The organism is Ramlibacter sp. (assembly GCF_028291745.1).
Lineage (GTDB): Bacteria > Pseudomonadota > Gammaproteobacteria > Burkholderiales > Burkholderiaceae_C > Ramlibacter.
In genome coordinates, this window is the sequence record NZ_JAQGNQ010000058.1 from 1 (window position 1) to 55,398 (window position 55,398).

General features: G+C 65.2%; 55 protein-coding genes, 1 pseudogene and 1 riboswitch (1 of these 57 only partly in view). Of the genes and pseudogenes, 28 read left to right on the forward strand and 28 right to left on the reverse strand.

The window, feature by feature from the left end; translation table 11 throughout:
• Positions 1 to 923: 923 nt before the first annotated feature.
• A complete protein-coding gene (locus JWP60_RS10410; RefSeq protein WP_299790272.1) occupies positions 924 to 1,979 on the reverse strand; it encodes a DMT family transporter in 1,056 nt (351 codons plus the stop codon).
• A gap of 119 nt (positions 1,980 to 2,098) precedes the next feature.
• Between JWP60_RS10410 and JWP60_RS10415 the strand changes: the two genes are divergently transcribed.
• The 5 genes from JWP60_RS10415 to JWP60_RS10435 all read left to right on the forward strand — a co-directional run bounded on the left by JWP60_RS10415 (position 2,099) and on the right by JWP60_RS10435 (position 7,035).
• On the forward strand, positions 2,099 to 3,067 hold the full coding sequence (locus JWP60_RS10415) for a chromate resistance protein ChrB domain-containing protein (RefSeq protein ID WP_299790274.1): 969 nt from the start codon (positions 2,099 to 2,101) through the stop codon (positions 3,065 to 3,067).
• Positions 3,068 to 3,077: 10 nt separating this feature from the next.
• Positions 3,078 to 4,265 (forward strand): chromate transporter, encoded by a 1,188-nt coding sequence (locus JWP60_RS10420; protein WP_299790276.1) that lies wholly within the window; start codon positions 3,078 to 3,080, stop codon positions 4,263 to 4,265.
• An 18-nt stretch (positions 4,266 to 4,283) separates the two neighbouring features.
• Positions 4,284 to 4,907 carry a hypothetical protein gene (locus tag JWP60_RS10425; protein ID WP_299790277.1) on the forward strand — a complete coding sequence of 208 codons (624 nt, stop codon included), beginning with the start codon at positions 4,284 to 4,286 and terminating at the stop codon, positions 4,905 to 4,907.
• A 359-nt stretch (positions 4,908 to 5,266) separates the two neighbouring features.
• Entirely contained in the window at positions 5,267 to 6,091 is an 825-nt protein-coding gene (locus JWP60_RS10430) for a DUF1259 domain-containing protein (RefSeq protein WP_299790468.1), read from the forward strand.
• A gap of 38 nt (positions 6,092 to 6,129) precedes the next feature.
• Entirely contained in the window at positions 6,130 to 7,035 is a 906-nt protein-coding gene (locus JWP60_RS10435; protein ID WP_299790278.1) for a Fe-Mn family superoxide dismutase, read from the forward strand.
• Positions 7,036 to 7,048: 13 nt separating this feature from the next.
• Here JWP60_RS10435 and JWP60_RS10440 read toward each other — a convergent pair whose 3' ends face one another.
• Positions 7,049 to 8,458: an MATE family efflux transporter gene (locus JWP60_RS10440; RefSeq protein ID WP_299790279.1), complete on the reverse strand. Its 1,410-nt coding sequence runs from the start codon at positions 8,456 to 8,458 to the stop codon at positions 7,049 to 7,051.
• A gap of 270 nt (positions 8,459 to 8,728) precedes the next feature.
• On the reverse strand, positions 8,729 to 10,966 hold the full coding sequence (locus JWP60_RS10445; protein ID WP_299790280.1) for a copper-translocating P-type ATPase: 2,238 nt from the start codon (positions 10,964 to 10,966) through the stop codon (positions 8,729 to 8,731).
• Positions 10,967 to 11,796: 830 nt separating this feature from the next.
• Here JWP60_RS10445 and JWP60_RS10450 point away from each other — a divergent pair.
• The 6 genes from JWP60_RS10450 to JWP60_RS10475 all read left to right on the forward strand — a co-directional run bounded on the left by JWP60_RS10450 (position 11,797) and on the right by JWP60_RS10475 (position 16,672).
• Positions 11,797 to 12,144 carry a hypothetical protein gene (locus tag JWP60_RS10450; RefSeq protein WP_299790282.1) on the forward strand — a complete coding sequence of 116 codons (348 nt, stop codon included), beginning with the start codon at positions 11,797 to 11,799 and terminating at the stop codon, positions 12,142 to 12,144.
• On the forward strand, positions 12,141 to 13,541 hold the full coding sequence (locus tag JWP60_RS10455) for a TolC family protein (RefSeq protein WP_363320837.1): 1,401 nt from the start codon (positions 12,141 to 12,143) through the stop codon (positions 13,539 to 13,541). The genes JWP60_RS10450 and JWP60_RS10455 overlap by 4 nt, the downstream gene beginning before the upstream one ends.
• Positions 13,542 to 13,552: 11 nt before the next feature.
• Positions 13,553 to 14,935 (forward strand): copper oxidase, encoded by a 1,383-nt coding sequence (locus JWP60_RS10460; RefSeq protein ID WP_299790284.1) that lies wholly within the window; start codon positions 13,553 to 13,555, stop codon positions 14,933 to 14,935.
• A 41-nt stretch (positions 14,936 to 14,976) separates the two neighbouring features.
• Positions 14,977 to 15,306 carry a copper-binding protein gene (locus JWP60_RS10465; protein WP_299790287.1) on the forward strand — a complete coding sequence of 110 codons (330 nt, stop codon included), beginning with the start codon at positions 14,977 to 14,979 and terminating at the stop codon, positions 15,304 to 15,306.
• A 74-nt stretch (positions 15,307 to 15,380) separates the two neighbouring features.
• The gene (copC, locus tag JWP60_RS10470; RefSeq protein ID WP_299790290.1) at positions 15,381 to 15,737 is read left to right on the forward strand and encodes a copper homeostasis periplasmic binding protein CopC; all 357 of its coding nucleotides are present in this window, start codon (positions 15,381 to 15,383) and stop codon (positions 15,735 to 15,737) included.
• Entirely contained in the window at positions 15,737 to 16,672 is a 936-nt protein-coding gene (locus JWP60_RS10475; protein WP_299790293.1) for a CopD family protein, read from the forward strand. Before copC ends, JWP60_RS10475 begins: the two co-directional genes overlap by 1 nt.
• Before the next feature lie 101 nt (positions 16,673 to 16,773).
• Here JWP60_RS10475 and JWP60_RS10480 read toward each other — a convergent pair whose 3' ends face one another.
• On the reverse strand, positions 16,774 to 17,292 hold the full coding sequence (locus JWP60_RS10480) for an aspartate carbamoyltransferase (protein WP_299790296.1): 519 nt from the start codon (positions 17,290 to 17,292) through the stop codon (positions 16,774 to 16,776).
• An 80-nt stretch (positions 17,293 to 17,372) separates the two neighbouring features.
• A complete protein-coding gene (locus JWP60_RS10485; RefSeq protein ID WP_299790299.1) occupies positions 17,373 to 17,993 on the reverse strand; it encodes a Crp/Fnr family transcriptional regulator in 621 nt (206 codons plus the stop codon).
• Positions 17,994 to 18,193: 200 nt separating this feature from the next.
• Between JWP60_RS10485 and JWP60_RS10490 the strand changes: the two genes are divergently transcribed.
• On the forward strand, positions 18,194 to 19,015 hold the full coding sequence (locus JWP60_RS10490) for an AraC family transcriptional regulator (RefSeq protein ID WP_299790302.1): 822 nt from the start codon (positions 18,194 to 18,196) through the stop codon (positions 19,013 to 19,015).
• Here the strand turns inward: JWP60_RS10490 and JWP60_RS10495 are convergent.
• The 9 genes from JWP60_RS10495 to JWP60_RS10535 all read right to left on the reverse strand — a co-directional run bounded on the left by JWP60_RS10495 (position 19,003) and on the right by JWP60_RS10535 (position 26,102).
• On the reverse strand, positions 19,003 to 20,277 hold the full coding sequence (locus tag JWP60_RS10495; RefSeq protein WP_299790305.1) for a cytochrome c peroxidase: 1,275 nt from the start codon (positions 20,275 to 20,277) through the stop codon (positions 19,003 to 19,005). The genes JWP60_RS10490 and JWP60_RS10495 overlap by 13 nt on opposite strands.
• A gap of 12 nt (positions 20,278 to 20,289) precedes the next feature.
• Positions 20,290 to 20,727: a FixH family protein gene (locus JWP60_RS10500; protein WP_299790308.1), complete on the reverse strand. Its 438-nt coding sequence runs from the start codon at positions 20,725 to 20,727 to the stop codon at positions 20,290 to 20,292.
• Positions 20,728 to 20,751: 24 nt separating this feature from the next.
• Positions 20,752 to 21,111: a DUF3703 domain-containing protein gene (locus JWP60_RS10505; protein ID WP_299790311.1), complete on the reverse strand. Its 360-nt coding sequence runs from the start codon at positions 21,109 to 21,111 to the stop codon at positions 20,752 to 20,754.
• Between the two features lie 223 nt (positions 21,112 to 21,334).
• Positions 21,335 to 21,823 carry a DUF2938 domain-containing protein gene (locus JWP60_RS10510; protein ID WP_299790314.1) on the reverse strand — a complete coding sequence of 163 codons (489 nt, stop codon included), beginning with the start codon at positions 21,821 to 21,823 and terminating at the stop codon, positions 21,335 to 21,337.
• Positions 21,824 to 21,915: 92 nt separating this feature from the next.
• Positions 21,916 to 22,566, reverse strand: a complete 651-nt coding sequence (locus JWP60_RS10515; RefSeq protein ID WP_299790317.1) for a DUF3703 domain-containing protein — start codon at positions 22,564 to 22,566, stop codon at positions 21,916 to 21,918.
• A 207-nt stretch (positions 22,567 to 22,773) separates the two neighbouring features.
• Entirely contained in the window at positions 22,774 to 23,043 is a 270-nt protein-coding gene (locus JWP60_RS10520) for a hypothetical protein (protein ID WP_299790320.1), read from the reverse strand.
• Positions 23,044 to 23,101: 58 nt separating this feature from the next.
• Positions 23,102 to 24,304, reverse strand: a complete 1,203-nt coding sequence (locus tag JWP60_RS10525) for a chromate transporter (protein WP_299790323.1) — start codon at positions 24,302 to 24,304, stop codon at positions 23,102 to 23,104.
• A 99-nt stretch (positions 24,305 to 24,403) separates the two neighbouring features.
• Complete coding sequence (locus JWP60_RS10530; RefSeq protein WP_299790326.1) at positions 24,404 to 25,123, reverse strand: superoxide dismutase; 720 nt, start codon at positions 25,121 to 25,123, stop codon at positions 24,404 to 24,406.
• A 28-nt stretch (positions 25,124 to 25,151) separates the two neighbouring features.
• On the reverse strand, positions 25,152 to 26,102 hold the full coding sequence (locus JWP60_RS10535) for a chromate resistance protein ChrB domain-containing protein (RefSeq protein ID WP_299790328.1): 951 nt from the start codon (positions 26,100 to 26,102) through the stop codon (positions 25,152 to 25,154).
• A gap of 97 nt (positions 26,103 to 26,199) precedes the next feature.
• Here JWP60_RS10535 and JWP60_RS10540 point away from each other — a divergent pair, with 97 nt between their 5' ends.
• The 4 genes from JWP60_RS10540 (at position 26,200) to JWP60_RS10555 (ending at position 31,209) form a co-directional block, all read left to right on the forward strand.
• Positions 26,200 to 27,264, forward strand: a complete 1,065-nt coding sequence (locus JWP60_RS10540) for a DMT family transporter (protein WP_299790331.1) — start codon at positions 26,200 to 26,202, stop codon at positions 27,262 to 27,264.
• A 258-nt stretch (positions 27,265 to 27,522) separates the two neighbouring features.
• Complete coding sequence (locus JWP60_RS10545) at positions 27,523 to 28,080, forward strand: DUF4337 domain-containing protein (protein WP_299790334.1); 558 nt, start codon at positions 27,523 to 27,525, stop codon at positions 28,078 to 28,080.
• A gap of 372 nt (positions 28,081 to 28,452) precedes the next feature.
• Positions 28,453 to 30,705: an ATP-binding protein gene (locus tag JWP60_RS10550; protein ID WP_299790337.1), complete on the forward strand. Its 2,253-nt coding sequence runs from the start codon at positions 28,453 to 28,455 to the stop codon at positions 30,703 to 30,705.
• A gap of 90 nt (positions 30,706 to 30,795) precedes the next feature.
• The gene (locus tag JWP60_RS10555) at positions 30,796 to 31,209 is read left to right on the forward strand and encodes a hypothetical protein (protein WP_299790340.1); all 414 of its coding nucleotides are present in this window, start codon (positions 30,796 to 30,798) and stop codon (positions 31,207 to 31,209) included.
• 160 nt (positions 31,210 to 31,369) lie between these two features.
• Here JWP60_RS10555 and JWP60_RS10560 read toward each other — a convergent pair whose 3' ends face one another.
• The 7 genes from JWP60_RS10560 to JWP60_RS10590 form a co-directional block, all read right to left on the reverse strand.
• Complete coding sequence (locus tag JWP60_RS10560) at positions 31,370 to 31,807, reverse strand: hypothetical protein (protein WP_299790343.1); 438 nt, start codon at positions 31,805 to 31,807, stop codon at positions 31,370 to 31,372.
• A gap of 5 nt (positions 31,808 to 31,812) precedes the next feature.
• A complete protein-coding gene (locus JWP60_RS10565; protein ID WP_299790346.1) occupies positions 31,813 to 32,466 on the reverse strand; it encodes a hypothetical protein in 654 nt (217 codons plus the stop codon).
• Positions 32,463 to 33,041: a TMEM165/GDT1 family protein gene (locus tag JWP60_RS10570; protein WP_299790349.1), complete on the reverse strand. Its 579-nt coding sequence runs from the start codon at positions 33,039 to 33,041 to the stop codon at positions 32,463 to 32,465. The genes JWP60_RS10565 and JWP60_RS10570 overlap by 4 nt, the downstream gene beginning before the upstream one ends.
• Positions 33,042 to 33,050: 9 nt before the next feature.
• A riboswitch (yybP-ykoY riboswitch) is annotated at positions 33,051 to 33,218 on the reverse strand.
• An 897-nt stretch (positions 33,219 to 34,115) separates the two neighbouring features.
• Positions 34,116 to 34,808 carry an arsenical resistance protein ArsH gene (gene arsH, locus JWP60_RS10575; RefSeq protein WP_299790474.1) on the reverse strand — a complete coding sequence of 231 codons (693 nt, stop codon included), beginning with the start codon at positions 34,806 to 34,808 and terminating at the stop codon, positions 34,116 to 34,118.
• 22 nt (positions 34,809 to 34,830) lie between these two features.
• The gene (gene arsC, locus JWP60_RS10580; RefSeq protein WP_299790352.1) at positions 34,831 to 35,253 is read right to left on the reverse strand and encodes an arsenate reductase (glutaredoxin); all 423 of its coding nucleotides are present in this window, start codon (positions 35,251 to 35,253) and stop codon (positions 34,831 to 34,833) included.
• Positions 35,254 to 35,257: 4 nt separating this feature from the next.
• A complete protein-coding gene (arsB, locus tag JWP60_RS10585) occupies positions 35,258 to 36,346 on the reverse strand; it encodes an ACR3 family arsenite efflux transporter (RefSeq protein WP_299790355.1) in 1,089 nt (362 codons plus the stop codon).
• Between the two features lie 78 nt (positions 36,347 to 36,424).
• Positions 36,425 to 36,757 (reverse strand): metalloregulator ArsR/SmtB family transcription factor, encoded by a 333-nt coding sequence (locus JWP60_RS10590; protein WP_299790358.1) that lies wholly within the window; start codon positions 36,755 to 36,757, stop codon positions 36,425 to 36,427.
• Between the two features lie 159 nt (positions 36,758 to 36,916).
• Between JWP60_RS10590 and JWP60_RS10595 the strand changes: the two genes are divergently transcribed.
• Together JWP60_RS10595 and JWP60_RS10600 are read left to right on the forward strand one after the other, a co-directional pair.
• Positions 36,917 to 37,504 (forward strand): YdeI/OmpD-associated family protein, encoded by a 588-nt coding sequence (locus JWP60_RS10595; protein WP_299790361.1) that lies wholly within the window; start codon positions 36,917 to 36,919, stop codon positions 37,502 to 37,504.
• A gap of 292 nt (positions 37,505 to 37,796) precedes the next feature.
• Positions 37,797 to 38,018 (forward strand): annotated as a pseudogene (locus JWP60_RS10600) (transketolase); the annotation flags it as partial.
• A gap of 148 nt (positions 38,019 to 38,166) precedes the next feature.
• Here JWP60_RS10600 and JWP60_RS10605 read toward each other — a convergent pair.
• The 5 genes from JWP60_RS10605 to JWP60_RS10625 are packed head-to-tail and all read right to left on the reverse strand — an operon-like array spanning position 38,167 to position 43,668.
• A complete protein-coding gene (locus JWP60_RS10605) occupies positions 38,167 to 39,147 on the reverse strand; it encodes a tripartite tricarboxylate transporter substrate binding protein (protein ID WP_299790364.1) in 981 nt (326 codons plus the stop codon).
• 7 nt (positions 39,148 to 39,154) lie between these two features.
• Positions 39,155 to 40,918 carry a UGSC family (seleno)protein gene (locus tag JWP60_RS10610; protein ID WP_299790367.1) on the reverse strand — a complete coding sequence of 588 codons (1,764 nt, stop codon included), beginning with the start codon at positions 40,916 to 40,918 and terminating at the stop codon, positions 39,155 to 39,157.
• Positions 40,912 to 41,577 carry a dienelactone hydrolase family protein gene (locus JWP60_RS10615; RefSeq protein ID WP_299790370.1) on the reverse strand — a complete coding sequence of 222 codons (666 nt, stop codon included), beginning with the start codon at positions 41,575 to 41,577 and terminating at the stop codon, positions 40,912 to 40,914. Before JWP60_RS10615 ends, JWP60_RS10610 begins: the two co-directional genes overlap by 7 nt.
• 1 nt (position 41,578) lies before the next feature.
• A complete protein-coding gene (locus JWP60_RS10620) occupies positions 41,579 to 42,685 on the reverse strand; it encodes an aldo/keto reductase (protein WP_299790373.1) in 1,107 nt (368 codons plus the stop codon).
• Complete coding sequence (locus JWP60_RS10625; protein ID WP_299790376.1) at positions 42,685 to 43,668, reverse strand: tripartite tricarboxylate transporter substrate-binding protein; 984 nt, start codon at positions 43,666 to 43,668, stop codon at positions 42,685 to 42,687. The genes JWP60_RS10620 and JWP60_RS10625 overlap by 1 nt, the downstream gene beginning before the upstream one ends.
• Before the next feature lie 138 nt (positions 43,669 to 43,806).
• Between JWP60_RS10625 and JWP60_RS10630 the strand changes: the two genes are divergently transcribed.
• A complete protein-coding gene (locus JWP60_RS10630) occupies positions 43,807 to 44,727 on the forward strand; it encodes a LysR family transcriptional regulator (RefSeq protein ID WP_299790378.1) in 921 nt (306 codons plus the stop codon).
• Between the two features lie 12 nt (positions 44,728 to 44,739).
• Here JWP60_RS10630 and JWP60_RS10635 read toward each other — a convergent pair whose 3' ends face one another.
• Positions 44,740 to 45,468: a GntR family transcriptional regulator gene (locus tag JWP60_RS10635; protein WP_299790381.1), complete on the reverse strand. Its 729-nt coding sequence runs from the start codon at positions 45,466 to 45,468 to the stop codon at positions 44,740 to 44,742.
• A 119-nt stretch (positions 45,469 to 45,587) separates the two neighbouring features.
• Here JWP60_RS10635 and JWP60_RS10640 point away from each other — a divergent pair, with 119 nt between their 5' ends.
• From JWP60_RS10640 to JWP60_RS10675, 8 genes are all read left to right on the forward strand, one after another.
• The gene (locus tag JWP60_RS10640) at positions 45,588 to 46,574 is read left to right on the forward strand and encodes a tripartite tricarboxylate transporter substrate binding protein (protein ID WP_299790384.1); all 987 of its coding nucleotides are present in this window, start codon (positions 45,588 to 45,590) and stop codon (positions 46,572 to 46,574) included.
• Positions 46,575 to 46,593: 19 nt separating this feature from the next.
• Positions 46,594 to 47,760, forward strand: coding sequence for an enolase C-terminal domain-like protein (locus JWP60_RS10645; RefSeq protein WP_299790387.1), 1,167 nt, complete (start codon positions 46,594 to 46,596; stop codon positions 47,758 to 47,760).
• 16 nt (positions 47,761 to 47,776) lie between these two features.
• Positions 47,777 to 48,709, forward strand: coding sequence for a LysR family transcriptional regulator (locus JWP60_RS10650; protein WP_299790390.1), 933 nt, complete (start codon positions 47,777 to 47,779; stop codon positions 48,707 to 48,709).
• Between the two features lie 85 nt (positions 48,710 to 48,794).
• Positions 48,795 to 49,760, forward strand: a complete 966-nt coding sequence (locus JWP60_RS10655; protein WP_299790393.1) for a tripartite tricarboxylate transporter substrate binding protein — start codon at positions 48,795 to 48,797, stop codon at positions 49,758 to 49,760.
• A gap of 35 nt (positions 49,761 to 49,795) precedes the next feature.
• Positions 49,796 to 50,944, forward strand: a complete 1,149-nt coding sequence (locus tag JWP60_RS10660; RefSeq protein ID WP_299790396.1) for a mandelate racemase/muconate lactonizing enzyme family protein — start codon at positions 49,796 to 49,798, stop codon at positions 50,942 to 50,944.
• Positions 50,945 to 50,946: 2 nt separating this feature from the next.
• Positions 50,947 to 51,927, forward strand: a complete 981-nt coding sequence (locus JWP60_RS10665; RefSeq protein WP_299790399.1) for a D-2-hydroxyacid dehydrogenase — start codon at positions 50,947 to 50,949, stop codon at positions 51,925 to 51,927.
• Between the two features lie 264 nt (positions 51,928 to 52,191).
• A complete protein-coding gene (locus JWP60_RS10670; RefSeq protein WP_299790402.1) occupies positions 52,192 to 52,548 on the forward strand; it encodes a hypothetical protein in 357 nt (118 codons plus the stop codon).
• A gap of 89 nt (positions 52,549 to 52,637) precedes the next feature.
• On the forward strand, positions 52,638 to 53,573 hold the full coding sequence (locus JWP60_RS10675; protein WP_299790405.1) for a LysR substrate-binding domain-containing protein: 936 nt from the start codon (positions 52,638 to 52,640) through the stop codon (positions 53,571 to 53,573).
• Between the two features lie 316 nt (positions 53,574 to 53,889).
• Here JWP60_RS10675 and JWP60_RS10680 read toward each other — a convergent pair whose 3' ends face one another.
• Entirely contained in the window at positions 53,890 to 54,867 is a 978-nt protein-coding gene (locus tag JWP60_RS10680; RefSeq protein WP_299790408.1) for a tripartite tricarboxylate transporter substrate binding protein, read from the reverse strand.
• A 197-nt stretch (positions 54,868 to 55,064) separates the two neighbouring features.
• On the opposite strand from JWP60_RS10680, the gene JWP60_RS10685 reads away from it, so the two are divergent.
• Positions 55,065 to 55,398, forward strand: the start of a protein-coding gene (locus JWP60_RS10685; protein WP_299790410.1) for a Xaa-Pro peptidase family protein. The gene runs 857 nt beyond the window's last position; the window shows 334 of its 1,191 coding nt (coding positions 1-334); it begins with the start codon at positions 55,065 to 55,067; the stop codon falls past the right edge of the window.

Here is a 55,398-nt window from a genome sequence, read left to right on the forward strand (position 1 = left end):
GGCGATGTCGGTAGGTCGCGCGGCGATGTGCCATTGCAGGTTTTTGCGCTCCACGCGGCTCTGCGCTCCGCGATAGCCGGAGTCACCCCAAACGTGTTCTTCCTTGCCATGCAGCAGGTCGGCCACCAGCACCATCACTTTGGAAATGAGGCAGGGCCGGGCGATGCATGAAACGCCCAGCAAAACCCAGGTCTTTCATGCCGTGGCGAAGTGGCGCTGGCTCCTGCTGCGCACGGGCTTGCCGGTTGGGCACACTGCCGATCGATAGCGCAACACATGGTCCGCAGGCAACGCACTGCATACCCATGAAGCGGGGTACGCCCCGTAAATGTCAGGCGACACGAGAAACAGAAGTGGCCGCGGAAATCTGGACAGCGGGCGATGCGCCTCGCGTACGGCGTACTGCTCGCGAAAGTAAGCGGTCTACCGCCTGCGGCGCACAATGGAGGCAGCATTGTTCTGCGTGAGCCAAGCGGCTGTTGGGTAGGTGGCTAGGTTGTGGGGTAGGAGAGCCAATCGGTCCCGCAGGGCGCGCCAGTGCTCAAGTTTCGCGGACGCCCTCTCCGCCAGCACGCACTCTGAAAACGCCCCCGCGAGGGGCTTTTTCATTGGGAAAACAGTGACTTTCCCGTCCCGCACGCCGGCTGATGGAGGACTGGGCCGCTTTCCTGACAAAGCCGTTGGCCACCGAGGGAGACGCGCCTCCCCCAAGCAAACGGACGGCGTGATAAGCCCTGTCTGCCAGATCTGGCACAGGCGTATAGCGGAGCGACGTGCGGCCAATGCGAAAAAACCTGCGGCCATGTGAGGCGAAGAGGAGCAGCTCGAGGTTGCGCAGCAACTCGCTCGCCCAGCTCGGTCCTCACGTTACGGCGATTCGTCGCAAGGGCATGGAGTAGGGCCCCAGCCCACCTCCTTGCGCTTCAATGCCGGTGCGTGTGGTGAACGTCCGGCACGTGCGGATGGCTGTGGCGCGCAGGTTCATGGCGGTGAGCGTGGCTGTGCTCTCCTGCGCGTATCGGATCATGCACATGCTCGTGATGCCCGTCATCGTGCCGGTGGGCATGTTCGTGCTCCAGCGCTTCGTGCAGGTGTTCGTGCTCGTGCCGTTCGTACAGGTGCACGACGACCCCGGCCAGCATCAGCGCGCCTCCGCCCGCCATCCCCCAGCTCAGCCCGCGCTCCCCGAGCGCAATGGCCACCGCCGCCCCGATGAAGGGCGCGAACGCAAAGACCGACCCGGTGCGGGCAGCACCGAACGCCCGCTGGGCGAGGAGGTACAGCCGCAGGCTGAGCCCGTAGCCGGTGGCACCGATCGCGAGCAGGGCCAGGACCTGTCCCCACCGCGGCCAGGATTCGCCCGAGCCGAGCGCCAGCAGCAGCGCCGCCGGCGCGCCGAGCGAAGCCTTCGCGAGCACCACCTGGGCCGGGTCGCGCTCCGCCACGCCGCGCGACAGGGTGTTGTCGATGCCCCAGGATGCCGTGGCCAGCAGTACCGCGAGGAGGCCGAGGAACTGTGCCTGGCCGGCGGCACTTCGGTCGAGGACCAGCAGCAAGCCGCCGGCGAGCAGCAGCAGCATCGCGATCCAGACGCGCCGGCCCATGGATTCGTGATACAGCAAACGGGCCAACAGGGCGGTGAACAGTGCCTCCAGTGCCAGCATCAGCGTCGCGCTCGTGCCGCTGGTGTGCTGCAAACCCCAGGCAAGCGCCACTGGCCCGATCACTGCTCCGAAAGCCGCCATCGCCACCAGCCGGGACAGGTCGCTGCGGCGGACCTTGGCCTCGCGTTCGGCGGGCCGGCGCAGCAAGGCGCCGAGCAAGGCAGCACCGGCATACAGCAGGGCCGCGGTGCTGAAGGCACCGACACCTTGCCCCGCCCGCTGCACAAGGGGCGTGCTGATGCCGAACAGAGCGGCGGCGAGCACGGCAAGAAAGCCGCCGCGCGATGCGGGCCAACGGGACGACGCGAACAACATGGTCTGTGACTGTAAAGCGGCGCCTCCGGGCGCGGCAGCCGCGGCCAGACCGACCGATGACAGCGTCCGCCGTCCAATCATGTTTGTAGCATACGCTACGCACGAGTTATAGTCGCGACATGCTTTCAGACCCGGGCTGGCTGCTGCTGGTCGTCTCCCTCCCGACACCGAGTGCGACCGCGCGCATGCGGGTGTGGCGCGGGCTCAAGGCCCTTGGCTGCATGGCGCTTCGCGACGGTGCCTACCTGCTGCCCGCCGACGGTGAGCGCGAGCAGGCCCTGCGCGAACTGGGCGACGAATGCGCCCGCGAAGGTGGCGTCGCGTGGCTCATGGACGTGCAGCCGCGCGCGACCGAGGAGACCCAGGCGTGGCGGCAGTTGTTCGACCGCAACGCGGAATACGCGGAACTGCGCAAGTCCTGGAAGGACGCAAACCCCAGCGTCGGCAGCCTCTCCACGAGTGAGCTCACGCGCCTGCAGCGCAAGCTGCAGCGCGAGTACGACGCCGTGCGCGCCATCGACTTCTTTCCGGCGGATGCGTCGGCGGAGGCTCACGCCGCCTGGACCGACCTGAATCGCCGCATCGACCAGTTGCTCTCGCCGGAGGAGCCGCACGAGACGCAAGGCGGCATACCAAGGCTGAATGCGGCGGACTACCGCGGCCGCACCTGGGCGACGCGCCGCCGGCTTTGGGTGGACCGGGTCGCGAGCGCCTGGTTGATCCGGCGCTTCATCGACCCGGACGCCCGCTTCAAGTGGCTGCAGCGGCCAGCGGATTGCCCGAAGTCGGCGCTCGGGTTCGACTTCGACGGCGCGGCGTTCACGCACGTCGGCGACCGCGTCACCTTCGAGACCCTGTCGGCCAGCTTCGGCCTGGAGGCAGACCCTGCGCTGGCGCGGCTTGCAAGACTCGTGCATCACCTGGACGTGGGCGGGGAGCCGGTGCCCGAAGCGATCGGATTCGAGGCGGTGATCGCCGGCGCGCGCGAGCGCCTGGACGATGACGACGCCTTGCTGGCCGAAATGACAACCATGCTCGACTCGCTGTATGCCCATTTCACGCGTGCCGCCGCAGGCCCGAAGACCTGAGGAGAAACAGATGAACGACATGGCCGCCACCGAAGCGATCGGGCAACCGGCAGCCGCCAACTACACGCTGTGGGAGTTGGTGCGCTACATGCTGGGCCTGGGCACCTGGGGCTTCGGAGGTCCGGTTGCCCTGGCCGGCTACATGTACCGCGACCTGGTGGAAAAACGCCACTGGATTTCCGAGAGCGATTACAAGGAAGGCCTGGCGCTCGCGCAGCTGATGCCCGGGCCACTGGCCGCACAACTGGCGATCTATCTCGGCTACGTGCACTACCGGGTGCGCGGCGCGACACTGGTCGGCCTGGCCTTCGTGCTGCCCTCGTTCTTCATGGTGGTAGCGATTGGCGCCGCGTACGTGGCTTACGGCGGCATCGGCTGGATGCAGTCGGTGTTCTACGGGGTCGGTGCGGCGGTGATCGGAATCATCGCCATGAGTGCCTACAAGCTGACGACCAAGAACATCGGCCGCGACAAGCTGCTGTGGGCCATCTTTCTGGCCAGTGCGGCCGTCACGGTGATCACCAAATCGGAGATCGTCTGGGTGTTCCTCGGCGGCGGCGTGCTGGTCTGGCTGTGGCGCACGCCGCCGAAATTCACCGGCCGCGTACACGCGGTCGCTGCGCCACTGGCCGCCTCGTTCGCCGCCGGTGCGGTCGATTGGCACAAGCTGGGCCAGATCGGCGCCTATTTCGCCTATGCGGGCAGCTTCGTGTTCGGCAGTGGCCTGGCGATCGTGCCCTTCCTCTATGGCGGCGTCGTCAAGGAGTACGCCTGGCTCACCGATCGCCAGTTTGTCGACGCCGTGGCGGTGGCGATGATCACTCCGGGACCGGTGGTGATCACCACCGGCTTCATCGGCTATCTGGTGGCGGGGTTCTGGGGCGCTGTGGTGGCCGCAGGCGCGACCTTCCTGCCCTGCTATCTGTTCACCATCCTGCCGGCACCTTACTTCAAGAAGTACGGCAAGCGCCCGGCCATCGTTGCCTTCGTCGATGGCGTCACGGCCGCCGCGATTGGCGCCATCACCGGCGCGGTGATCGTGATCGGGCAGCGCTCGATCACGGACTGGGTCACCGCGGCGCTGGCGTTGATCACGGTGGCTGTCTTGTGGCGCTTCAAGAAGGTCCCCGAGCCAGCGATCGTGGTCGTCGCGGCGCTGATCGGCCTCGTGGTGCATCCGCTGTTGGTCCGTGGGTGAGCGGGCAAGGAGTTCGCGATGATCAGGATTCCGCTGGCCATGCTGGCCTCATTCGTGTCGACCAGTGCCCTGGCGCAAAGCGCCAACTTCGACACCGACCCGGTCGGCGCTCCGCCGATGGGCTGGATCTGCGGCGTCACCGGCAGCGGCAAGCCACATTGGGCGGTCGCGGCCGACCCCACTGCGCCGAGCAAATCCAAGGTATTGATGCAAAGCGGCAGCGGCACGTTTCCGTGGTGCGTCAAGAGCGGCACGGCGATCACCGACGGTTTCGTCGAGGTGAAATTCAAGCCGATCTCGGGCCGCGAGGACCAGGCCGGGGGCGTCGTCTGGCGCTGGAAGGATGGCGACAACTACTACGTCGCACGCGCCAATGCGCTGGAGAACAACGTATCGCTCTACTACACCGAGGGCGGCCGGCGCAAGACACTGAAGTACGTCGACGCGCCGGTGGCGGGCGGCGTCTGGCACACCCTTCGGGTCGAATTTGCCGGCACGCACATAGCTGTGGCTCTGGACGGCAAGCGCGCGATCGAGATCGAAGACAAGCACATCGGCGGACCGGGCGCGGTGGGCGTGTGGACCAAGGCCGACAGCGTGACCGCGTTCGATGAATTCGGGTACGGTGCCGCGCACCCTTGACGCCACAGGCGCACGCTCGAGAGTGGGGCAATCTTTAGGGAGACATGACATGTCAGAGTGCCATCTTCAAGAACCGGTCCTGGCCTGCTCATTGGCCCTTGGCGATCAAGCAGCACAAACCTGTGGCCGTCCTGTTGGTGGCCGATGGTGGCAACGTCATCGAACTGACCTACGACCTCTTGGACCGCAAGCTGATGCAAATGCGCCATCCATAGCTGCAGAGGGCGCTGAACATTGAGGATCAATAAAAAAGACAGGTGAGGAAATGAGGGGATTTCACAAGGAGAGTCCGAATGTTTCGTTCCCTTTGTATTGCGCTGGCTCTGGCCGGCCCCTGCGTCCAGGCCGCCACCGCGCCGATGGACACTGCAGCCATTGAATCGATTACCGGCCTGAAAGGCAGCTACGACGCGGCCGAAAACGTATTCAAGGTGAGCAAGCCGCGCGACGACGTGAAGATCACCGTCGATGGCGCGCCGCTGACACCCTTCCAGGGCCTGACCTCCTATGCTGCCTTCACGCCGATGGGGCGTGCGACCATGGTCATGGGCGATACGGTGCTGCTGGAGGATGAAGTGAACCCGGCGATGAGCGCGGCACTCGACGCAGGACTCGAGGTCACTGCCCTGCACAACCACTTCTTCTTCGACCAGCCCAGGGTGTACTTCATGCACATCGGCGGCTCGGGAGACGCACGCAAGCTGGCTGCCGGCGTGAAGGCGGTGTACGACCGCGTGGCGCAGATTCGCGCCGCGCAGGCCGCCCCTGCGGGCCACTTCGCCGGCGAGTTTCCCACGACCAGCAGCCTGTCCGCGGCCCCCCTTGCGCAGATCCTCGGTGCCAAGCCGGACACCAAGGACGGCATGGTGAAGTTCACGCTGGGCCGCAGCACCCGCATGCACGGCATGACGGTGGGCAACCAGATGGGCGTGAACACCTGGGCCGCCTTCGCGGGGAGCGACGACAGCGCGGTGGTCGACGGCGACTTCGCGATGCGCGAGGACGAGTTGCAGTCGGTGCTCAAGTCGATGCGCGCCAGCGGCATCAACATCGTCGCCATCCACCAGCACATGACCAACGAGAACCCGCGCGTCATGTTCCTGCATTACTGGGGCAAGGGCAGGGCAAGCGACCTGGCGACGGCGGTCAACAACGCCGTGCAGACGCAGAAATCCATGCACTGATGTCGCCGAGCTTTTTCATTCTTCACTGAGGAGACCTCATGGAACTGCAACCCATGCCGCTGCCCTTCGAGCCAGCGAGCCTTCGCGGCCTGTCGGAACGACTGATGGTCAGTCATCACGCCAACAACTACGGCGGCGCGGTCAAGCGCCTCAATGCGCTGCGCGCTCAGCTCGCAGGACTCGACCCTGCAACTGCGCCCGGGTTCTCGTGGAACGGCCTGAAGCGCGAAGAACTGATCGCGATGAATTCCATGCTGCTGCATGAACTCTATTTCGCCAGCCTCGGCGCTGGCGAGCAGCCGATGGATCCCGCCTGGGCCCTGGCGCTCGCCGCGAACTTCGGCAGCGTGGAGCGCTGGCAGGCCGAGTTCAGCGCTTGCGGCAAGGCGCTGGCAGGAGGCTCCGGCTGGGTGCTGCTGACGTTTCTGCCGCGCGAGGGCACACTCGTGAATCAGTGGGCGGCGGACCATACCCACGCAGTTGCCGGTGGGGTGCCCCTGCTGGCCCTCGACATGTACGAGCACGCGTACCACATCGACTACGGTGCTGCAGCGGCGGGGTACGTTGACGCGTTCATGGGCAACATCCGCTGGCAGGCGGTCTATCAGCGTTACCAGGCTGCCGTGCATGCGGCCAGCGAGCCATTTGCCTGTGAGCCGCAGCAGATCGACAACGACCTGGTCCTGGACGTCAGGCGTGACGGGCCGTTCGCGCAGTCGCAAGAGATGATTGACGGTGCCCAGCGGCGCGACCCGGCGGCGGTCGCCGAATGGTCCGGTGAGCTCGATCCGCGCCGTCCCGTGGTCGTGTACTGCGTCTACGGCCATGACGTGGGACGCGCCACGGCATTGCGGTTGCGGGCAGCGGGCTTCAAGGCGCGCTTCCTGCGCGGCGGCATGTCCGCCTGGCAACAGGCCGGCCGGCCGGTGCAGCCAAAGGTCTGAGGACGAGACCTACCTACGGGTTCACCTTGATGCGCAGAACTGTGTAGACGAGAAGCACCGCGTAGAGAACAAAGCCCAGTGAGACTGCCGCGAAGAATCCCGTAATTCCTGCGTCGAGCCAGTAAATTGCCGCAAGTGCTCCTGCCGCGCTCACGAACAACCGAGCGGCGTTTGCGCTCATTGCCGCAAAACCACGGCGATAACCTTGACTCACAAAAAACAGCCCGAGCCCCAGCCCGAAGCACACGTAAGAGGGACCAACGATGCGCAGGTAAAGCGCTCCCAGCCGCGCCACTGTGGGGTCTGCGCTGAACAGGGTGAGCCACAGGTTCGGCTGGAGTGCTGCTACCCATCCAATGGTCCCGCAAACCGCTGCAATCGTCAGTGCGCCCGTCCAGGCGATGCTCTGCGCACGCTGATACTGTTTCGCGCCCCAGTTGGTCGCCACCATCGTGACGATGGCGGTGCCGAATCCGAACGCCACCGGCTGCATGATGTATTCGAGACGCGCTCCCATGGCGTAAGCGATTGCGGCTTGCGCCCCGAATTGCCCGGCAATCCCGGTGAGCAACACCACCGAGAGATTCGTGATCGCGGTATTCACCAAGCCGGGCACGCCCACCTTGAGAATGTCGGCGAACAGTTCCCAGCGTGGCGCGATGCCGTGGAAATCCAGTCGAATGCCGGCGGCGGAGGAACGCAGATAGCCGATGATCGCGAACGCTCCCAGCGCGAAGGGGATCACCAACCCCAAGCCGGCTCCCGCCGGACCCAGCGCCGGTATCGGGCCCCAGCCGGAGATCAGCAGCGGCGAGATCGCGATGTGCAGGATCACGCATGCTGCCAGCAGAACAGCCGGCAGGCCCATGTTGCCCGTTCCGCGTACCGCGTTCGCCAGGAGGTTCATCACGCAGATGCACACGGCACCGCCCAGCGCGACGTTCGAATAGGCGAGCGCGTCGCTGAGCATCTCCTCGCGGCCGCCCATCGCGCGGAAGATGTACGGTCCACCCAGCAGCATCGCCGTTGAGAAGACCGCCGAAAGCGCGATCGCCAGCAGAAAGGCATGGAACACGAGTTCGTCGGCGGTGTCCCTTCGGCCGGCGCCGAGAGCGCGTGCCACGGCGGACGACACGCCCGCGCCCATTCCGCTGTTCGTGGTCTGCAGCACAAGCATGACCCATGGAAATGCCAACGACGCGCCCGCAAGCGCGTTGGTGCTGATGCGCCCGAGAAAAAATCCATCAAAAGTAATCATGCCGACGAACGCCAGCAGATTCAGAACGTTGGGCGCCGAGAGCCGCAGCAATGTGGGGAAGATCGGCCCCTCGAGCAGAAGCTTGGATCGGGCCGCAGCTGAATGCGGCGGCGCAGGCTTTGCGGCCGGGGATGATGCAGAAGAAGCGGTGGCACGCTGCGTCATAAGCGCTCCTGACCCTTGTGGGGATCGGAGCAGCGCTTGGACCGGGCTGGTCTTGGACGCCGGGCGGCTGCGTAAGGGCCCGATGGCCTCGGACTGACCGAAGCGAAGCGAATTATAGGCACGACCGCCGACCGGCGTGCAACCGCCAGCCAAGGTGAGCGCTGCGAGCGCCACAAGCGCTTGGGCGCTGCTCGCGACTTGCCTGCATGCGTGCTTCTCGGCGACAGCTTGCTTGTGTTCGCCGGCCCGAGCCAGAAGCCGGTTCCCCGGTCAGTCGATGTTCACAGTCCGCAGACGCAGTGAATTGACGATGACGCTGACGGAGGACAGCGCCATGGCCGCCGCCGCTACAACGGGCGACAACAGCAGTCCGAAGGACGGGTAGAGGACGCCAGCGGCAAGTGCCAGACCTACCGTGTTAAACGCGAACGAGAACAGAAGATTCAGCTTTATGTTCTTCATCGTTGCGCGAGAGAGCTTGCGCGCTCGCACAATGCCCATCAGGTCGCCGTGCAGCAACGTGACGCTCGCCGCTTCGATGGCGATGTCCGAGCCGCCCGAGACCGAAATGCTTGCCGGCGAGGCCTCGCTCAGGGAAACGGAATCGTTGACACCGTCACCGGCAAAAGCGGGTTTGTGCCCTTCAGCCTTCAGTTTGCGAATCACCTCCGCCTTCTGTTCAGGCCTGACTTCGGCGACGACCTCAGTGATGCCCAGTTGATGCGCGACCGCCGCGGCCGTTGTCTGGCTGTCACCGGTCAGCATCATGAGGCGAAGGCCTTCTCCCTGCAGCGCCTTGATGGCCGCTGCAGTCGTTGGCTTGACTGGGTCTGCGATGGCCACAAACCCGGCGAGCTTGCCTCCAATGCCAACGTAGATGACCGTCGCGGCGTTCGCTCGCTGCGCTTCGGCCAGGACGTTCAGCGCTGAAGTGTCGATGCCGTGTTCTTCCAAGAACCTGGCGTTACCGGAGACGATGACAGCCCCCTGTACGCGACCCACTACTCCTCGGCCAACCGGAGAGTCGAAATCCTCGACCGGGGCCAGTTCCAGCTTGCGTTCCAACGCGGAGTTCATGATTGCGAGCGCCAGGGGATGCTCACTGGCGCGCTCCACACTCGCCAGCTTCTGCAGAACGTCCTCGGCGCTGAAGCCGGGTGCTGGCTTGATATCAACGACCTTGGGCTTGCCCTCGGTGAGGGTTCCGGTCTTGTCCAGAACGACGATGTCGACCTTCTCCAGAGCCTCCAGAGACTCAGCGTCGCGTATGAGGATGCCCCTCTGAGCTGCGCGCCCGACGCCCACCATGATGGACATCGGCGTCGCCAATCCCAGTGCACAAGGGCATGCAATGATCAGGACGGCCACGGCTGCCGTGAGCGCATAGGAGAACCTCGGGCTCGGTCCCCAGAACATCCACGTTGCAAAGGTGAGCACAGCGATAAGGACAACGGCCGGAACGAACCAGCCAGCGACCTGGTCCGCCAGGCGCTGGATGGGCGCGCGGCTACGCTGGGCCGCGGCCACCATATGCACGATTTGCGAGAGCAGCGTATCCGCGCCAACCTTCTCGGCACGCATGACGAAGCTGCCGGTTTGGTTGACGGTGCCGGCCGTCACCTTGGAGCCAGGTGCTTTGGCGACGGGAATGGGCTCGCCGGTGACCAACGACTCGTCGACGTTGGCCTTGCCTTCCATGACGAGACCGTCAACAGCAATCTTCTCCCCAGGCCGCACGCGCAGCATGTCACCAGTTTGGATAGCATCCACCTGCACGGTGTCGTCGGCCCCATCCGGGTTCACACGGACCGCTGTCTTGGGTGCCAGCTCCATGAGTCCCTTGATGGCGCCCGAAGTCTTTTCACGAGCTCGGAGCTCGAGGACCTGGCCAAGGAGCACCAGCACGGTGATAACGGCGGCCGCCTCGAAGTACGCTGGAACCGCGCCGTCTGCGGTACGAAGTTCGGCCGGGAACATTCCCGGCAGCAGGGTGGCCACGATGCTGTAGCCCCAGGCCGCTCCCGTGCCGAGCGCGATGAGGGTGAACATGTTCAGGTTCCGCGTCTTCAGAGACACGGCGGCGCGAACGAAGAACGGCCACCCGGCCCAGAGAACCACTGGTGTGGTCAGCAGCAACTGGACCCAATTCGAGGTCTGTGCATCCAGGACGTGCATGTTGAAGAAGTGGCTGCCCATCTCCAGCACGAACACCGGCAGCGTAAGTACCAGGCCAATCGAAAAGCGCCGGCTCATCTCCCGTAGTTCGGGACTGTCACCGGGGTCTGTGGTCGCAATCACCGGCTCCAGGGCCATGCCGCAGATAGGACAGTTGCCTGGCTCCATCTGACGGACCTGCGGATGCATGGGGCAGGTGTATTCGACGTCCTTGTTGCCCTTGACCAGAGCGGCCGGAGGCGTGGCGGGACCAACATGAGGGTGGTGATGCCGCGCGTGGCCGTCATCATGATGTTCGTCATGGTGGTCGTGAACTGGGGTAGGTTGAGCCATGTTGTCTCCTAGGGCGGGTCGGCACGCAGAACATCTTCAACCCTCCCATGATGGGAGGGTCAACCGCCCTGGGCCCAATCCCCCGTTTCAGCAAGGTTGCAGCCGCAACTTGACCTTCCCATGGGGGGAAGCCTCAACATGCAGGATGCGTGTTCAAAAATCAGTGGTGGCGGACAAAGGTGGTGGCTACAGGGAACTGTTGGTGGCGAGGCAAGTCTCTCGACCGGCTGCATGCGTTCTCGGCTGTGATATGGCTGGGGTTGCGGCCAACACCCCCGTGCTAGCATTGAATCAGTGAAAACCCTTCGCGTCTGGCTTGTCATCCTGCTGGTTTTGCTGCTTCCGGTCCGGGGCGCAGTCGCCGCAGGCATGCTGTGCGAGTTGGATGCGCATTTAGGCGGTTCTGGCTTGGCGACTGCCCATGAACACGTCCACGTGCACGACCATGCTGGACATCACGCCGCTGGTCGGCATGAACACACAGTTCACGCTCACGATAGCTCGTCAGACCAGCTGGCCAGCGCGGAGACCACTGCTGACCACAGCAACGCTAGTTCTGGAGCGGACTCGTGCGGCCTGTGCACGGGGTGCTGTTCGGCCACTGCAATCGTCAGCAGTGTGCCGGTCGTGGTGCCTCCCAAGGCGCTGAATTCCGTCTCCTTTCCTCCCTTTGCCGCCGCCGCCCCGAGCTTCATCTCGGGCGGACCCGAGCGGCCTCCACGAACCGTCTGACCCATTGAGGCCTCCGCGCGAGGCCTGATGGCGCTCGTGCGTCCACACGCGCGGGCATCCGTCGACCGAGGGGTCGACAGCTCAGATGACTTCGAGAAATGAAACAGAACACCCTTTGGGTGGCAGCGGCCTTGGCGCTGTGCCTTCCCATACTGGCGCAGGCGCAAAGCGACCCTGCAGACAGCAAATCGCCTGCAGTTGCACCTCGGTTCGAGTCCGCCTTCGCGGATTACAAGCCGTGGAAGGACGTCTCCGCGGGTGACTGGCGAGCGGCCAACGAGGCAGTTGGCCCGGGCGCGACCGCTGCGGCTCAAGGCGGTCACGGCCCCCCGGCTGCAGTTGCTGCACCCGCCGCAGCCCAAAAAACGGCTCCTGCGGCCGCGGCGTCCAGCCATGAAGGGCACGACATGCACGACATGGACCACATGCAAGGCGGCCAGAAATGATGCGCCTCATTGCTGTCGTCGCGTCCGTTGTGGTCCTTGCCGGCTGCGCCTCGTTCTCTCCTGATGGCGGGATGGACAAAGTCTCTGAGCTCACGAAGGAGCGCACCGGCCAATCCGTCGCTGTGCGGCGGTCGCAGTCCGATGCCGAGGGCGCGCGTGCCCACGTGACCGAACTGCTGAACGGGCCGCTCACGGCGGACTCCGCCGTCGAAGTTGCTCTCTTGAACAGCCGTGGCCTGCAGGCACAACTGGGCGAGCTGGGTGTCGCCGAGTCCGAGCTGGTGCGCGCCGGCCGTCTTCGCAATCCCTCCTTCAGCTTCGGTCGCCTGGCGGGCTCCGCGGTGGTGGAAATCGACCGCGCGGTCATGTTTGACGTATTGGGCCTGCTGACGATGCCCGTGACCAGGCAGGTGGAGCAGCGCCGGTTTGAGCAGGCTCAGTACCAAGCGGCCTCTGACACTGTGGGCTTGGCGGCCGACGTTCGTCGGGCGTTTTTCGAGGCGGTCGCATCGCAGCAACTGGTGACCTACTTCAAGCAGGTCAAAGACACCGCTGATGCGTCCAATGAGCTGGCACGCCGCATGGTCCAGGCGGGCAACTTCCCCAAGCTGACGCAGATGCGTGAACAGGCGTTCTACGCCGACTCCACTGCGCAACTCGCGCGCGGGCAACACCAGGCGACCGCCGCCCGGGAGCGACTCACGCGGCTGCTCGGCCTCTTCGGGGACCAAGTGCAGTTCCAGCTACCGGGCCGCCTGCCGGACCTGCCGAAGCAGCCTGCGGAGCCGCAGAACGCCGAACAGACGGCCATGGAAAAGCGCCTGGACGTGTTGATGGCCAAGCGTTCCACTGAGGCGACCGCGCGCGCACTGGGGCTGACCAAGGCGACGCGCCTGGTGAACGTCCTGCAGCTTGGGTACCAGGACAAGAGCCAGACCGGCACCCCGAGGGAGAACGGGTACGGAATCGAGATCGAGCTGCCACTGTTCGACTTCGGCTCGAGCCGCGCGGCGCGCGCGGAAGCCATCTACATGCAGGCAGTCAATCGCACCGCGCAAGTGGCGGTGAACGCGCGCTCCGAGGTGCGCGAGTCGTACTCCGCTTACCGCACCGCATTCGACTTGGCCAGGCACTACCGCGACGAGGTCGTTCCCCTGCGCAAGCGAATCTCGGACGAGAACCTGCTTCGCTTCAACGGAATGCTCATCGGGCCGTTCGAGCTGCTTGCTGACTCGCGCGAGCAGGTGACCAGCGTCACCGGCTACGTCGAGGCACTCCGCGACTACTGGGTAGCGGAAACGAACCTGCAGACGGCGATTTTCGGCCGCTCGCCTGGTCCCGGCGGGAGTCCAACACCTTCATCCTTCAGCGCGACGGCGGCAGCTGAGAGTCACTGAAAACGGAACCAATGAACAACAACCGCAGAAGCTTTATGCGAACTGCCGGCGCCACTGTGCTCGGCGCAGCTGCCGTCAGTCGGGTCGCAGCAGCCTCGCTTCCTGAGGCGGTCATCCAGACCTCGCCCCAGATGCAGCCGCCCGTCGCACCGACGACAGGCCGGCCCTACAACCCCGTCGTCACCCTGAACGGATGGTCCTTGCCCTGGCGCATGAACGATGGCGTCAAGGAGTTCCACATCGTCGCCGAGCCGGTGGTGCGCGAAATCGCACCTGGAATGAAGGCGAACCTGTGGGGCTATAACGGCTCCAGCCCCGGGCCGACCATCGAAGCGGTGGAGGGCGACCGAGTCCGCCTGTTCGTGACCAACAAGCTGCCGGAGGAAACCAGCATCCACTGGCACGGAATCCTGTTGCCGTCCGGCATGGACGGGGTCACAGGTCTTTCGCAACCGCCAATCAAGCCGGGGAAGACCTTCGTCTACGAGTTCGTCCTGCAGCGGTCCGGGACCTTCATGTACCACCCGCACGCCGACGAAATGACGCAGATGGCGATGGGGATGATGGGCATGTTCATCGTGCACCCGAAGGACCCGCGCCAGTACAAGGTCGACCGCGACTTCGTATTCCTCTTGAACGCGTACGACATCGACCCAGGCAGCTTCACCCCGAAGGTGAACACCATGCTCGATTTCAATCTGTGGACCATCAACAGCCGCGCCTTTCCTGGCGTGGACCCGCTGGTCGCAAGAACGGGCGACCGAGTGCGCATCCGCATCGGCAATCTGACCATGACGAATCACCCCATCCACATGCACGGGCCGCACTTCGAGGTGGTGGGAACCGACGGCGGCTGGGTTCCGAAGGGCGCACGCTGGCCTGAGGTGACCACCGATGTGGCCGTGGGGCAGATGCGCGCTATCGAATTCGACGCCCTTGCCGGCGACTGGGCGCTGCACTGCCACAAGTCGCACCACACCATGAATGCCATGGGCCATCAGGTGCCGACTTTCATCGGCGTGGACCAGCGTGGGATTGCCGACAAGGTGAGAGCGCTCATCCCGGACTACATGGTGATGGGCGAAAAGGGCATGGCCGAGATGGGAGAGATGGAGATGCCCATTCCGGACAACACGCTGCCGATGATGACGGGCACCGGCCCCTTCGGCGCCATTGGCATGGGCGGCATGTTTACCGTAGTAAAAGTGCGCGACGACGTTCAGCCAGGTGTCTACAAGGACCCGGGTTGGTACAAGCACCCCGCCCAGACCGTCGCGTACGAATACACCGGCGAACTCGCCGCACCGGCGCGTGTCTCCGCTCCGAAGGCCGACAGCCAGACGCTACAGGTCCGCAAGCCTGGCGCCACTTCTTCCGGCCACGAAGGCCACTGATTCACCATTCCAGCATCCCAAGTAGTTCAAAGGAATTCCACATGAAACCGAACCACATCTTTGCCGCGGCGCTCATCGCATTCTCGGCCGGCGCCTTCGCTCAGAGCACCGCCGCACAGCCTTCGCACGCAGCAGGAGCCGCCGCATCCGCGATGACGTCGGGCGAGGTCCGCAAGGTCGACAATGCCGCCGGAAAAATCACCATTCGGCACGAGGAGCTCAAGAATCTCCATATGCCGGCGATGACCATGGCCTTCCGCGCGGCCGACCCGAAGTTCCTTGACCAGGTCAAGGAAGGCGACAAGGTGAACTTTGTCGCAGAGCGAGTGAATGGCGAACTCACTGTCACCAAAATCGAAGCGGCCAACTGAGGCCCCTGCCGTCCTCCAACCGTGGGACAAGGGCCTCGAGTTACCAACATTCAGCAATTTTTCCGTCAACGCCCATGATGTACATCGTTCGACTTTCCTTATTTGTTCTTGCGTTCGGCGCGGCCTCGAGCGTCTTTGCGCATGCCAGGTTGCAGACCTCCGACCCTCAGAACGGGGCCAACGTTGCCGCGCCATCTTCCATCACGTTGCACTACAACGAACCCGTCGAGGCTGCAATGAGCAACGTCAAACTGTTCGGGCCGGACAATGCGGCGGTCGAGACTGGAAGTCCGGCGACGCGTGAAAGCGACGACACGACGCTTGTGACAACCCTTCCCAAGCTCTCGGCTGGCGCGTATCGGCTGGAGTGGTCAACGATGGGGCATGACGGCCACCACACGAAGGGCGAACTGCGCTTCACGGTGAAGTGATGCTTCAAGGCGCGCTCAGCTACGTTCAGCGGCTCGACGTCGCGCTTATTTACGTGGGGTTTGCGCTCGTGCTCGGGTCCCTTGCATCCGCCAAGTGGCTATCGGGTGCGACGTCGATGTGGAGCGACTTGGTCGCGAGCCAGTCGCTGCAATTCCGTCGGCTCGGGCTCGCCTTGAGCGTCGCCGCCCTCGGGTTCTCCGTTTGGCTTGAGGCCGCCGTGATGGCGGAAGTGCCCCTTACGCAAGCCGGGCCCACCGTGCTGAAGCTGGCACGCAATACGCAGTTCGGCCACGTGGCAGCTACGGGGTTTGCAGCGTGGGTGCTTGCCCTGGCATTCGGCTGGGCACCTGCGCGTCTTACTGCAGCCCGTTCAGTGATGTTGGTCCTGGCCGTTGCCACTGCATTCTGGAGCCGAAGCGCCAACTCTCATGCAGGGGCGAAGAACGGACTCTGGAGCCTGGCTGCGTGTGTGGACTGGATTCACCTTGTAGCTGCGTGTTTGTGGGTCGGGATGGTCTTGTTGGCAGCCCGTCTCAAGCTTCCCTCGGAAGCCGCCACGGCTCAAGAGCGCGCAGAGGCCACCCTGTGGGTCGGCTCGCTGAGTTCGCTGGCGACCGTCTCGTTGGCCGCGGTGGTGCTGGCCGGCGTCTTCAACGTGTGGCATGCCGTTGGAGATTGGAACTTGTTGCTCGGGTCCGTGTACGGCAAAGCGCTGCTAGTCAAGCTGCTGTTGGTTGCAGTTGCGGCCGCGCTCGGTGGTTACAACAGGTTCCGAGTACTTCCGGGCGTCTTTGAACTCCTGCGCCAGCCTGGAACGAACTCGCGGGATTGGAAGCGCACGCTGGTTCGGGTGCTCCGCATCGAGGCGGTGGTGCTACTGCTTGTGTTGGTTGCGGCAAGCATTCTTGGTGGCAGTGAACCGCTTGACGCATAGGCGCGCCCAGTTGCTCCTGCAGGCGTAGCGCGGGTGAACATCCGGGAGGGCCCGCTCATGTTCGCAGCGATAACTGCCACTGCCGAAAGTCTTGCGCCTGCTTACGGCTTGACCATCGCGCCGTGCTTCGAGTGCTCGTGGCCGGCCATCGCGTCGGAGCCGTGGTCAGTCAGCTGAGCGTCAAACCATCTGTGCAGCGCTGAAACCAGCTTGGGGTCAGGTGTCCGGAACGTCAATTCGGCCCCGCCAGCCACTTCCTGATAGCCAATGGAAATCTCGCCGGGCTTGCTTGCCTTGAGGTCTGCCAGTCCGGGCATCTCGTTGCCATGAATATGCGACGGACCTGAAAAATCACCGCGCAGAAACTCGGCCCGGATATTGTGAAGATGCTCGCGCACCATTCGCACTTGCGCGGCGTCTGAAGCAACCTTGGCCACCACACGTTGGGTTCCGCCCGCCTTGGTCTTCGTAAAGACGTGCGTGGTGGCCTTGAGGCTGAACGGCATCACATCTGCGCCCCGTTTGGAGACCTCCGCCTGACGAGAGACGTCGTCAGCGTGCGAAGCTATCGGCCAGGCGAGCAGGGTGAGAAGCGTCAGTTGGACCAGGTACTTAGTCATATGAGCATGTCGTTGGGGAGGCCGCATCCTCAACGGAACGCGCCACATTGCATATGATTTGAATCATATCGACGTCCCCGTCACTCGTTCAGACGCAGAACGCCTTGGCCCCGCTCAATTGCGCCTTCCCTCTCCATCGCCGCAAGGGTTCTGTAGAGTACTTCGTGCGTAAGCCCAAGATTGCGGGCAAGGTCCTTCAAGGTCCCGGGCAGCACCAGTTCGAAGCTTGGTCCCCGCCCTTCCGAAACAAGCAGGTGGCGGACGCGCTCGGTTGCGCTCTTGAGGGAGAGTCTTTCCACGCGAAACCTGGCGGCGCGCAGTCGCCCCGCCAACAGTGCGACCCACTGGCGCGCAAACTCGGGGTCACTTTCCAGCATGTTCCGGACCACGGTCCCTGGCACCTGCAGCAACACGCTGGGACCGCTGGTGACGGCATGGCAGTGGTAACGCGGGCTGTCAAATGAGGCTTCAGCGAAGAACTCCCCTTCAGTTGCCGCGTGAAGCATGACCTCCTCGCCAGCCCGTCCGAAACGCACCAGGCGAACTGCTCCTGACTCGACGTAGAAAACAGAATGCGCCGGACCACCGGTGCGAAAGATGGTCGTGCCGGTTGCATGCGTCGCCCGAGTGGTGTGCGCCCGCAGGGCAACTGGAAAATCGGGTGATGTGCTCGCCTTCATCTTGAAGTTGGCTTCTCGCATGGTCACAAGCCCCAACGGCTCGCATGCCGCGACTCTACTCGGGCGCGCAGCCTCCTGTTCGAACCGGTCCCGCATGCGCTCACCGCCAGAGCGCACGACCGTCGATATTCCCTCGCACGTGGTCAACCGCGCATCTTCCACGATAAAGGTTCGCCAGTGTCTGCGATGCCAGTAGACTGCCCCCTGGAGCTCTGGGGAACATGGTCTTGGACACGCCCACCGTGAAGCGGTATCGAGGCGACTTCGTCGCCTGGACGGGCGGGTGCGGCTTCATCGGAGAGGGCGGAGGCGGGCCGATTTCGCCACATTCGCATTACGCAATACAGCTTGTGATTGGCGCACCCACGGGATTGCGCGTCCAGTTCGGCCGCCGCGGAGAGTGGCAATCCTGCCCCGCCGCCTTGATTCCCTCTCGGGCGACCCATAGCATCGACGTCAACGAGTGCGACATCAGCGCGGTCCTGTTCATCGAACCGGAAACAGCTGCGGGTAGAGCGCTCTCCGCCAGACTACAGGGCGAGCTTGAGGTCCTCGGCACCAAGCAGGTGGCCGAGGGCGCCAAGCGCCTGGAACGGGCGTGGCGTACCGAGAAGAGCTACGAGGCAGTCAGCGCGGTGTGCCACCAGCTGGTCCAGGAGATTTCTCGTACCGCCTTCCGGGAGCCTTCCGACCCGCGGGTCTTGGCAGCCATTGAATACCTGCGCCAACGGGTCGACGAAACTGTGACGCTCTCCGCGGTGGCCAAGGCTGCGAATCTGTCCCCTGGTCGGTTCCGGCACCTCTTCGTGGAAGAGACCGGGATGCCCTTGCGAACCTACGTTCTGTGGCGCCGACTGCTGCACGTCTGGACGCTCCTGATGCAAGGCGAGACGCTCTCCGGTGCCGCCCATGCTGCCGGCTTCGCGGACTCGGCGCACCTCTCCAGGACGGCGCGGACCATGTTCGGCCTGGCGCCATCTGCCTTGCAGATGACCGGCCCCCTCAGCGCTCGCATTCGCAGCCTGGAACATCACTTGGGTTGAAGCACGGGTCCCGTGAGGGTGCCGAGGAACGCGGCCAGGTCCTGGATGTCGGCGGCGGAGAGCTGGATGGTCTGACGGTCGGCGTGCTTCTCCCCGGGCCCGGCCAATTCGCTGTGGCCAATCGCCGCTTTCGGGGACGCGGCGTAGTGCTGCAGCACCTGGTCGAGGCTTGCGAACTGGCCGGCGTGCATGTACGGAGCCCTGGCTGCCACATTGCGCAGGCTGGGCGTGCGGAACGCTCCGAGCTGGCCGGCTTCGTCGACGGACAAGAACTGCAGCTCGCCGCACTCTTGCGGCTTCGCGTCGCTGTAGGGCCCCAGGCAGTTGAATTCATCCTTGAGCAGCTTCTTGAGGCCCTCAGCCCGCCCATGGTCAGGGTTCTTCGAGTCCACCGACGGCACACCCGTGTTGTGGAAGGCATGGTCCGTCAGAAGAGGCCCGTTGTGGCAGGTGACGCATTGGCCCTTGGTGAGGAAAGCGCGCAGCCCTCGCATCTCTTGAAGCGAGAGAGCCTCCTGGCCGCGGCCATCGCCATGAACAGTCGCCTCCGCGTACTGGTCGAAGCGCGAACCCGCGTAGGAGACGTTCCGCTCGTAGGCGGCGATGGCTTTGCCCATGTTCGCGAACACCCGATTGACCGCATCCCGCGTCGCCGGCGAAAGAGCGGCCCACGCCGCCCGCTCGGGCTCTGTTCCGTTTGGGGATGCGTCCTCCGGCAGCGTCCCGAGTTCAGGTGCGGAGCCGAACACCGCCTGGTACTGCGCCTCGTACTGGGCCAGCACCAGCCTGACGAAGCGCACGCGGTTGCCGCCGTGTTCTGCCGGGTCCTCCATGGGCCCAAGGGCCTGCGACCAGGCGCTGTCCTTGCGTCCGTCCCAGAACAGGAATGGCGAGTGCGCTGCGCCCATGACCGGCATGGTGCGACGCTTGCCAGTTGCTATGCCTTGGCCGAACTGCCGCCCGTCTTCGAATTGGCCCGTCGCCGAGTGGCAGCTGGCGCAGGCGACCTGGCCGTTCTTGCTGAAGCGGGTGTCATTGAACAGCGCGCGCCCGAACACGGCCGCTTCGGCGTGCTGCTCGTGCGCGTTGGAGACGTCAGCCGGGCGCTCGCCAGCTTCTTTCAGGCGCATCGAGCCAATCGCGGCAAGCTCTTGGGCCGACCACTTGTCCCGGGGCGGTGCTTGCTTGAAGTCCTGCGCGGCGAAGACAGTAAACGCGAGGGCGGCCGCCGTAGCCGCAACGCCGATGGAGCGCATGTTCATGGAAAGGCTCGCTTACCGGATGGCCGGATTGGCGACGACCGTGTTGAAGGTGACCTTGTCGGCGCCTTGAGGCCCGTCGATGGCGAGCTTCACCTCCCACCAGCCCGTCATGCTGAATTTCATCCCGTCAAGCGCATATGTGCCATCGCCCATTTCGCGTGTGACGCGCGGCTGCGTGGGCAAGCCGTGGCCGTGCTGGGGCATGCCGCCGTCGACGACGAACTTTGCGCCGTGCACCGGGAGACCGTCGGCCGTAGCGAGCTTCACCTTCCAGCTGTGCATCTGGTTGATGGCCGGCGCCTGCGCGGGGGGCACCAAAGCTACCCGGTAGACGCCGGCGGCGGAGCTCTTGGCGAGGGAAAGGTCCAGGTCCTTGGGCGGCGTCATGCAGCCGGTAAGAAGTGCGGCCAACGTGGTGACCGCGGTCAATGCAGTGAGATTGCGAAGCATGATTTCTCCAGTGAAGAGTGAGACTCAGGCCCGAGCAGCGTCGAGCGCTTGCTTCAGGTCTTTCGGAACAGGAAGACGCCGCAACCCACTGACGTCCGTGCCGCCGGTGTTGCCTTCGGGCACAAGCCCGGGCGCCGTGAAGAGGGAGGCGGCCACAAGGCGCCAAACCTGGCCGGCGGCTTGCCTGTGCAAGCGGTTGCGCAGTGCAAACCGGAACATGCGCCAGTGGATGCGGACATGCTCCACGGTGCTGGACTGGCCGAGCACGTGTGCCCGCTCAAGGCGCTGGAAGGCGGTGTAGAACTCCCCGCGCGCTTCGGCCACGTCCGCGGCCGCCAGTTCTGTTTGCACCTTGGGTTTGATGCGAGTTGCGAAGGTGTTCATGAGGTGCTCCGGAGGTGGTTGCGATGCACTGAATTCTTCGCTTGCGAAGCTGTTTGGACTTGAACGGAGAGGCTGATTTCGCAGCCCTTTTGTTCAAGTCGAACCTTCCTGCAACTTCCGGTGGCGGCACCCAGGTTCGTGTCAGGCCTGAAACATCACTTGGGTTGAAGCACGGGTCCCGTGAGGGTGCCGAGGAACGCGGCCGGGTCCCCGCTCCCAAGTGTCAGATGTATGCGATGGCCAACGCGGCGACGTACAAGCCGAGGCCAAACATGCCGTGGTTTGCAAGACTGCGCAGACAGGTCTTCAAGGGAGTCGCGGTCTTCAACGCGGCAAAACCGGACCCCATGGCTGGCTGCATCACAAACAGCGGCGCCGCCACCGTGACCAGCCCGAACACCAATGCGGGCAGGAAGGTCGGTTGCCTTGCCCACCCAGTCCCCACGAACGTGATCAGCGCCGCCGCATAGCCGATGCCGATGGCGTAGTGCGTTATCCAGCCGACGGCGAGCTCGCCTCGAACCGCCGGCGTATTGGCCATCGACGCATGGGCGAAACGGCCCTTGGGCATGTGCCCGACCCATCTACCAACCAGCCCCCAATTGGTGGTGGGCACTCCGAGTCGCGCCAGGATGAGCAGCCACACGTCCATGACGGCCGTGGCTCCGACGCCCATAAAGATGACGACTCCGATGTCCTGGACTGAGAGCATGTGAGGTCCTTTCATTCGTGATATGCGGCGGTGCGGAACAGGCCTGCGCTGAGACGCAGACTCGTGCGGAGTGCCTGTCTTTCCAGAGGTGTTTAGGCGCAGCTGCAGTTAGCGCAATCGCAATGAGGGACAGGCGCCTCGACGCGGGTCGCGCCGGCCGCAATCCATGAACGTTCTTCGCCGCGTGCACGGTCCTGGCCCGAAGGAAGAGCGCAGTGGCACGGAGAAGAGCTGATGTCGGTGTGGGCTGAAGGCCGCTGGTTCCGTGCAGTGCAGGTGCAAGTGTCGGCGCAGCTGCAGTCACCAGCGCAGCTGCAAGTGCCGGCACAGGTGCAGTTGCCGGTACAGGTGCCGGTGCAGATGCAGTTCGCCGCGGAGCGACGCTGGTCACTTCGAGAGGCGTCGATGATGGCCTGGACGTCCTCGGGAATGGCCATGCGGCGGATGCCGCTGATGTCCGCACCACCGGTGGTTCCCGTTGGCGCCAGGCCCACAGGGGTGAAGACGGTCGCCGCCAGGCGCCACGCCTGCCCGTACGCTTCACCGGGTTGCAGGTTGTGCAGCGTGTGCCTGAACATGCGCCAGTGCACGCGCACGTGCTCCACGGTTGAGGGCTGGCCGATGACGTGTGCGCGCTCCAGATGCTGGAAGGCGGTGTAGCGGCGGCCCTGTGTTTCGGCGGACCCTGCTGCGTCGAGCTCTGCTTGCACGCTGGGTCGGATGCTGGTCGGGAAGGATGTCATTCGAGGGCTCCAAGGGGTTGGTGAGGCTCGAATTCTTCGCGCTCACAGGAATCTGGGCTTGAACGGAAAGGCCGGATTCGCAGCCCTTTCGTTCAAGTCGAACCCTGCTGCGACTACCGATGGCGGCACCCAGGTCCGTGCCGGGGGGGTGCGGTCAACGGGATGACTCTCCGGTGGGTTCCTGCCTCGCGCGGGCCGAAACCGCGGTCAGCTGCTGCCTTGGTACTCGCGCACGGCCTGCAAGAGCTGTTCACCAGCGCGCGCCACGCCCGTCAGGTCGACACGCGTATCCGCCAGCTGCCCAAGCAATTCGACGTGTGGTTCGATTTGGCTCGCCGTCACCGCTGTGGCGCTGCGCGTAAACGCCTCCCAGATGGCCGCGACTGCCGGCTCCGCGTCAGGCGGCAAGACGCCAGCGTGGACAGCTTGATTGAACGCATCGAGCTTGTCGTAAACGGCTTGTTGAAAGCTGGTCATCCTTGCGGTGTCTCGAAAGCAGTCTGAGCAATGGTGGTCGGGACACCAGGCGCGAGCGTCAATGGTGCATCAGGGGGTAAACCAGCAATCCGAACGCTGCGGCTGCGACGATGACATACGGCTCCTGCAGCTTCTTGAATTTCCACAGGACCGCCAGTGTGAGCAGCGCTAGCAACGCCGTCGGTACATCCACGATGGACCTCCTTGCAATCACGATGACGGCGCCCGTGATGGCCCCAATGGCCCCGGCGGTGATGCCGTCCACGAACGCCTTGACGGCGGGGAGCCTGCCGTACTTCTTGAAGTAGGGCGCCGGAATCACGGTGAACAGGTAGCAAGGCAAGAACGTGGCAAAGGCCGCCACGCAGGCGCCCCAGAACCCTGCAATCAGGTAGCCGATGAAGCCCACGGTGATGACGACCGGCCCGGGGGTAATCATCGCGACCGCCACCGCATCCACGAACTGCTTGTCGTTCAACCACTGGTGCTCGGTGACCACCCCTCCGTAGAGGAACGGAACGATGGCCAGCCCCGAGCCGAACACGAAGGCGCCCGCCTTGGCGAAGAAGATGCCAATCTGGGTCAGCAAAGGCCAGTGGACCGCGCCTAGCAGCGCCGGCGCGAGCGGCGCCGCAAGTGCTCCGACGGACCCGCTACGAATCCACTTCGGCGGGGCGCGAACGACCATGACCAGTACGCCGGCCGCGATGAAAAGCCAGGCAATCTCGGACTCCGTCACCACGGTCACCCCTGCCAGGACCAGGTAGACGGCCCACAGCAGGCGGTCCTTGCCGACGCTCTTGGTGGTCAACTTGTACGCGCTCATGGCGATGATGCCGATGACCGCCGCGCCCACCCCGTAGAAGACCGACTGCATCCAGGTGAGCCCGCCATATCGCACGTAGGCCCACCCGAGCGCCACCACCATCAGAAACGAGGGAATCACGAATGCGATGCCAACCAAGGTCGCGCCGACGATTCGGTAGTGCACGTATCCCAGGTAGATGGCGAGCTGCGCGGCCATCGGGCCGGGCGCAAGCTGCGCAAGCGCGATGCCCTCCTTGTAGTCGTCCTCGCTAATCCACCCGCGGGCTTCGACCAGGTCACGATGCATGTACCCGGCCAGGGCAACAGGCCCGCCGAAGCCCAGGGCTCCGAGGCGCAGCATGTACAGCACGAGCTGCCACACCGTGTAGGCCGGCGCAGTAGCTGGCGCACCGGGAGTTGCAGTCTCTTGGCGCACAGGTCTTGGTGATTTCATTTGCCGGCTTGAACGTCCAGGTCCCGGAGCTGCACAACGCTGTCCGCCTTCGACCACAGGCCGATACGGGCCGCGGCGGGTTGCTGGAGGGACGCCTTGCTACGTGCGCGCCGCGTCCAGGCGCTCAGCGACGTTGTCCCAGTTAACGATGTTGAACAGGGCGTTGACGTATTCGCCGCGCCGGTTCTGGTACTTCAGGTAGTACGCGTGCTCGAAGACATCAAGCACGAGAAGCGGAGTGACGCCCCAGGCGGTCAGCTTCTGGTGGTTCTCGCACTGCAGGACCATCAACTTCCTGGTCACGGGGTGGTAGCCCAGGATGCCCCAGCCCGAGGCTTCAACAGCCGTGGTTGCGGCCGCGAGTTGCGCCTTGAGCTTGGCGAAAGAGCCGAACTCGGAGCCTAGTGCACTGGCCAGGTCTCCCTTCGGCTCTCCGCCCTTGCCGCCGAGGTTTGTCCAGTAGATGCTGTGGAGGAGGTGACTCGAGAGCTGGAAGGAGAGCTCTTTCTGGTAGTGCTTGACCAAGGCGAAGTCGTTGCCGTCTCGTGCCTTGGCCAGCGCCGCCTCCGCGTTGTTCGCCGCCGTCGCTGCGGGCTTGTGATGAAAGTTGTAGTGCAACTCCACCGTCTTCGCGTCGATGACGGGTTCGAGCGCGTCAGACGGGAAGGGCAGGGGGGCCACGGCGTACCTTCCGGCCTCATCGGTCAGCCTGTCGGCATAGCGCTTCTTCGGCATCGGTTGCGCGGTTGCCGCGGCTGCAGCGAGGGCGGCGCCCGCGACCAGCGCGCCGCCCTGAACGAAATCTCTTCTATTCTTCATCTGAGTGCTCCGTTGTTCGCCGCGGCTTTCAGTGACGGTTCGGTGCCTGCAGCGCGGCGTGCAGGGCGTCAAAAAATGAAATGCCAGCCTTGAGCAGCGCGTCGTCGTCCGCGTGCTGCGCTTGCAATCCCCGCACGAGCATCTCGAGACCTGGGGCTTCGTCGCGGGGGATGCCGCCAACGTCGATGTAGTGCACGAGTTCGCCGATGCGGCGCACTGCGGGCGCTTCGTCCAGGCCGAATGTCCGGGCCACGACTTCGAAGGTCACCAAGTTGCCGACGTGGGTGAACGTCGCGCCGTCGAAGTCATAGCCAATGGCATCCTTCGGACACTTCTTTGCGTCGGCCAGCCAGAGGAACTTCGCCTTCTTGTCGATGAAGCGTTCGACCAACCATGCCGTGGCAAGCCTGTCCATCCAGGGACGCTTGCGGGTGGCCCAAGTGCGCCCTTGAAAGTCTTCGATGCGGCGCGGCTCGATGACGGCTTGTTCCGCGGCCGGCTCGTCCGGCGAGAGGTGCAGCTGAATTTCTCGTCTCAGGCCAGCCACTGCCTCCGCTGCCGCTGCTTGGTCCTTCCCGGGGAAGAAGTCGCTTGCCTGGAGTTGCTGCAGTTGCTGCTCCAGGGCGCGCAGCGTCTTGTGGAGCTCAGCCTCACTCGCTCGTTTGATGGTCCTGCGGGCATCCTTCACGGCCTGCAGCAACTCCGCGTACAAGTCGGCGCGGTCGAACAGGGCCCGGAAGGCGTTCTCCTGGGCGTCGTCCCTGGCGTCCACCTCAAGGAGGTGAGCATCGGCGCCCGCCTCGACGATGGCTCGGTCAATGTCTCGCAGCGCCTGGGCTGTTGGCGCCGTGCAAGGCAGGACGTACACGCCCTCGCGAAGGGTGCCAGCACCGGTAGCCTTGAGCGCGCGCCACACCCGCACCCGCAAGCCGCTCGGGTTCGTGGGAAGCGTCGCTGTCAGGATGAGCCAATCAGCCATGTAGCAAATATCGCACGGCGTGAGGACTGCTACAAGTAGGGGCTGCGAGCGCGTGTCGCACACCACTGTTTCCGCCCGACGTGGTCAACTGCGGGCCATGTCCATCCACCCCGCGTCGCCGGCTCTGGCGGCCGCATTGCTTTTTGGGGCCAGCACGCCCTTGGCCAAGCTTCTTGTGGGCACCACGCACCCACTGCTCCTGGCCGGTTTGCTCTACCTCGGCAGCAGTGTCGGGCTCGCACTCCTGTTAGCCGTCCGCGTGCTGCGCTCCAGGCCTGGCCCGGCGGACGGCGCCACGATGCGCATCCCGGCCCGCGATATCCCCTGGCTGGCTGGCGCCATCCTGTTTGGCGGCGTGCTCGGACCGGCGCTCCTGATGGTGGGTCTCACGCGCACAAGCGGCGCGTCGGCCTCCCTTCTTCTGAACGTGGAGGGGGTGTTGACAGCGGTTCTGGCATGGGTTGTCTTCGGAGAGAACGCCGACAGGCGAGTGGTGCTCGGAATGGTCGCCATCGTGGCGGGCGGCGCGCTGCTTGCCTGGGAGCCGGGAGGCGCAGCGTTTTCGGGTGGCGCATTGCTCGTCGTCGCTGCGTGCCTGTGTTGGGCCATCGACAACAACCTGACTCGAAAGGTCTCGGCCAACGACGCCATGCTCCTGGCGTGCCTGAAAGGAGCGCTTGCTGGCGCGGGCAACACGGCCCTGGCAGTTGCGGCCGGCGCCCACCTGCCGACGTGGCCGGCGGTCGCTTCCAGTCTGCTCGTAGGGTTCTTCGGCTACGGACTCAGCCTCATGCTGTTCGTCGTCGGACTACGCACTCTGGGCACTGCACGAACCGGGGCGTACTTCTCAGTCGCGCCGCTGTTCGGCGTCCTGATTTCCCTGGCCGTCTGGCCTGAGGCACCCGGACCACTTTTCTGGGTGGCCGCTGCACTGATGGCGGTCGGCGTCTGGCTGCACGTGCGGGAGCGGCACGAACATGAGCACACGCACGAACCACTGGAGCACTCCCACCGACATCGGCATGACGAGCACCATCGGCACTTCCACGACTTTCCCTGGCGTGGCGAGGAGCCCCATGCGCACCTGCATCGGCACGAGGTACTGACGCACAAGCATCCTCATTACCCGGACATCCACCACCGCCACCGCCACCGGCACTAGCCTCATGTGGCCTGCCAGCTGGCTTGTAGGTGGAGCGCATGTTGCATCAGTCTTGGAAACGCGCTGAAGCGGTCCCTGAGTTAACGCCCTCTGGTGCGTGCGACTGCACAAGGGTCCCTGGGTGCACCCCGGAGCAGGTCAGCTCCAACGGCGCTGTCGTCAGAGCGATGACTACGAAATGACACTTCGGCGCCGCACGCCCGGGTATGCTCGTTTTCCTTTTTACACCGGGAGACCGACATCGAGTCCGAATACGAAGTGCCCAGTCCGCACGAGCGTGAGGTCGAGGCAGCGACCGAAAAGGAGGGCCGGGGACTGAGCCAGAGGATTGCCCTCATGACGGCCGTGCTCGCGACGGTAGGAGCCCTCATCAGCTACCAGAGCGGGAGCGCACAGAACGAAGCGATGTTCCTGAAGAATCAAAGCATCCTCAAGCAAGCTGAAGCCAGCGACCAATGGGCGTTTTACCAGGCGAGGTCTGTCAAAAGCCACGTGGACGACGCGACCGCTGCACTCTCCAGCGACCCTACGGTCAAGGCTCACTTTCTCGCTGAAAAGACAAAGGAAGATGCGGGCAAGGCGGAGGTCCAAATGGAAGCTCAAAAGCTCCAGGCGGAGTCCCGCAAACTTGGTGAGGAGTCAGAAGCAAAGCTCAGGCCGCATGAGCGCCTCGCACTGGCCCTGACCTTCGTCCAAATCGCAATCGCATTGGCCGCCATCACCGTTCTGACCCGACGCAAATGGTTGCTGTGGGCCTCAGTCGCCTCGGCGGCAGGCGGAATCGGCATCGCTGTTTCTGCCTTCGCCTTGCACTGAAGCCAGGAAAGAGACGTGCTGCGCGACGTCACCAGCATGCTTGCTGGCAGGCAGCCTCGGCGCGAAAGTGAATCCCTGCGGCCGCGGCGCTCGCCTGGTCCTGAGCGAATCAAACGCCGTGAGGGGCCAAGTGGACGACCTCGCCTGCTACCGGCGGCCGTGCTCCATGACACAGGGGAGAAGCTCCTCGGACGCGATTGGACAGGCGTTCGGCGCTTTGTCTGACTCCGCAGTTTCCGGTCAACGATGAACATGGTTCTGCGCAGCCCGTTTGCCCTGCTGCGTGTCTGCTCGCAGTTTGCTGCCCGTTTTCTCCAGATGGCTGAAGGCCAGTGCCCCAAGGGGATAGAGGCACCGCCCACGGGAGCGTGAATGCGCAAAACCGAAGACTCTCAGCCGAAGGACAGCAACGCCGGCCCCCCTGATGTACGTGAGCCGGCGAGCTCCGGCCTTTCCGGGCGCCGCCACCATGCGCGCTCCGCGTCGCCGGCAGCGCCGTCGCGCGGCGGGACGGCGGCTGTATCTTCCTTTCTGCAGGGAGGCGGCGTTGTCGGGGCCAGGATGCGTTCGCATGACTGGTCAAAAACGTCGTTGGGTGAGCCCTCCCGCTGGCCAAGGGCCCTTCAGAATACTGTCGGCCTTGTGCTGGATTCGCAATTTCCGATGTTCCTCGCGTGGGGCCCGGAACTCACGTTTCTGTACAACGACGCGTACTCACGAATCCTGGAAGACAAGCACCCGTCCGCCCTCGGTCGGCCGTTCTGTCAGGTCTGGGAAGACCTCTGGCCTCAAGTTGAACCCATCGTGCGGCGCGCCCTGGAGGGCCAGTCAGAGTATTACGCCGACGTGCCGTTTACCTTGAGGCGGAAAGGGCTGCCAGAACAAGCGTGGTTCACCTTCTCCTACTCTCCCTTGCGAGATGACGCAGGCGAGGTTGCAGGCGTCTACTGCGCATGCACTGAGACAACAGGGCTGGTCCTCTCCCAGCGTCACCAACGAGCGGAATACTTGCGACTCAGGGACCTTTTCCAGCAAGCTCCGGGGCTCATCGCAATCGTGCGCGAGCCTAACCATGTGTTTGACTTTGCCAACGACGCCTACCTGCGCCTCGTGGGGCAACGCGAGTTAATCGGCAAATCCGTGCTTGATGCGTTACCAGAGGTCGCCGGCCAAGGTTTTGTCGAGCTCCTGGACAACGTGTACAGGTCTGGCGAACCCTACATCGGCACTGGTGTGGCTGTCAGCCTGCAGCGGGCTACCGCGTCGCCGATGGAAGAGCGGTTTGTGGACTTCATCTACCAACCAATACGCAACGAGCATGGACAAACGACCGGCATCTTCGTCGAAGGCAGCGATGTCACCGAGCGTGTTCTGGCAAACAAGGCCCTGCTCGAAGGGGAGCGCCGAAAAGACGAATTCCTGGCGATGCTTGCCCACGAGCTGAGAAATCCACTGGCCCCTATACGCACCGCGGCAGAGATTTTGAAACGCCCCGGCGTATCCGCAGACATCGTCCGCCGGGCGAGCGACATCCTTTCGCGCCAAGCTGCCCACATGACGGAGTTGGTCAACGACTTGCTCGACGTGTCCCGAGTAAACCGTGGCCTGGTCACACTCCGTGATGAACCTGTGGACCTCCCCAGCGTCCTTGATGAAGCCGTCGAACAAACGCAGTCATGGTTCGGCCAGCGGGATTTGCACTTCTCGGCTGACTTGGCTCCCGGCCCGCTGTTCGTGAGCGGTGACAGAACGCGGCTCGTGCAGGTGTTTTCCAACATCCTGCAAAACGCAGCGAAGTACACGCCCGCGGGCGGTCACGTATCTCTGACGCTGAGAGCCGAGCGGGCGCAGCTTCGGGTTGCAGTTGCCGACGACGGAGTCGGAATCCACCCCGACCTGCTGCCCCACCTTTTTGAGCTCTTTACCCAAGGGCAAAGAACGCCTGACCGCTCGCAAGGCGGTCTCGGCCTGGGCTTGTCGCTCGTCAAAAGCCTCGTGGCGCTTCATCAGGGCACCGTGTGCGCGCGCAGCGAGGGCGTCGGAAAGGGCAGTGAATTTGTTGTTCTCCTCCCTCGTGCTGAGGTAGCGGAGGATGACCGCGAGCGGCGCAACGTGGACGCGCAAGGCGGGGCGCCGGGCAGCGCCTTGAATTTACTGGTCGTCGACGACAACGTCGACGCAGCTGAGACACTCAGGTTGCTGCTTGAAATGATGGGGCACGCTGTGTCGGTAGCGCACACAGGGACCGCGGCGCTGGAGCTTGCGCGCAAGTGCGCTCCCCAGGTTCTGTTCCTGGATATCGGGCTGCCCGACATGGAGGGCTATGAACTCGTACGTCGCATGCGACTGTTACCCGAAACCGCTGCCTCGACGATGGTCGCTTTGACGGGGTATGGTCAACGAGAAGATAGAGAGAAGGCGCTGCGGGCCGGTTTTGACCGACATCTCGTCAAGCCGCTGTCGATTGACGAATTGACCAAAGTAGTCAGTGTGCCGCACATCAGACCGCGCGCCGGTGCGCAGGCACTTGGGCGCGGGCAACCAGACGTGTCTCTGCGCGATGAAGCGGAAAACTGCGCTGTTCCAGCTTATGTGCGTCCCCGAAAAGTGAGGCTCGGTGATTAACCCAGCCCGTTCAAGCTCTCCCCGTGTGAGGTCGCACTAGCTATCGCGAGCTGGGCTTGCGGTTCGACCTCTCTGGCAACAGGAGCAAGCATGAAGGCCCAAACGGATTCAACTTTCGGCGCAGTGTTCATCACTCCCCGGAGCGAGACACAAAGGCATAGCACATCCGGCTACGTGCTGGTCGTGCTGTTCGCAGTCGTGGCCCTCGCCAGTTCCAAAAGCGGCGCATACCTCGGCTCAGCGCTCTGCGCGCTCGGCGCTCTCCTGTCCGCAGCGCTGGTGCGCGAGAGGCTCTGCGACAGCGCTGAGCAGGCGGCACTTGGGTACAACGTGATGACCGTGGGCCTTGTGGGCCTGCTGGTCGTGGGCTTGGACGTCGTGGGCGGGCATGGACAGAACGGAGCGCCCGTTGCGTCCGTGCCGGTGGCCGCCGCCCAGGCGGAGCCCCTGAACCAAGTTGCAGTGCTTGGTGCGAACGCGAGGGTACGTTCGGAAGCTTGCTGAGAAGCGCGGCTCCGCCGCCAGGGCTATGTGGAAGGATTTTCGGCGGCCGTTCTTGCGTCTGCATCTGGTGCGGCTCATGCGACCGGGAACAAGGTGCCGCGGCTCGCTGCTGGTGAACGGACTCACCTTCCGGGAGTCGCTGTTTTTCACGCCGTCCGTCCTATGTGCACGTCAGCCGCAGAGATTGCACACGCTTGCGCGCAAGCCTTCCCTCGACGTCCGTTGTGTGAGTGTCCGGTGGAACGTCGAAGGATTTGCCACGTAGGGAGCGGTCTGCAAACACCGTGAGTTTCGCCTTCGGTCCGGTGAGAAGGCTTCCGACGTTGCGCTGGAGGCGGTGGATGGTGCCTTCGTCCAAGGCTTGTATTTCCGCTGGCCCGACAACCGCGAACGATTGCCCATCAAAGCGCGTGCCGCTCCACAGCTGAACCCAGCACCCCGCGTCCATCGTGGGATTCGGGACCTCCAAGGGCACGAGCATCAGGGTTGCGTCGCCGCCTTGGCGCAAGCCCGGTGGACGCTGTTCGTTGCGGGCCTGTGCAGCTGTTGCACAAAGCAGGAGCGCCACCATCGGGTACACGAAGGCAGTCTTGGTCATTTCTTTCAACCCTTGTCCGGTTCGAAGAACGAGTATTTCAACTGCGGCGACGTGAATCGCCGCTGCATGCGTTCTTCAATTTCGTTGATGGCTTCGACGAGAGCGACGTCCGACGCTGTCCGCTTCATCTTCACCTTCAATGCGACCATGATGTAGTCGCCATATTGCTGGGTGAGCATGTTCACCACGCGCTCTACCTCGGGCTGGGCCTCGACGAACGCTTGGATTTCCGAACGGAGCTTGGGCGACGCCGATTCACCCGTGATGAGGCTCTTCACCGGGAACAGCACGACGCCGGCGACGACGACAAGGAGCGCGCCCACGCCGATGGTTCCCAAGGCATCGAACAGAGGATTGCCCGTGAGGGCCGTGAGAACGAGGGCCAACAGGGCGATTGCCAGACCTCCGAGGGCGACGTCTTCACCCACTACGACCATCAGCTCGGACTGGCGCGTCGCGCGAAACCACGCCCACAGCGAGCGGGTGCCACGCTCGGCACTGACCGTCTGCAAGGCTCCTCGCAGCGCGTACCCCTCGAGCGCAACGGATGCCGTCAAGACAAGAATGGATGGCGCAAGGGCCGCTAGCACGGCCTTGAGCGAACCCGGTTTCTCGGCCTTGACATGAGCGGGAGAAGCAGCGGCGTGGTGCGCGTTCATTGCGTGCCCAGGCCGAAGGGCACCTTCAGCAAGATGAGGATGCCAAAGACTGCGAACAGCGCGGCCGCCACGAAGCGCATCTTCGACAGCGGGACGTACTTGGCTAGGCGCTCACCAAGCAGTACGGCTGGCACATTCGCGGCCATCATGCCAAGCGTCGTGCCCGTCACCACCATCGTGAGGCTTGCGTACTTGGCTCCCAGCGCAATCGTTGCGAACTGAGTCTTGTCGCCCATCTCCGCGAGGAAGAACGCGACCAAGGTGGTGAGGAAGGGGCCGAATCGACTGGGCTTGTCAGCGTCCTCGAGCTTGTCCGGGATGAGCGCCCAAGCAGCAAAGCCAAGAAAGGCTACGCCGAGAATCCAGCGCATCACGTCCGGGCTGACGTTCGCGGCGACCCAGTCCCCCAGGAACGCTGCGACGAAGTGGTTCGCAATGGTGGCGACGAAGATGCCGCCAATCAGAGCCCAGTGACGACCCTTGAACTTGGTCGCGAGGAGGAACGAGAGGAGCTGGGTCTTGTCGCCCATCTCTGCGATGGCGACCATACCGAACGATGCGAGGAATGCTTCCACTAAAGAGTAGTCCAAGGCCAGAAAACCAAGACTGCACACCTTCCCCGGCCAGTCCAGGAAGGTGCGCAGTCAAAGGTCTTGCCAGGCTCGAGGCTGCTTGCGCCATGGCGTGAGGGCCAAGTGTGTTGACGCAAGCCTCTGCAGGGCGCAGAGCGGCTACTCCCCAATGACGAGTGCATGTCGATTATATCGAGAGTGGTTTGTCGGGGGGCCGGTGCCTCTGCTCCCGTCGCATATTCAGTGCCGGCAGGCTCCAGCTCCAAAGCGGGCCGCTGCAGCCTCCGACGCCGATGTCGGTGACCAGCCCGGCTTCGTCTAAACGACGTGCGCAGGAGCAAGCGCGCATGCCGCGCCGTTCGACAATTCGATTTGGAGCGTCACGTGGTGGACGGAGAACCTGTGCTGGACCCCATCCGCCACTGTGTTCTGGTCATCTGCTGCATTCCACGGTCAAAAAGAAAGGCCCGGCGGGTGCGCGGGCCTTGAAGACATGGCGTGCTTTCAACCTGAGGAGCATCTGCTACGTGTATCCATGCGGTGCTGAAGCGTATCTCCGAATCAGGCGAATGCATTGCAGGCTGCGCAATTCCTTACAAGGACCACCCCGAAGTGGCGCCTGAGGCGGCACTTCCCGTCCGACCTGAACGAAGGAGGTGCTGCAAACGACGAACCAAGGGAGCTACCTGCGCGGAGGCGAGTCAATTCTGCAGTTGCGGGTAGTACATTGGGACTAAGGGGAGTGGTTGGTGAAATCAAACGCGCCGCGGTCCGACGCCAGCCAGCAGCGCCGCTTTTCCATAGGCAGGCCCCAATCCGTCATGAACCAAATCGCTGCGGTTGCGACAGCGACAGCATCATCCGTGGAGATGGTCACTCACCTCGTGCCCCTATTTATCTGTGTCTTGGCCTGCATACCTGCGGCCGCGTTTGCATGCACTGCGTTGAGCCGCGCGACGGCTGCCCCCGAATCGACGCCCCTGTTGGCGCTTCTCCTCAATCTCTTCGCTACTGTCCTGTGCTGCGGGCTAGCCGCCCAGAACAGCGTGGGGCTGGCGAGTTCCTTCGTGCTGCCTCCTAAATGGCCTTCTGGTTCACCCGCCGCGCGAGTTCGTCCGCGCTTTCCTTGCGCTCGCTGTAGCGGTCAACAAGGTACGGGCCGACGTCGCGCGTCAGGAGCGTGAACTTGAAGAGTTCCTCCACGACATCGACGACGCGGTCGTAGTAGGCGGAAGGCTTCATCCGGCCGTTCTCAGTAAACTCGTTGAAAGCCTTCGCTACGCTCGACTGATTCGGGATGGTCAGCATGCGCATCCAGCGTCCCAGCACGCGCATCTGGTTGACTGCGTTGAACGATTGCGACCCACCAGAAACCTCCATCACGGCAAGAGTCTTTCCCTGCGTTGGCCGCACGGCTCCGAGCGACAACGGAATCCAGTCAATCTGGGTCTTCATGACTCCGGTCATGGCGCCGTGCCGTTCCGGCGAGGTCCACACCATACCCTCGGACCACTCAGCGAGCTTGCGCAGCTCCTGCACCTTGGGGTGGGTGTCCGGGGCACCGTCCGCCAGCGGCAAACCAGTGGGGTCAAAGATCTTGACCTCGCCGCCCATGGCTTCCAGCAGCCGGGCCGCCTCGAAGGTAAGGAGCCGGCTGTACGAGCGCTCGCGCAATGAGCCGTAGAGCATCAGGAACCGGGGCCGGTGTTGGGCCGGCGCCGGCGTCGTCAGCCGGTCCCACGTCGGCACGTCGAACAGCTCCCCCTTCAACGCCGGGAAGGTGTGTTCCTCTTCAAGCACGGCGTACTCCGTCGTCGACGACCATCTCGCCGTCTTCCTTCCTGAATGGCTCCAGCTTGCCGACCGGCAGCAGCTCCAGGACAGCTTCGGACGGCCGACACAGCTTGACGCCGAGCGCGGTCCGAACGACGGGCCGGTTCATCAAGATGGGGTGTTGCTGAATGAAGTCGAGCAGCTGTTCATCGGACCACTTCGGGTCAGCCAGGCCGAGCGCGCCATAGCGCGTGCCCTTCTCGCGCAGCAACTGGCGCACAGGCATTTTCATCTCGGCCAGTAGCTGGCGAAGCTGCGCTTTGGAAGGCGGCGTCTTCAGGTACTCGATGACCTGGGGCTCGATGCCCGCATGCCGAATCAGCGCCAGCGTGTTCCGGCTCGTGCCGCAGTCTGGATTGTGGAAGATCGTCACTTCGGACATGAGTTCAGCTCCTCTGCTTGGCCAGTCCGGCCTCATACCAGCCCTGCGAGCGATTCACGACTGCAACCACCGCGAGCATCACGGGCACCTCGATGAGGACCCCTACGACCGTCGCAAGCGCGGCGCCGGACTTGAAGCCGAACAGACTGATTGCGGTGGCCACGGCTAGCTCGAAGAAGTTGCTGGCGCCGATGAGTGCCGATGGGCCCGCCACGCAGTGCTGTACGCCCATGCGGCGATTGAGCCAGTACGCGAGACCGGAGTTCAGGACCACTTGGATGAGGATGGGGACCGCGAGGAGTGCAATGACCAGAGGCTGGTCAATGATGGCCTCTCCCTGGAAGGCGAAGAGAAGCACCAGCGTGAGCAGCAGGGCCGAGATGGACAGCGGGCCCAACTTGGCGACTACGGCCTCGAAGTGTTGGACGCCCTTGGCGAGGAGTGCCTTGCGCCAGACCTGCGAGATGATGACTGGTACGACGATGTAGAGTGCCACCGAGGTCAGGAGCGTGTCCCAAGGCACCGTGATGGACGACAGGCCCAGTAGCAGTGCCACGATTGGGGCAAACGCCACCACCATGATGGAGTCGTTCAGAGCCACCTGCGACAAGGTGAAATACGGGTCACCTTTGCACAGCTGGCTCCAGACGAACACCATGGCCGTGCACGGCGCCGCCGCTAGCAGGATGAGGCCGGCGATGTAGCTGTCAATCTGCTCTGTCGGTAGATACGGTGCGAAGACGTGCCGGATGAAAATCCAGCCCAGGAGCGCCATCGAGAACGGCTTGACCGCCCAATTGATGAAGAGCGTCACGCCGATGCCGCGCACGTGTGACTTGACCTGACCGAGCGCCCCGAAATCAATCTTCAGGAGCATCGGAATAATCATCACCCAGATGAGCATGCCCACCGGGATGTTCACCTTCGCTACTTCCATGGACGCTACCGCATGGGACAAGCCGGGGAACAGCTGGCCAATGCCGACGCCGGCGACGATGCAAAGCGCAACCCAGATGGTCAGGTAGCGTTCGAACAAACCGATGCCGGCACTGGCGGATGCGGCTGCGGGGGCGGAGATGTCGGTTGCACTCATTTCAGGACTTCGAGAGGTCGGTGAGGGCCGCTTGGGTGTGGACGTGGAATGGCATGGTCAGCTTCCTTGGAAGTGATGTCAGCAACGGCAATCCGCGGCTGCGGATTCGGGTTCGACGGCGCACTCGGCGCCTTGGCAGCAGTTGGCCGTGAGGTAGCCGAGGAGAGAGTTCATCTCCTCGTAGGCGGCCCGGTAGATGTAGTTGCGCGCCACGCGCTGCACCGTGATCAGGCCGGAGGTGGTCAGCTCTTTCAAGTGAAAGGACAACGTCGCTGGCGGGACGCCCACGCCCTCTTGAATTGTTCCGGCAGTCATCCCGGGCGCGCCGACCACCACCAAGGCACGAAAGATTTTGAGGCGAAGCGGGTGAGCCAGCGCGCCGAGCGCCTGGACGGCTTGTTCGTCGTTCATTCCCAATTCTACTTTGATGGAACTGGGCCTGCCGCGTATCAGGTCTTTTCGGATCCTCCGGCCGCCGCAGGACCGGCTCGTCGGGGTTGGCGCGCGTGCGCTGCATCAGGGCGAGGACCCGCAACGATGCAACAATGCGCAACTCCACCAAGCCTGGACATGCCTCTCGCGCGTTCGCCCGCTCCCGTTACGCTCCGGTGCCGTTCCGCACGGAGCTTCGAAACGTGGCTGCGGAAGAACCATTCCGCCTCGGAAGGTGTGTGGTTGGACATCGCCAAGTCCGGCGCGCCCGAAATAACGATCGGCTACGACGAGGCGGTGGAAATTGCGCTTTGCTACGGATGGATCGACGGCCAGAAGAAGGGCCAAGATGCGATGTACTGGCTGCAGCGGTTCACGCCGCGGCGGCCGCGCAGCATGTGGTCCAAGGCGAATCGCGCCAGGGCGGAGGCCTTGATCGCCGCGGGCCGCATGCAGGCAAGCGGTCAGGCAGAGATCGACCGCGCGAAGGCGGACGGGCGGTGGGATGCGGCGTACGACAGCGCGCGAACTGCCGTCATCCCGGCAGATTTGCAAGCTGCGCTCGATGCGCAGCCGCAGGCGCGAGCGTTCTTCTCCACGCTGAACGCTGCGAACCGCTACGCCGTGTTGTGGCGAGTGCAGACAGCGAAGAAGCCAGAAACGCGCGCCAGGCGCATCGAGACGCTCGTGGCGATGCTCGCGCGCGGCGACAAGATCCACCCGTGATCACCGATCGGCGCGGGCCTGCCCGCGCAACCGCGGCTTTGGGTTCAAGTCTGCTTTCGGGCCATAAGCGGCGTTCCTGCTGCCAAAGGCTGGACGTCGACCGTCCGGTGCCGGTGAGGTGCCGCTGGCGGACTTGGTCGGGCACACGCAGGCTGGCGCGACGTGCTCCAGGCGTACAAGCGGCGCGTGCCCAGGATCGAGGCGATGCGCCGGGCGGCATCATGGTGTCGGCCGAGATCAACGACCTCCTCACCGATGTCCTGCCGGAACGCATGGTCGCCTGCGCCGACATGAGCAGGATGCTGCGTATCGCGCCGCCGTTCTCGGCAGCAATCCGGTGCGCGTGGCGGTCGAAGCAGCCGTGCGTTTCGGCTGGGACCGGTATCTCGGCGAGGCAGGCGGCTTCGTCGGCATGCGCGGGTTCGGCGCGTCGGGGCCGGCCGAGGCGCTCTATGAGCGCTTCGGGATCACCGCGGAGAGAGTGGCGGCCGAGGCCAGGCGGCTGCTGGCCTGAGGCGGACACCTGTTCACGTCGTCCCGGAGAGCCGTCACGAGCCTCTCGCGAAATCGATCCGTCAGGGCACGGAATCCGCATTGCTTGGCTTGTTCGCGAGCCGGCGGGTCCCAAGCACCAATCTGTCGTGGTTTGTTTTCAAGTGCTGCTACTGCCTCTTGTAGCCGATTGCCGCGACGAGTCGCGCCCAACCCGCGTCCGCTTCGCGGATCGTTTCGGCGAACTCCGTCGAACCCGCCCACCGCGGCTCCACGCCGCCGGCGCGGAATTCGCTCTGCACCTGTGGCATCGCCATGACCGTGCGTGCTGCTTGCGCGATCCGCAACACCACGGGCCGGGGCATCTGCGCCGGCCCCAGCAGTCCCAACGATGTGTCCAGGTCCATGCCCTGGATGCCGAGCTCCGACATGGTCTTGAGTTCCGGGAAGAGGGCACTGCGCCGCGGCGCAACGATGCCGAGAAGTCGCACCTCGCCGGACCGCGCGAGCGCCTCGGCAGCCGACGACGAGGCGAACTGCAGGTGCACGCGACCGGCAACGAAGTCCTTGGCCACCTCGCTGGCACCCTTGTAGGGCACATGGACGATGTCGATGCCGGCCTGGCGCGCGAGCATCTGGCCGAACACGTGCGCCGAAGTCCCGATGCCCTGGGAAGCGTAATTCAGTTGGCCCGGATTCTTCTTCGCATAAGCGATCATCTCGGCGAGGCTGGTCGCCGGAATGGACTTCTGCAGCACCAGCACACTCGGCCCGAGGGCGCACTGGGCGACCGGTGTGAAGTCGCGCAAGGGCTCGTACTTCACGGCCAGCATGGTGTGCGGCAGTTGGGCGATCGTCGACGCCGGCGTGTACATCAGGGTGCGGCCGTCGGGCGCTGAGCGGGCCAGTTCGTTGGCCGCGATCATGGTGCCGGCACCAGCGCGGTTCTCGACGACAACGGGCACCCCGAGCAGGGGCGCCATGTGCTGCCCGAGCAGGCGGGCCTGCAGGTCGGTGCCTCCGCCGGCGGGATACCCAACCAACAGCCTCACCGGCGTGCCGGCCAGGGGGAAAGCGAGTGCGGGCCACGGCAGCGACCAGGCCGAGGCGGCAATGAAATGCCTGCGGTTCAGTGCGTGACTATCCACCATCGGGCACCTAGCGCCAATCGTCGATCCGCACGGTCGTCATGTACTGGAAGTCGGTGGTGTACCAGTAGGCGTTTTTCTCACCGCCGACGACCAGCGTGCTGATGGCCTTGGGATCGGCGAAACGGGGAACGCGGGAATCAGGCGATTGCGCCAGGTACGAAGCGAACGGCTGCGTGCCCTTGCGCGCAAGCGGCTCGATGTAGTTGACCACCAGCTGGTAATCCCAGTACGTTTCGTAGGGCAGCGTCGAGTTCTCGTGGAACCAGTGGGCGAGCTGGTCCTTCGATTTGAAGCCTTCACGTTCCGCCAGCGCGCGCGCCGCCAGCGGCTCCACCAGCAACGTGAGGCCGGTGGATGGAACCGGCGTGTAGCCGCCCACCATGTTGAGCAGTTGCTCCTTCCAGGTCTTGGCGCGGATCTCCAGCATGTGGTTGAAGGTGCGGCCACGGAAGATGCTGACGGTGCTTTCTTCCGGCCTGAAGCCCTTCTGCACGTGGAACGGCTCCCACGGGCTGCGCTCCTGGTTCTCGGCAAAGCAGATGCCGGCGTAATTGAGCGGGTTGCCCTGCGAGCCGAGGTAGGTGATGCCCGGCACCGCGCCGCCGCCAAGGTTGCGTGAGAGCAGGTGGTAGGCACGGGCGATCGCCGCGTTGGCGTGGTTGAACGGCCCGAGGGCGCCCAGCCCGGAATTCATTCGGATCTGGTGGCGGATCGGCCCGTTGACCACCACCATGGTGGCAAACCCGCTGGTGGAACTGTGAAGCGCCGTGACCTGGCTGGCCGCCAGCGCCAGGACCACTGGAAAGTGTTCCGGCTGCGCGCCCGCCATCACGGCGTTCACGGCCACCTGCTCCACGGTGTAGGTCCAGTCTTCCTGGGTCTGCGTCGGCCGCATGCGGCCGACCACTTCGTCCGGGGCGTGCCGGGTGGCGCCCAACATGGCCGCCACGCGTTCGGGTGTCGGCAGCACCACCGGCAGGCCATCGCTCCACCATGCATCGCGGAACATGGTGTGCAGTTCGTCTTCGGTGTGCGCCCCCAGCATGGGGGGCACCGGCCGCTGCAGTTCACCGGTGGCGGACTCTTCGACCGTCAGAGCTGCGGTCAGCGCCTGCACGATGCCGTCGATCACTGGCGTGCCCGCCACCGGATCGGCACCGCGCACATAGTCGCGCAACTGCCCGGGGGTCTTGCCGCTGACCGGGTGCGGAACGAAAGTGAAGCGCAGGCGCGGCACGCCGGCCTTGTGGCTGACCGCACGCACGAGATCGGTGAACGCCGATGTGACGAGCGGCGCCGTCGGGATGCCGCGCTCCTCCAGGTTCATGCAATGCATGGCCACGGCGGGGGCGCAGGTGCTGCAGTGGCCGATGGCCATGATCACCAGGGCCGCATTCGCCTCGATCTCCTGCCAGAGTTCCGGGTCGTCTTCGGTGTAGCCACCGCGCTTCTGGCGCACCACGGTCTTGACGTCGGGAAAACGTTCGGCGAACACGCCCTGGATCTCCTCCAGGAACGATTTGCCGTTCATGAACCGCACGTCCACCAGGTACACGGTGCGGCCTGCGAGGCCGCCGCGGCGGGGCGCCATCGGACGCAGGCGGATGGCCGGCGCCGTGCCGCGCGGGTTCAACACGCGGAAGCGCTTGTTCTCAGGATCGAAATCGCCGCGCGCGATGCGGCGCTCCATCACCTCGCCGGGATAGGCTTCGAGTTCACAGGCATTGATCAGCGGATCGAGCTCGGCGGCTGGATTTTCGACGCTCAGCATAGGTGGCTTTCAAGGAAGTGCTGGGTGCGCTCACCGGCCAGTGCGGCACTGGGCGCGTGGAAGGCGGCGCGCTGGTCGCAGTTGAAGCCGTGGCCGGCGTCGTAGCGGTAAATGGGCAGTTCGCGGTGGGCAGCGGCGATCTCGCGCACGTGCTCCGGCGGAATGTGCGCGTCCTGGTCGCCGAAGTGCAGCAGCATCGGCGCGCGCGGCCGCTCGTGTTGGTGCGCGTGAATGGCGGTGCCGTAATACGCGATGCCGCACGCAACGCCGGACAGTCGCGCGGCGGCCAGCCAGGCCAGCGTGCCGCCCCAGCAGAAGCCGATCACGGCGACCTTGCCGGCCGCGGCAGCATGAGAGATCGCGGCCTGTACGTCGCGCAGGGCAGCCTCTTCGCCGACCTGTTCCTTGCCGGCGCGGCCGGCGGCCATGCCGGCCTGGTCGTAACCCAGCTCGCATCCGCGCGAGAAGCGGTCGAACAAGGCCGGTGCCACGGCCAGCCAGCCCTGCGCCGCGAGCCGATCGCACACGGCGCGGACGTGGCTGTTGACGCCGAAGATCTCCTGCAGCACGACGACTGCGCCGCGCGGCGCGCCGGTGGGCCGTGCTTCCCAGGCTTGCAAGGTGTGGCCGTCCGCGGCCTTCAGTTCGATCCACGCCATGTCAGTGGGCCGCCTTGCTGGGTGCGCCGGCGCGGGCGCGTTGCATGGGCTCGAATTCGTGCACCTTCTCCGGCCGCAGGGTGCGGTAGGGCGGCGCGACGCTGCGGTCTTCGTCGACCAGCGTGATGCGGTCGATCTCCACCAGGTCTTCGGGCGTGAAGCGCACCTGCAGCGCCTTGACGTTTTCCTGCAGGTGCTCGGGCCGGTCGGCGCCGGCAATCACGGTGAAGGTGGCGGGCCGCTGCAGCAGCCACGCGATCGACATCTGCGGCAGCGTCCAGCCGCGCTCGCGGGCGAAGGCCAGCAGTTTCTCCTGCACGTCCCAGTTGCGCTCGGACTGCCAGGCCGCGGTATTGGGATTGTTCGCCTGGCGCGTGCCGGGCGTGATGGCGCCGCGCTGGTAGGCGCCGGACAGCATGCCGCCGGCCAGCGGGAAGTAGTGCGTCATGCCGACGCCGTACTTCACGCAGAAGGGCTCGAAGCGCTTCTCGATGTCCCGATACAGCAGGTTGTAGTGGTCCTGCGCCGAGATGAACTTGCCCACGCCCAGCTTTTCCGCCGTGAAGTGCGCCTCGGCGATCTCCCAGGCGAACAGGTTGGAGCAGCCGACGTAACGCACCTTGCCGGCGCGCACCAGGTCATCGAGCGCGCGCAGCGTCTCCTCGATCGGCGTCTCGTGGTCCGGCCAGTGCAGCTGGTACAGGTCGATGTAGTCGGTCTTCAGCCGATTCAGGCTCGCCTCGCAGGCGCGGACGATGGCCATCCGCGAGGCGCCGATGTCGTTGGGGCCGTCGCCCGTGCGGTTGCCGAACTTGGTCGCGATCAGGGCGCGATCGCGCTTGCCTTCGAGCGCGACGCCCAGCGCCGACTCCGACTTGCCGATGCCGTAGCTGTTGGCGGTGTCGAAGTAGTTGATGCCCAGGTCCAGCGCCTGGTCCACCACGCGGCAGCTGTCCGGCACGCTGGCGAAGCCGCCGAAGGGGAAGCAGCCGACGCCGATGGCCGAGGCGATCAGGCCCGAGCGGCCCACGTGGCGATAGGCCATGCCGGTGCGGTTCTCGTGCGTCAGGCCGATGGCGGTGACGCGCTTTTGCAGGTCGTCGCTCATCACGCGTCCATCCTGATGCCGGAGGCCTTGATGATCGGCGCCCAGCGCTCGCGGTCGGCCAGCACCTTGCGGTGGAATTCCGCCGGCGTGCCGCCCACCGGCACCAGGCCCATCTTGTGCAGCACGTCGGTGATCTGCGGGGTGGCCAGCGCCTCGGTCACGATCGAGGCATATTCCGTCGCAAGGCTGGCCGGCAGGCCCGCCTTGCCGTAGAGGCCGAACGACGTGACTGCGACGTACCCGGGATAGCCCGCCTCCGTCATCGTCGGGATCTCCGGTGCCAGCACCGATCGCTTTTCGCTTGCGATCGCCAGCACCTTGAGCTTGCCGGCACGGTGGAACTCCAGGTAGTCCGGCAGGATCGAGCCGCTGGCCGGGATCTGGTTGCCCAGCAGGTCGTTCAGCAGCGGCGCGCCGCCGCGGTACGCGACCGCCTGCAGCGGCAGGTTCAGCTGCTTGCCCAATTGGTAGATCACCAGCGCGCCCATGCTGGCGGGGCTGGGCACGCCGATCGACGCCAGCTTCGGGTTCTTGCGCACGCTGTCGAAGTAGTCGGCCATCGTGTTCACGTGGGCCGAGGGGTTGACCGTGAAAGCCATGGGCGCCGACGCGCACTCGACCACCGACACCAGGTCCTTCTCGTAGTCGAAGGTCGGCTTGCTGGAAAAGAGCGGCAGCAGCGCCACCGAGGAATTGGGCGCCATCATCAGCCAGGAGCCGTCGGCCTCCTGGTTGCGCAGGGCCTGCACGGCCACCAGCCCGCCGGCGCCGGACCGGGAATCCACCAGCACGGTGCGGTTCAGCTTCGCCCTGAGGCGTTCCCCCAGCAGGCGCGCCAGGGTGTCCGACGAGGTGCCGGGCGGCACGGTGAGGAAGATGGTGAGCGGCCGGTTCTGGGCGCGCACGATGGCCGGGAAAGCCAGCGGCAGCGAGGATGCGGCGGCGCAGGCCACGAACTGGCGGCGCGTGAGCTTGGAATGCATGGGGGATGTCTCCTGGTGCGCCCCTCGTTCGCGTACGGGGCTGCTGGCCCATTCTGGGCCGGTGGCCGCCGCCCGCCAATTGAAAAGAATGGGCCCACCGTTAAACTGCGGTTAACACCTGGGGACTGTGGAAGAGCGATGAATCTGCGGCAGATGGAAGTGTTTCGCGCGGTGATGCTGGCCGGCGGAGTGAACAGCGCGGCGGAACTGCTGCATGTCTCGCCGCCCGCCATCAGCAAGGTGCTGGCGCAGGCCGCGCGTGCCAGTGGCCTGACCTTGTTCGAACGGGTCAAGGGCCGCCTCATCCCCACCCCCGAGGCGCACGCGCTGCATGCCGAGATCGACCAGCTGTGGCGCGGCGTCGAGAAGGTGCGCGACGTCTCGCGCGCGCTCGCCCAGCCGACGCAGGCCACCCTGCGGATCGTGTGTTCGGCGAGCCTGGCGCCCTACCTGGTCTCGCGCTCCGTGGCGCGCCTGTACGAGCAGGTGCCGCGGCTGCAATGCCGCGTGCAGGTGTTCGCCCCCGACATCCTCAACCAGTTCCTGCTGGATCGCTCCACCCACCTGGGCGTGGCGCTGCTGCCGCACGACCATCCGAACCTGGCCACCGTCAAGGCCTACCAGTGCGGGCTGGCCTGCGTGATGCGCAAGGAGCATCCGCTGGCGCGGCGCAAGCTGATCCGCCCGCAGGACCTGGCCGGCGAGCGCGTGATCTCCTCGCCCGAATCGACGCCCTTCGGCCAGACGCTGCGGCGCGCCTTCGGAGCGGCCGCCGAGAAGATGCATCGCGACTTCGAGGCCACCAGTTCCACCACCGCCTGCTGGTTCGCGCAGGCTGGCGTCGGCATTGCCGTGGTGGACCAGGTCTCCATCGCCGGCGGTCTGCTGGAGGGACTGGAGGTGCGGCCCTTCCAGTCGGCCGAGAAGCTGTCGGTGCGGATCGTGCGCAATCGCTACCGGCCGATGTCGGTCACCGAGCAGGCTTTCGTCGAAGCCTTCGATGCGGTGTGGCACGCCATGCGCGCTGGCGCGAGCCGCGGGACGCAGGCGATCGGGTAGGGCGTGATGGCCCTACTGTTGCCTCGACAGCGTGGTCGTCATCGAATACAGATTCTCCGGGTACAGCGTCTTCGTGACCACCACCAGCGCACCCGCGCGATCGCGGTAATGCCGCAGCACGTGCAGCGCAGGGGTGCCCTTCGCCACTCCGAGCGGCTGCGCCATGTCCTCGCCGATCGCGCACACCGACACCGTCTGTTCCACGCTTTCGACGCGCCGGCCGAAGGCCGCCTCGATCAGGTCGACCAGCAAAGCTGCCGGCTGCTGCTGCGCAAGTTCACGCACCTGCCGATAGTGCGGATCCACATAGGCATCGGTCCACCCCAGGGGACGTGCCTTGCCCGCTTCCCGGCGCACCAGGACCAGGTGGTGCCAGCGTGAGCCGGGCTGGCAGTGCAATACCTTGGCCGTCGCGACGTCCAGAACCATGTCTTCGCTCGCCAGGATCTCGCGTTGCGCGGTGCTGGCGAGAGTCACCAGGCCTTCGAGCGAGGCCAACGACTGGGTGAAGCTGCCCCCGCCCCCGGGCAGCGCCTCCACCATCGTTCCCCGATTGCGCCGCCGCGAGATCAGGCCGCGTGCCTGCAATTGCTGCAGGGCCATGCGAACGGTGTTGCGGCTGGCCTGGTACGCCGCCATCAAGGCCATTTCGGTGGGCAGGAGGCTGCCCACGGGCAGGGCACCGGAGCTGATCTTGCGCAGCAGGTCCTCCGAAATCTTCTGGTACAGCGCAACGGCCAAGGCTCCCCTCCGATATGTGCCCGATATGTTCATCGTATATGTCCCTACATATCGGCGGTCGGCACAAATCTACGATCGCCACTCCGCGCCCGGTCGGTCGCAGCGAAGGAATCTCCCGAATGCATCGCAGAAGCCTGCTTCCCTGCCTGGCCGCCGTGGCGGTCAGCGCCCTGGCGCCGCGCCTTGCCAAGGCGCAGGCGCGCGCCGCCGGCTACCCCGGCAAGCCCGTGACGATCGTCGTCCCGTTCACGGCCGGACAGAGCGGCGACGTGCTGGCACGCGTGCTGGCCGAACCCTTGGGGAAGCTCTGGGGGCAGAGCCTGCTGGTGGACAACAAGGGAGGCGCCGGCGGCACGCTGGGCAGCCGCGCGGCGGCCGCAGCGGCCGCGGATGGCTACACGCTGCTGCTCGGTTCGAGCGGACCGCTGGCCGCCGCACCCCACCTGTACGCGAACGCCGGCTACAACCCGCGCGAGCTCACGCCGATCATGAACGTCGCCGGCGTGGCGCAGGCGTTGGCCGTGCCAGCCAGCTCGCCGTACCAGACCCTGGCCGATCTCCTGGCCGCGGCGAAGAAGAATCCGGGCAAGCTGAGCTACGGCTCCGGTGGGGTCGGCTCGTTCCAGCATCTCACCTTCGAGCTGTTGAAGCAGCGTACCGGCACGCACATCACCCACATCCCGTACCGAGGCAGCGCACCCGCGTACACGGACCTGATCTCGGGTCAGCTGCAGGCGATGTTCGATTCGCTGCCGGCCGTCCTGCCGCACGTGAAGGCCGGCAAGGTGCGTGTGCTCGCCGTCTCGACCATCCAGCGCGCGCCGCAACTGCCGGACGTGCCGACCGTCGCCGAGAGCGGCGTGGCCGGCTTCGACGCGCTGGGTTGGCTGGGCATCGTTGCCCCCAAGGGGCTGGATCCAGCGATCCGCGACCGCCTGAACGCGGACCTCAAGACCGTGCTGGCGGACGATGCGGTGAAGGCCCGCCTGACCAACCTGGGAATGATCGTGATCGGCAGCTCCGCGCCGGAGTTCGGCAGATTCATTGCCAGCGAGCTCACCAAGTGGGGCTCCGTGATCAAGGCCGCCGGCATCACCGCCGAGTGAAACCGAAGACCGCAACACCATGCGCATCACCGAAATCCGCGAGCTCGCCGTCCCGCTCCAGGGCGCCGTCGCCAACGCCGTCGTCAACTTCTCCGAACACACCGTTTCCCTGGTCGCCGTGATGACCGATGTGGTCCGCGGCGGCAAGCCCGTGGTGGGCCTCGGCTTCAACTCCATCGGCCGCTTTGCCCAGAGCGGGATCATCCGCGACCGCATGATCCCGCGCTTGCTGGGCGCCGGGACTGCATCGCTGCTGGCCGCGGACGGGCAGGGCTTCGATCCCGCCAAGGTGCTGGCCACGATCCTGCGCAACGAAAAACCCGGCGGCCACGGCGATCGCGCCGGCGCCGCCGCAGCCATCGAACACGCGATCTGGGACCTCAACGCCAAGCTCGCCGACGAACCCGCCTGTGCGACCATCGCCCGCGCCTTTGGCCGCCAGCCGGTGGCCACGCCGGTGGAGGTCTACACGGGCGGCGGCTACTACTACGCGCCCGGCACCGGCCGCACGCTGCGCGACGAGTTCCTCGCCTATCGCGAGATGGGCTTCGAGAGCTTCAAGATGAAGATCGGCGGCGCGCCGCTGGCCGAGGACATGAAGCGTGTGGAAGAAGCGCTGAAGGTCGCAGGTGGCGGCGCGCACCTGATGGTGGATGCCAACGGGCGTTTCGACCTGCCCACCGCCCTCGCTTATGCCAGCGAGTTGCGGCCCCTGGATCTGCGCTGGTTCGAGGAGATCGGCGACCCGCTCGACTACCAGCTCAATCGCGAGGTGATCGAAGCGTACGGCGGCGCAGTCGCCACCGGCGAGAACCTGTTCTCCACGATCGACACACTGAACCTGGTGCGCTTTGGCGGCATGCGCCCGCAGCGCGATGTCTTCCAGATGGACAGCGGCCTGAGTTACGGCATCACCGAATATGCGCGGATGCTGCAGGTGCTGGAAGCGCACGGCTTCGACCGGCGGCAAGCGGTTCCCCATGGCGGTCATCTGATCAACCTGCACGTCGTGGTGGGTCTCGGCCTGGGCGCCTGCGAAGCGTACCCCGGCGTGTTCCAGCCCTTCGGCGGTTACTCGAAGGAGTGCGAGATCCGCAATGCGCGCGTGCGGCCGAGCGACGCACCCGGGTTCGGGCTGGAGCAGAAGACGGAGCTCGTCCCTTTCATCCGGCAGCTCACCGCTTGACGCGCAAGCACCCGGCATGAACCTGTCCGTGCGGCACATGCGTGCCTTCATGGCGCTGGCGACGCTGCGCAACTTCACGCGCGCGGCGGAGAGTTGCAGCCTCACGCAGAGCGCGTTCAGCGCGCTGATCTCCAACCTGGAGAGCGACCTCGACGTGAAGCTGTTCGCGCGCAGCACCCGCAACGTGGACCTCACGGCGGAGGGCCGGGCCTTTCTGGCCATCGTCTCGCACCTGCTGCCCGAGACAGAGCGCGCACTCGAGCAGATGCAGGACTACGTGCGCTGCCAGCGGGGACGGGTCGCCGTTGCCGCCTTGCCCTCCGTCGCGTCCGGCATCCTCCCGGGCCTCATCGCCAGCTTCGCGCGGGACCACCCGGGCGTGGAGGTGGTGGTGCACGACGCGGCCAGCACGGTGTGCGTGGACCTGGTGCGCAACCGCCAGGTGGACCTCGCCTTGTGCGCCGCGGTCTCACCCCGGCCGGACCTGCTCGTCGAGACGCTCGCCACCGACAGCTTCTACTTCATCTGCCTCGCAAGTCATCGGCTCGCCGGCCGCGAGCGACTGGCCGTCGATGAAGTCATCGACGAGCCGGTGATCGTGTTCGAGCCGAACAGCAGTGTGCGGCAGCACCTGGACGCCGCGATTTATCCGAGGCAGTGGGTGCGCTCCCGCCAGCTGAACGCACTGAGCACCGCCGCAGGTTTCGTGGCGGCCGGCCTCGGCGTCACGATGGTGCCTACCCTGGGACTGCCAGCTTTCGCGCAGCTCGGCCTGCGCGCGATCCCGCTCACGCTGCCTCTCAACGAGCGGGACATCTGCCTCGTGCGGCGTTCCGGCGAAGACTCTTCGATTGCCGCCGCGGCCTTCATCGAAGCGCTGCGTGCGCGTGTGCAGGATGCCATGAGGGCGCTGGCCCCCGAGGCAAGGATTCATCGAGAAGCTCGATGACGCGATCCAAACAATTCGTTGGCGCGCGGCACCGTCGCTTCCTAGCATTGGCTTCCTTTCCAGAACAATCCCAGGAGACATTCCCATGAACCGATCCCTTGGCAGCGCCTGGCGCGCCCTGGTGGCAGTGCTCTGTGTCGCCGCGTCCGCAGCCGGTGCGCAGGACTATCCGAAGAGGCCCGTGCGCCTCATCGTGGGCATGGCGCCCGGCGGCTCCAACGACACCGTGGCACGCATGGTCGGCATCGAATTGTCCAAGGCGATGCCGCAGCCGGTGATCGTGGACAACAAGCCAGGCGCCAACAGCACCATCGCGACCAGCGAGTTGAAGCGCGCCGCCCCCGACGGCTACACGCTGATGCTGGTGATTTCCTCGCATGTCACCAACACCTTCCTCTACCCGAACCTGAACTACGGGCTGGCTGACTTCGCGCCCGTATCCCTGATCGCCGATACGCCGTTCGTGCTGGTGGCCAATCCGAAATTCGCGCCCAACACCGTGCGTGAACTGATCGCGGCGGCCAAGCGTGAAAGGATCGCCTTCGGCACGCCGGGTGCCGGCTCCACGCAGCACATCTCGATGGAGCTCATGGACCAGATGGCCGGCATCGCGATGACCCCGATCCCGTACAAGGGCGGCGCCCCCGCGCAGCAGGACCTGCTGGCGGGACAGATCCCGCTGATCTTCGCCACGCCCACGCAGAGCCTTCCCTACATCAAGGAGCACAAGCTCAAGGCCCTGGCCGTGACATCCAGCAAGCGTCTGGACCTGCTGCCCGATGTGCCGACGCTGGCCGAAGCCGGCATTCCCGGCTATGAGGCGAACGTGTGGTTCGGGATCATCGCGCCCGCGGGCACGCCGCCGCAGGTGGTGAGTTATCTCAATGCCGAAATCTCGCGGGTGATCAGGAAGCCGGAGTTCCAGAAGCACCTGGCCGAACTCGGCCTGTCGCCCATCGACGGATCGCCGGCGCAATTCCAGCGCGTCATCGACCAGGAAAAGGTCAAGTGGGCCGACGTGATCAAGAAAAGCAACATGAAGCTCGATTGAACCGCAACCCTTTCCCTCCAGCACCCGACCTCCATATGCCCACCATCGAATCCGTTTCCGTCTGCATTGCCCGCGTTCCGCTGGCCAAGCCCGTCACCTTCGCCACGCGCGAGGTGAAGGCGCGTGAATACTGCCTCGTGCGCGTGCGCTCCACCGACGGCCAGGAGGGCCTTGGCTATTGCTACGCCGTCAACAGCGCCGGGCGCCTGCTCTCGGTGGCCGTGACCGACTTGCTCGGGCCCAAACTCGTCGGCCAGGAGTCGCTGCGCATCGAAGGCCTCTGGTCCGAGATGTACCAGGAGGCCTTGCTGATGGGCCGCGCGGGTGGCGTCATGCGCGCGCTGTCGGCGCTCGACATCGCGCTGTGGGACCTGAACGCCCGCTCGGCCAACCTGCCGCTCAACCAGTACCTTGGCGCCAAGACTCTGGAGCGCGTGCCCGCGTATGCGAGCGGCGGCTACTACTTGCCTGGCAAGACGCCTGACAAGCTGGCCCGGGAGATGGCGCAGCACGTGAGCGAGGGCTTCCGTGCGGTCAAGATGAAAGTCGGCCTGGAGAGCGTGGCGGGCGAGCGCAAGCGCATCGCCGCCGTCCGCGAGGCCATCGGTCCCGACGTGCGGCTGATGCTCGATGCCAACAACGCGTGGCGCGACCTGCCCACGGCGCTGGAGTACATGCGCTGCTTCGAGCCGTACAACCCGTTCTGGATCGAGGAGCCGTTCTCCCCCGACGACCTGGACAACCATGCCCGCCTGGCCCGCGCCACGCCGGTGACCGTGGCCACGGGCGAGATCGAGGCCGGCCGCTGGCGCTTCAAGGACCTGATCACGCAGGGAGCGACCACGCTGCTGCAGACGGATGCGACGGTGTGCGGCGGCATCACCGAGTTCCGGCGCATAGCCGCCATGGCGGATTGCCACGGCCTGACGGTCGCGCCGCACGCGTGGCACGACGTGCACGTGCACCTGGTCGCTTCGACACCCAACGCCACCTACGTGGAGTGGATGCCCGACGACCACATCGTCAACTTCCGCCGCGTGATCGATCGCCAGATCGAAGCGGACAAGGGCGACCTGCTGTTGCCCAAGCGACCCGGGCTCGGCTTCCGTTTCGACGAGGCGGCACTGCACGAGTACGGTGTCGTCTACCCCGGCGCCAAGGACCGCTGGCAGACCGTGCAATGACGATGCGGCCGCGCCGCACGTTGGGCCTGCTGTTGTCCGATGCGGTCGACCGCGCGCACGGCGCGCGCCTGGACCAGGTGGCGGCTGCGCGCGGCGTGGCGCTGCAACGGTTCCCGCTGTCGCGCGCGGCGGCTGCGCTGGCGCAGATCGACGTGGCCTTCTTCTCCCGCGAGCTGTACGAAGGCAGTTCGCTGCGCACGCCGGGGCCGCTGTCGGACGCGTTCTTCCGGGTCGCGGATGCCGCACCGCGGCTGCGCTGGCTGCACGTGTGTTCGACCGGGCTCGATCTGCCGCAGTACGCGAGCGCGCTGGCCCGCGGCGTGCGCGTCACCGCTTCCGCCGGCGTCACCGCCATTTCGATCGCGCAGAGCGCGGTCGCTGCCATCCTCGCCCAGGCACGCGGCTTCGACCACTGGCTCGCGGCGCAGGCGCGGCGCGAGTGGGCGCCGCTCACGGGCGCGGACAAGCCCAGGGAATTGCACGACCTGCGGGTGGCCGTGATCGGGGCTGGTGCCATTGGCTGCGAGATCGGGCGCCTGCTCAAGGCCTTGGGCATGCAAGTGGTGGCAGTGCGGCGCAGCAGCGAGCCGACGCCGCCCTTCGACGACACGTTCGCACTCTCTCAGCTCGACGATGTCCTGCCGGACTGCGACTGGCTGGTGCTGGCCTTGCCTCTCACGCCAGCGACGCGGGGCCTGATCGATGCGCGTCGTCTGGCGTTGTTGCGCCCCGGGGCGCGCATCGTCAACGTTGCCCGCGGGGAACTGGTGGACGAAGCAGCGCTGTGCGACGCCCTGGTGCAGGGGCGCATTCGTGGCGCTTACCTGGACACGTTCGTGCAGGAGCCGCTGCCGCAGGCCTCGCCATTGTGGGACTTGCCGCAGGTGTGGATCAGCCCGCACAACAGTGCCGCGTCGCAAGGGCATGAGGAACGGGTCGTCGACAGCTTCGTGCGGAATCTGGAGCGCTGCCTGGATGCATAGTTCGGTTGCCGATGCGGTCGCCGGGCCGTCTTCGACCGTCCCTGTTCCCGATCCGTGCGACGGCCTCTTCGGGCCGCGGCCGCCCCATAAAAACAGCACCAAAGTACCTGTCGACGCCCCCGCGGCACTGCCAGAATTCCGAGGCATCGTTCAACGGGGCATTCCGTCTTGCACATCCTTGCACCTCAATTCGCCAGCTCGCTCTGGTGGCTGCCATGGGCGACCTTCGGGGCTCTCGGGGCGGCGCGTGCCCGGCGCTGGCTGTTGCAGCGGCGCGAGCGCAGCGAGGCATCGCGGCAGGTCCTGTGCATCGCCTGGGAGGTCAAGAGGATCGCCGGGGTCGTCGACACCGAGCTGACCCGGGTCGCCGGCGATCTCCGATGGCGTGCTTACCGTGCGCGCTGCTGCCGCCTGCGCCAGCGCGCCGATGCCGCGCTGGCCCACGAGGACTGCGTCAGGCACCTGTCGCTGATCCGGCTGCGCCGTGCACTGAACCGGTTCCAGCGCGACGCGATCGAGCTGCGGCGCTTCCGGCTGGAACTGCGCACCGAGATCGCACGATGGGGTTACAGCCGGGGCAACCCGCAAGCGCGCAGTTCTGGCTTGCCGGTGCGGCTCTGACCGGCAGAACGAACCGGGCGCCTGCGCGCGTGAGCGGCCTTCGAGGCCGCAAAAGGACGGCCTGAAGGCCACTCCATTAGCATTCGCTCATGGAGCCCGATCTCAAGACCATTCCCTGGGCCCGCCGCCTGAAGCTGCGCCACCTCGAAACCTTCCTCGTGCTGGAGAGCGCCGGGAGCATCACGGCGGCGGCAGAGCGGATGCACATGACGCAGCCGGCAGTGTCCCATTGGCTTTCCGACATCGAGGACGTGATCGGTTCTCCCCTGTTCGCGCGCGGCCGAAAGCTCAAGCTGACGGCCGCTGGCGATATCCTGCGCCGCCACGCAGAACGGATGCTCGGGGACGTGCGGCGCGTGGACGAGGAATTGAAGGCCGTGCGATCGGGGCTGGTCGGGCGGATGCAGGTCGGTTGCATCCATTCCGCGGCGCTGTCCATGGTGCCGCGCGCGATCGCCGCCTTGCAGGAGAAGCATCCCAACACCGTCATCCATGTCCAGGAGGGGACGATGGTCGATCTGCTCGCCCGCCTCGGCAAGCGTGAGTTCGACCTGGTGGTGGGCACCATCGATCCGCGGGCCCGCCAGTATGGATTTGCCACCGAGATCCTGATGGAAGATGTCGTGCGGATCGTCTGCCGGGCGGATCACCCGCTGGCAGGCAAGCGCAAGCCGACCTGGCAGGACGCAGTTACCTATCCCTGGGTGCTTCCGCCCGCCAACAGCCTGAGCCGAGTGCGGATGGAAGAGGCTTTCTCCGAGCAAGGGATGGCACTGCCACAACCACGCGTGGAGACCGTGTCGGTGGCGGCGATCCAGGCGCACCTGCGGGCGACAGATTGCCTGGCACCCCTCTCGGGGCAGGTTGCCGACTTCTATACGTCCCTCGGATTGCTGTCGCGGGTCGCGCTGACGCCGGTCACCCGTTTCGCGGATCTGGGCACGATCTGGCCGGAGGGCAGCTCGAACCCGCTCCTCTCCGAATTCACGGCCTCTCTCAAGAAGCAGACGAAGAGCGCCAAGTGACTTGCTGCCAGGACCTTGCGACAAGCTTACGGACAGCGGCTGGAATCGGCTAGGGCCTGTTCACGCTATTTCGAGGGGCGCGAAGGGGTCGCATCGGGCGCCAATCAAGGCGCACGGGGCAGCCCGCACTCGCGTGCGGGCAAGCCGGGCAACGCGGAGTGGCGCCCGATGCGACCCCTTCCCTCCGGGTTGCGATTCCAAGGGGCCATCCGCTGCGTTACGAGGCCTTGCTGGGGGTGACCCCAGCAGCGGCCTCGCGCCTTGCGCCTGGCCCCTTGGAATCGCAACGCGCCCCTGGAAATAGCGTGAACAGGCCCTAGTTCGGCGTCAGGTCGATTTCCCTGGCGATGGCGCCGAAGCGCACGAGGTCGGCGCGCGCCCGTGCGTCGGACTCGGCCGGCGAACTGGCCACGGGGAGCCAGCCAGCCTGGACCAGCTTCTTGCGCGTGTCCGCCCGGGAGAAGGCCTTGACGATGATGGAGTTCAGTCGCTGGACGATCGCCTGCGGCGTGCCCCTGGGCGCGGCCAGGCCGAACCAGCCGGAGGTCACGAACCCGGGCAGGCCGGCCTCTTCGGCGGTGGGCACGTCCGGCAGGGATGCACTGCGGGTTCGTGTGGTCACGAACAGGGACCGGACCTTCCTGGCCTGCACGTTGCCCACTTGCGCCGCAGCGTTGTCGATCATCGCGTCGACATGCCCGCCCATGAGATCGGCCATCGCCGGTGTGCCGCCCTTGTAGAAGACCACGTTCGCCTCGATGCCCGCCGCCTTCATGAACATCACTTGCGTCAGATGCGCCTGCGTGCCCATGCCGGCGTTGGCAAAAGAGAGCTTCCCCGGATTCGCCCTGGCATAGGCGATGAATTCCTCGAGGGTCGTTGCCGGAAAGCCCCGTCTCGTCACCACGATGAACGGGACGTCCACCAGGGTGGTGATAGCCACCAGGTCGTCCACGGGCTGGTACTTCAGGCGGTAGATATGCGGGTTCACGGACATCGTCCCGCTGGCGGTGAAAGCCAGCGTGTACCCGTCCGGCGCGGAGCGCACGACGCGTTCGAGTCCCATGGAGCCGCCCGCCCCGGGCCTGGACTCCACGACGACGGGCTGCCCCAGCGCCTTGGCGATGATCGCTCCGATCTCGCGGGCCAGCACGTCGGAGGCGCTGCCTGCCGCGTAGGGATAGATGATCGTGATGGGCTTGTCCGGATACGACTCCGGCCTCGCCGCGAATGGCACCACTCCTGTTGCGGCAAGAACCACCGTGGCAGACAGGGCGCGTCGAGAAATGTTCATGGCAGCGGATCGAAAAGCTTGACTTCGGTGTACCACCCGAGCTCGCGAAGCAGCTCAGGGAGCCTGGTTCTTCGCGAAGTCACATGAGAGATTGCTAATGCCATCCTCCACTTAATTCATTTGCCGGTCATGCGGCCTCCTTCGACAATCCAGCTCATCCGGACGCCTCGGCATCTGCAACGATTGAAGTATCCCGTATGCCGAAGCTTACCCAGACGACCTTTGACTATCGCCACAAGAAGATCTCGGCGCTGATGGACACGCTGCAGGTCGATGCGCTGATCTTCACTTCGGCGGACTTCTTCCAGTTCGCCACGAATTTCGCCACGGATGTGCAACCGTGGGAGCGGCCGATCCTTGCGGTGATCCCCCGCGAGGGCCCGCCGTTCCTCATCATGAACGAGCTGTCGACCAACCACGTCCGCTTCTCGATCGAGAACGGAAAACTGTGGATCACCGACATCAGCTTCTACGCCGAGCATCCGAAAGTGGCCAACCGGCTCCCGCTCATTGGCCAGCTTCATGAGCTCG

Bases quoted from the DNA above. Each gene is read 5' to 3' on its own strand.
- JWP60_RS10410 (WP_299790272.1), bottom strand. From the start codon at position 1,979: ATGTTGTTCGCGTCGTCCCGTTGGCCCGCATCGCGCGGCGGCTTTCTT.
- JWP60_RS10415 (WP_299790274.1), top strand. From the start codon at position 2,099: ATGCTTTCAGACCCGGGCTGGCTGCTGCTGGTCGTCTCCCTCCCGACA.
- JWP60_RS10420 (WP_299790276.1), top strand. From the start codon at position 3,078: ATGAACGACATGGCCGCCACCGAAGCGATCGGGCAACCGGCAGCCGCC.
- JWP60_RS10425 (WP_299790277.1), top strand. From the start codon at position 4,284: ATGATCAGGATTCCGCTGGCCATGCTGGCCTCATTCGTGTCGACCAGT.
- JWP60_RS10430 (WP_299790468.1), top strand. From the start codon at position 5,267: ATGGACACTGCAGCCATTGAATCGATTACCGGCCTGAAAGGCAGCTAC.
- JWP60_RS10435 (WP_299790278.1), top strand. From the start codon at position 6,130: ATGGAACTGCAACCCATGCCGCTGCCCTTCGAGCCAGCGAGCCTTCGC.
- JWP60_RS10440 (WP_299790279.1), bottom strand. From the start codon at position 8,458: ATGACGCAGCGTGCCACCGCTTCTTCTGCATCATCCCCGGCCGCAAAG.
- JWP60_RS10445 (WP_299790280.1), bottom strand. From the start codon at position 10,966: ATGGCTCAACCTACCCCAGTTCACGACCACCATGACGAACATCATGAT.
- JWP60_RS10450 (WP_299790282.1), top strand. From the start codon at position 11,797: ATGAAACAGAACACCCTTTGGGTGGCAGCGGCCTTGGCGCTGTGCCTT.
- JWP60_RS10455 (WP_363320837.1), top strand. From the start codon at position 12,141: ATGATGCGCCTCATTGCTGTCGTCGCGTCCGTTGTGGTCCTTGCCGGC.
- JWP60_RS10460 (WP_299790284.1), top strand. From the start codon at position 13,553: ATGAACAACAACCGCAGAAGCTTTATGCGAACTGCCGGCGCCACTGTG.
- JWP60_RS10465 (WP_299790287.1), top strand. From the start codon at position 14,977: ATGAAACCGAACCACATCTTTGCCGCGGCGCTCATCGCATTCTCGGCC.
- copC (WP_299790290.1), top strand. From the start codon at position 15,381: ATGATGTACATCGTTCGACTTTCCTTATTTGTTCTTGCGTTCGGCGCG.
- JWP60_RS10475 (WP_299790293.1), top strand. From the start codon at position 15,737: ATGCTTCAAGGCGCGCTCAGCTACGTTCAGCGGCTCGACGTCGCGCTT.
- JWP60_RS10480 (WP_299790296.1), bottom strand. From the start codon at position 17,292: ATGACTAAGTACCTGGTCCAACTGACGCTTCTCACCCTGCTCGCCTGG.
- JWP60_RS10485 (WP_299790299.1), bottom strand. From the start codon at position 17,993: ATGCGAGAAGCCAACTTCAAGATGAAGGCGAGCACATCACCCGATTTT.
- JWP60_RS10490 (WP_299790302.1), top strand. From the start codon at position 18,194: ATGGTCTTGGACACGCCCACCGTGAAGCGGTATCGAGGCGACTTCGTC.
- JWP60_RS10495 (WP_299790305.1), bottom strand. From the start codon at position 20,277: ATGAACATGCGCTCCATCGGCGTTGCGGCTACGGCGGCCGCCCTCGCG.
- JWP60_RS10500 (WP_299790308.1), bottom strand. From the start codon at position 20,727: ATGCTTCGCAATCTCACTGCATTGACCGCGGTCACCACGTTGGCCGCA.
- JWP60_RS10505 (WP_299790311.1), bottom strand. From the start codon at position 21,111: ATGAACACCTTCGCAACTCGCATCAAACCCAAGGTGCAAACAGAACTG.
- JWP60_RS10510 (WP_299790314.1), bottom strand. From the start codon at position 21,823: ATGCTCTCAGTCCAGGACATCGGAGTCGTCATCTTTATGGGCGTCGGA.
- JWP60_RS10515 (WP_299790317.1), bottom strand. From the start codon at position 22,566: ATGACATCCTTCCCGACCAGCATCCGACCCAGCGTGCAAGCAGAGCTC.
- JWP60_RS10520 (WP_299790320.1), bottom strand. From the start codon at position 23,043: ATGACCAGCTTTCAACAAGCCGTTTACGACAAGCTCGATGCGTTCAAT.
- JWP60_RS10525 (WP_299790323.1), bottom strand. From the start codon at position 24,304: ATGAAATCACCAAGACCTGTGCGCCAAGAGACTGCAACTCCCGGTGCG.
- JWP60_RS10530 (WP_299790326.1), bottom strand. From the start codon at position 25,123: ATGAAGAATAGAAGAGATTTCGTTCAGGGCGGCGCGCTGGTCGCGGGC.
- JWP60_RS10535 (WP_299790328.1), bottom strand. From the start codon at position 26,102: ATGGCTGATTGGCTCATCCTGACAGCGACGCTTCCCACGAACCCGAGC.
- JWP60_RS10540 (WP_299790331.1), top strand. From the start codon at position 26,200: ATGTCCATCCACCCCGCGTCGCCGGCTCTGGCGGCCGCATTGCTTTTT.
- JWP60_RS10550 (WP_299790337.1), top strand. From the start codon at position 28,453: ATGCGCAAAACCGAAGACTCTCAGCCGAAGGACAGCAACGCCGGCCCC.
- JWP60_RS10555 (WP_299790340.1), top strand. From the start codon at position 30,796: ATGAAGGCCCAAACGGATTCAACTTTCGGCGCAGTGTTCATCACTCCC.
- JWP60_RS10560 (WP_299790343.1), bottom strand. From the start codon at position 31,807: ATGACCAAGACTGCCTTCGTGTACCCGATGGTGGCGCTCCTGCTTTGT.
- JWP60_RS10565 (WP_299790346.1), bottom strand. From the start codon at position 32,466: ATGAACGCGCACCACGCCGCTGCTTCTCCCGCTCATGTCAAGGCCGAG.
- arsC (WP_299790352.1), bottom strand. From the start codon at position 35,253: ATGTCCGAAGTGACGATCTTCCACAATCCAGACTGCGGCACGAGCCGG.
- arsB (WP_299790355.1), bottom strand. From the start codon at position 36,346: ATGAGTGCAACCGACATCTCCGCCCCCGCAGCCGCATCCGCCAGTGCC.
- JWP60_RS10590 (WP_299790358.1), bottom strand. From the start codon at position 36,757: ATGAACGACGAACAAGCCGTCCAGGCGCTCGGCGCGCTGGCTCACCCG.
- JWP60_RS10595 (WP_299790361.1), top strand. From the start codon at position 36,917: ATGCCTCTCGCGCGTTCGCCCGCTCCCGTTACGCTCCGGTGCCGTTCC.
- JWP60_RS10605 (WP_299790364.1), bottom strand. From the start codon at position 39,147: ATGGTGGATAGTCACGCACTGAACCGCAGGCATTTCATTGCCGCCTCG.
- JWP60_RS10610 (WP_299790367.1), bottom strand. From the start codon at position 40,918: ATGCTGAGCGTCGAAAATCCAGCCGCCGAGCTCGATCCGCTGATCAAT.
- JWP60_RS10615 (WP_299790370.1), bottom strand. From the start codon at position 41,577: ATGGCGTGGATCGAACTGAAGGCCGCGGACGGCCACACCTTGCAAGCC.
- JWP60_RS10620 (WP_299790373.1), bottom strand. From the start codon at position 42,685: ATGAGCGACGACCTGCAAAAGCGCGTCACCGCCATCGGCCTGACGCAC.
- JWP60_RS10625 (WP_299790376.1), bottom strand. From the start codon at position 43,668: ATGCATTCCAAGCTCACGCGCCGCCAGTTCGTGGCCTGCGCCGCCGCA.
- JWP60_RS10630 (WP_299790378.1), top strand. From the start codon at position 43,807: ATGAATCTGCGGCAGATGGAAGTGTTTCGCGCGGTGATGCTGGCCGGC.
- JWP60_RS10640 (WP_299790384.1), top strand. From the start codon at position 45,588: ATGCATCGCAGAAGCCTGCTTCCCTGCCTGGCCGCCGTGGCGGTCAGC.
- JWP60_RS10645 (WP_299790387.1), top strand. From the start codon at position 46,594: ATGCGCATCACCGAAATCCGCGAGCTCGCCGTCCCGCTCCAGGGCGCC.
- JWP60_RS10650 (WP_299790390.1), top strand. From the start codon at position 47,777: ATGAACCTGTCCGTGCGGCACATGCGTGCCTTCATGGCGCTGGCGACG.
- JWP60_RS10655 (WP_299790393.1), top strand. From the start codon at position 48,795: ATGAACCGATCCCTTGGCAGCGCCTGGCGCGCCCTGGTGGCAGTGCTC.
- JWP60_RS10660 (WP_299790396.1), top strand. From the start codon at position 49,796: ATGCCCACCATCGAATCCGTTTCCGTCTGCATTGCCCGCGTTCCGCTG.
- JWP60_RS10665 (WP_299790399.1), top strand. From the start codon at position 50,947: ATGCGGCCGCGCCGCACGTTGGGCCTGCTGTTGTCCGATGCGGTCGAC.
- JWP60_RS10675 (WP_299790405.1), top strand. From the start codon at position 52,638: ATGGAGCCCGATCTCAAGACCATTCCCTGGGCCCGCCGCCTGAAGCTG.
- JWP60_RS10680 (WP_299790408.1), bottom strand. From the start codon at position 54,867: ATGAACATTTCTCGACGCGCCCTGTCTGCCACGGTGGTTCTTGCCGCA.